The following is a 57671-nucleotide window of genomic DNA, read 5'->3' as shown; positions in this document are numbered from 1 at the left end:
GATAAGTTATTGTCAGCGTTATCTAACTCAGTGATTAATTCCGACACTTTTTCTGATGTATTTTCGATATGACTTTTTTCTTCTTCGACCATATTTTCTAATGCTTTTTTCATTTTGCTTTTTATTACTTCTAAGCGTTCTGTTTCTTTGAATTTCTTTCCCAATGTTTTTGCACTAGCTTTAACACCTATTTCAGCGACATTAACATAATCCCCTAAATTCATATTCTATCACCTTTCGAATAATGTATAGATTTCACTCATTTTATGATCTCGTGCTTCCATTTTTTGAGCAGCGTCAATTAATTTCTCCGCATACTTCTCTAATTCCTTTCTTGCTTTTTTTAATCCTGAAATAGTTTCCTCAAATGATTCTTTACATCTACAATATCTTAATACTTTTTATAATTATATACACTTGTTGATAAGTTATAGTATGTGTTATCTTCATTGTATATATTTTCCATATTACACCTCGTAAAGGATTGAATTTATGAATAGAAAAACATCCTTACTTTTTATTTTCACTAAAAAAAGAATGGCCAAAAGCCATTCCTTTTTATGATAAGAACATATGTTCATATTTCTTTAGTATCAATTCTGTCCTTCTTCTACTTTATCAATCTTATCTACTTTTCTTTGTGATCCTCCAGCCCATGTACTATCTAAATAGGCTTTGACATTTTTCTTAGCCGCTTCTAATCCAATAATTTGTGCACCCATCGTCATAATTTGAGCATTATTACTTAGTTGTGCACGTTCTGCAGAATATACGTCATGTGCTAACGCAGCTCTTATGCCTTTTATTTTACAAGCTGTAATTGCAACACCAATTCCTGTACCGCAAATTAATATGCCTCTATCATGTTCTCCTGCTTGTATTTGTTTCGCTACTTCTTCTGCTACATCGGGATAATCTGTTTCAGCGCAATTATGACAACCGTAATCTGTTACTTCATGTCCTAACTCTTCTACAAATGATTTTATCCCTTCTTTCAGATCGTATCCTATATGGTCTGCTCCAATTGCAATTTTCATTTATAATTCCTCCTATATTGACTCTTTGAATTTCTCTAACATCATATATGAAGATACTGCCCCTGGGTCAGTTGTACCTTGTGATCTTTCTCCTAATCGTTTTGAACGACCTTTATTTGAAATAATTTCTTTCGTGCTTTCCATTCCGGCTTTCGCTTCTTCTAATGCTTCAATAAATCCATCTTTAAATGTCTTGTTGGATGCTTTTGCTTTTTCTAATTGAATAAAGAATGGTTCTAAAGTGTCAATCATTGTCTTATCTCCAACTTCAGCTTTACCTCTATCTTTAATTCCTTTACTAAAACTAATCCAAAAATCATATAAATGTTCATCATCTAATTCAGTTAAATTTTTAGTTGCTAATGCTGCTTTCAAATATCCTGAAGCATATAATGGACCTACCGAAGAGCCAACTGCTTCTAAAAATGACTTTCCAACTGCGACACTAATTTTAGATATGTCATCTTGATCTTGCAATTCTTCTTCAATTGTTTTTCGAACTGCCTGATAACCAATATTCATTGTTATACCATGATCACCGTCGCCAATTTTGCGGTCAAGTTCACAAAGTTCATCTCTTTTTTCTTCAAATAAAGTTGTTAATTCTAAAATATATGCTTTATATTGTTTACTTGTTAATGTCATCATCATGACCTCCAATTTGCGTAAAGTTTGGACAATCTACTTGATGATCAATACATTTCTTTAATTCATCATCAACTTTCATCAATGTGATTGAAAATCCTGACATTTCCATTGACGTGATAAAATCTCCTACATACGTTCTATGTGTATTCAATTGTTTAGATTTCAACATGTCATCCACTGTGTTATTTATAATGTATAAATCCATCTGTGACGTCGCACCTAATCCATTTATCAATACGACAACATCATCGCCTGCTTCATATATGCCTTCTTTAAAAATATTAGTCATTAGGACTTCTGTTGTTTCTTTAGCTGATCGAATTGTCGTTTTTTCAATGCCTGGTTCTCCATGGTGTCCTAACCCAATTTCCATCTCGTTTTCTTCAAGGTCAAAACTTGGCTTACCAGTCTGTGGTAAATAACATGGACTGAGTCCTATTCCCATTGAACGTGTAGAGTCATTTGCTTTCTGTGCTAATTTAGTCACAGTTTCCAAATCATATCCAAAATCTGCAGCGGCACCAGCAACTTTAAATACAAGTAATTCACCAGCAATACCACGTCTGTCTGTTGGGTCTTTTGAAGATGCTAAATCATCGTTACCAATGACTGCTGTTGTTTTTATATCATCTTCAATTTCCGTCATTTCAGACGCCATTTCAAAATTCATTAAATCACCGGCATAATTACCGTAAATATAAAGGACACCGTCTCCTTTATGTATTTCTTGTGTCACTGTTTGAATAGGAATTGGAGATGGAGATGCAAAGATGTTACCGACTGCAACACCATCTGCCATACCTTGACCTACATATCCTAAAAATCCAGGTTCATGTCCAGACCCACCACCGATTAAGACACTTACTTTTCTATTTTTATGTCTTTTCTTACCGATTAATGCTCGGCGGTGATTCTCTGAATATCGAATATAATCAGGATAGGCTTTCACATAGCCACTCACTAATTCTTCTACTACATCATCTGGATTATTTATCATTTTCTTCATTATCTAAACGCTCCTTCAACTTCACATGTTTACGATACTTTTAGTTTTGCCTTTTCTCTTTCTTCTGGTGTTTTTAAAACACGTGTCATTACTGCACTTGCTGCATATAAAGCGAATAACAAGTACATCATTCCTTGTACGCCTATTGATTCATAAAATAGTGCGACAAGTCCTGGTCCTACGAATACACAAAGTCCAGCTCCTAAATTTAATATTGCCATCGCTGGTCCTTTATCGCCATCTTTAACTAATGATGGAACTAAAGCAGAAATTGGTACAAATCCTGCTAAACACATTCCCCATAAGAATCCGACTGCTCCGACTATATAAACATTTCCTGTGAAAAATTCTGGTATTAAATATAAACCTAGTGTAAATACTGCACAGCCGATTCCACCAATATATGAGACTGTGTTTTTCCATCCGATTTTGTCACTTAACGCACCGAATATCAGATTAAATATAATATTTGCAATAAAGATTGTTCCCCAAATATTTAGCCATGTTGTTGTTTCTATACCTTTTGATGCTAAATAGATAGGTAAGAATAACGGGAAAGCATATTGAGCTGCTTGATTGATAATCCGTACTAAACATGCAACTGCTACTCTTGGTTCACGTTTCAATATTGTAATTCCTGCACCCATTTCAACTATATGTTCTTTAAATGAATTGCCTGAATCTACTACAACAAATTTATCTTTGTTAACAAACACTGCTAAGAATGTTCCAATAAGTACCCATAAGATAGATGTCCATAGCGTTGGAATTTCACCAAATGCATTTATTGCAAATGATGAATAAAATGCACCAAACACACTTAGTCCTCCTGTAAATACAAACCAAAACCAACCTACTGCTGATCCTAATCTTTCTTGTGGCGAACGATATGCAACCCAAACTAAGAATGAATAAGCAAATAATGGATAACCAAATCCTCTAATTGCGTATGAAGGTATCATTAATCCATAATTCATTGTTGGGACTGCAAAACCAACAAATATTACATGACCGATAATATATGCCAATGTCCCCATCAGCATAACTTTTCTCGGTCCAAGAATTTCAACTAAAACACCAGATAACCATGAGCCAATAGCAATTGTTACACCATATGATGTCGTCAATACTGCTGCTTGATGGACTGATAAGCCTTGGTCTACTAGATATGGACTAATCCACGCAAGTTCAAGTCCATCACCCATCATAAATATTAATACGCCGATATAACCCCATAGTAATGATGGAGGCATTCCTGCTTTTGCTAATTTATTATTCATTTTTTACACCCTCTTATGGAATAAGAACAATTTTCAATGATTTGTCCCCTTTTTTCATTAACTCAAATCCTTCTTCAAATTTTTCCAATGGTAATTGATGAGTCACGACGCCTTCAGTTTGGAAATCACCATTTCCTATACCATCAATGACTAATGGATAACAATATGGTCCTAAGTGGCTACCTAATAAATCTAATTCTTTACGGTCAGATATAATGCTCCAGTCAACAGAAACTGGTTCACCAAATACAGAAAATTCAACGAACGTTCCTAATTTACGAATACTTGCTAATCCTTGTTCTACAGATGCTGGATGACCTGTTGCTTCAATATAAACATCACAACCATAACCATCCGTTAATGCTTTAATTTCTTTCTCAACATCAACTTTGCTAGGGTTCATCACTAAATCTGCCCCGAATTTCTTCGCTAATTCTAATCGATCGTCTTTCATATCAAGTACGATTAATTTTTCGGCACCTGCTTTTTTAGCTGCACCAACCATACCTAATCCCAATGTACCTGCACCAGACAATACAACAATGTCACCTAGTTGAATATTGGCACGTTGTACTGCGTGTAAACTACATGCATAAGGCTCAATAAGAATAGCTTTTTCAAGTGGTAAATCTTCTGGTACTTTATAGTTAATAGCTTCTTTTGTAAATTTCATGTATTCTGCCATTCCACCGTTTACATTCTTCTGGAATCCATAAAGGTCATGCTTTTCACACATCCAATATTGTCCTCGATTACAGAATCTACAATCCCAACATGGAACGATTTGTTCTGAAATAACACGATCTCCTACTTCGTAATCTGTAACGTCGTCACCTTTTGCTACTACACGTGCAATAAATTCATGACCTGGAATCATTGGTGCTTTAATGTATGATGGTTGCTTCTCATCTCCCCAGAAACTAGGTGCACCACCATATGCTTTAATATCACCAGCACATATGCCACAACCTTCTACTTTAACAATGATTTCTTTAGGATTTTCTATCTTTGGTGTGTTCACTTCTTCATATCTATAATCTCCCGGTGCATATGCGACAACTGCTTTCATTTTTTCTGGATAATTTTGATTACTCATATTAAACACTCCTTTTTATTTGTAAAACGCTTTCATTTATTATCGTTATTTTATGATATATTTTCTAATAATGCAAATTTTCTTTCGTTTATTGTTAGTTTTTTTCGTTTTTTCTTGTTTTATTGTTAATTATTTAAAAATGAGATAGACTAATCTCAAGGAAGTGACATGATGAAAATTTACGCTGATGAACGAAGAGAACTTATCCTATCTTATTTATCTATAAACAAGCGCGCTACTGTTAAACAACTTTCAGACTACGCCAATGTTTCTGAAGCAACGATTAGATCAGATTTAAGTGCATTACAACAAGAACAAAAATTAGAACGTACACACGGTGGCGCAAAACTAATTAAAAGTAATACGAATAACATAAATTTCAATGAAAGAAGAAATCAACATCATCGAGCCAAAGAAAAAATTGGTCAACATGCATTAAAAAAAATCGAAAATCATCAATGTATTTTATTAGATGCAAGTTCTACAACATACGAACTCGCGAAAGTACTTGCAGATACAGATTTACAATTAACTGTTTTAACAAATGGATTAGAGAATGCAATTTTACTTAAAGAAAATCCTAATTTAACTGTCCTTATGATAGGCGGTTTTGTAACAAAAGGGTCTAATGCCATAACAGGAAAGCTTGACTCTCAAATATTAGATATATATAACATTGATTATTTCTTTGTTTCAGCAAATGGATTTACAGTCAAAAATGGATTAACTGACTTTTCCTTCAGTGAAGTAGAACTAAAGAAAGTTATGGCTAGTCAAAGTACGTATGTTGTTGCATTGTTGGATCATAGCAAGTTCAATGTTTCTTCAACGCTTTCATTCGCGAAAACTACAGAAATTGATGAAATCATTACTGACAAACCGTTAAGTAAAGAATTCATGGAAGCTACATCAGTGGAAATCACCATTGCAGAATAAAATAAAAAACCGAGCAAATCATTTTTTATCATGATTTGCTCGGTTTTTTATTTTCTACATCATCATCTGAGGGTTTATATCAATTTCTAATGATAATTTATCTTTAACATATTGATCATTTTTTTAACTCTCTCATTTTTACCTGGTACATGCATTTCTGAATTTAAGAAATTTTTGATTTCCGAACTTGGAACCCATCTATAATCTATAGTTTCACCTTTTTGGAGTACAATACTATCTTTATTAATATCTACATATGCAAGAAACATAACATAAATAGTATTATACTGCTCTGCAATATATATTCCTACTTGTTTCAAATGAGAAACTTTAATTCCGGTTTCTTCGAAAGTCTCTCGTTTAGCAGCTTGAATTGGACTTTCTCCTCTTAAAGCACTACCACCAACTGATACTTCATATAACCCTGGATAAACTTTATTAAAATCTCTTCTCATAGCTAAATAATTGCCATCACTATTTATAATCACAACTTCTGATACTAGATGAAAAACATTATCTTCAATATCTTCTCCCCGGATTAGATCATATCCTAATTTATTTAAATCTTTATCATAAGCATCCCATTTTTCTATAATGTTTTCTTTATCATCTTCCATTTCTTACAACCCCTTAGTTCAATATTTAATAATTCACAAAAAACACAATCTGAATTAAGGATTATTATTGAATGCACCATCTACATTTAATTTTTTCATTTCTTTTACCTCTTCTTCATTATTTAATGTAAATACGTGAACCTTCAATCCATGTTTATGACACTTTTCTATTAAATCTTTATTTACAAGATCTTTGTTAAATCCAAGTCCATATGCATAGTTAGACAGGCGTTTTAGTTCTTTGTCATTTAATTTTAATACATCTTTATCATCTACTAGCTGAATGAGTGGAATGCTTTCATTTAATTTATGTATATTTTTTAAACTCGTTTCAGAAAATGATTGAATGATTAATTTACCTTTTTTTAATCCATCTTCATCTAACATATTATTCTTCTCTAAGTCATTAATTAACTGTTTATCCATACCCGGATACATATCAGGATGTTTCGTTTCAATATAGAAATTTGTTTTATCTTTATATTTATTTAATACATCATTTAATTCTGGACTTTTTCACCTTTAATTTTTTTGTCAAACCAAGATCCTGCATCTAGTTTTTTTATTTCTTCATGGGATTTATTTTTAACCAGTCCTGTACCATTTGTTGTTCTATCTACCTTATTATCATGCATTGCAATTAATCTGTTATCTTTAGTCATTTGTAAATCAAGTTCCGTATAATCTGCATTTTGTTTAATTGCCTTGTCGTATGCAACATATGTATGTTCTGGGGTAGAACCACTTGCGCCTCTATGAGCTATATTTAAATAATCTTTATCTAATACACTTTCTTGATTATTGCACGCACCTAAAGTTAGGAAACTCACGAAGCCTAGTAATATGATTCTATTCAACTTTATATCCTCCCTTACTTTTTAGTATTCAAAGCAATATTATCATAAAAATCCTAAAATTAACCCTAGCTTGTCACAATAAGCTAGGGTTTAATAAATTTGAAAATGTTATTCTTAATGAAGTTCTCAGGCCATTATAACTAATAGAATTTAATTTTCTACATCATCATCTGAGGGTTTATATCAATTTCTAATGATAATTTATCTTTAACATATTGTTCATGGTAATAATCGTCTAAATATTGGAGTGCTGTTAATAAGTCAGGTTCACTCTTGAATTTAATGAGTATTTGGAAGCGATGCTGATTATTTATTCTTGATAATGGGCTTGGTGATGGCCCTAATATAAAGGATTTACTTGATACATGTTGAATCAATATGTCATGTGCATGTTTAGCTGCTTTTAACACTTTTGTCTTATCAAAATGACTAATAGTCAAATTAACTAAGTAATAATATGGCGGATACTTACCTATTTGTCTAAACTTCATTTCTTTTTGATAAAATGACAAATAGTCATTTTTTGTTACATCTAATATTGCATAATGTTCAGGGTTATATGTCTGAATCATGACTTCGCCTTTTTTCTTATGTCTGCCTGCTCTCCCTGCTACTTGTGTTAATAACTGGAATGTTTTCTCACTAGATCTGAAATCTGGTAAATTCAACATTGTATCTGCATTTAAAACACCAACGAGTGTAATATTTTCAAAGTCTAATCCTTTTGCTATCATTTGTGTCCCTAATAATATATTTGCTTCTTGTTCTCCAAATGCTGTTAACAATTTTTCGTGGGCACCTTTACGAGATGTGGTATCCACATCCATTCTTATGACTTTTGCTTGTTCAAATGTTGAATATATCTGTTCTTCAACCTGCTGCGTACCGACTCCCATTTGTCTTATATGTTCACTTTCACAGCTTGGACATAATTGTGGCATTGGTTCACTGTATCCACAGTAGTGACATTTTAAATCGTCATGTGTCTTATGATAAGTTAATGATATATCACAATTTGGACACTGTGGCACATGTCCGCAATCTCTACATAATACGAATGATGAATGTCCTCTTCTATTTAAGAATAGAACGACTTGTTCATTCTTATCTATACGTTCTTGTATCGCTTGTTTAAGTTGTTCAGAGAACATTGACCGATTTCCTTCTTTGAGTTCTTCTCTCATATCTATCAACTCAATTTCCGGCATCTTCTGTTTATTAACACGTTCTGGTAATTCTAAATATTGATATACATTTTTTTCTGCACGTGCGAACGTTTCTAAACTTGGTGTCGCAGAACCTAACACAACTGGACATTGATGGTATTCACTTCTCCATATAGCGATTTCTCTTGCATGATATCTTGGATAATCTTCTTGCTTATATGTAGACTCATGTTCCTCATCTATGATGATAAGTCCCAATTTTTCAAAAGGTGCAAATATACTGGATCTGGCTCCAACTGAAACACTCGCTTTTCCGTCTCTTATTTTTTGCCATTCATCATATTTTTCACCTTTGGATAATCCTGAGTGTAACACTGCAACTTCATCACCAAATCTCGCTTTAAATCGATTAACCATTTGTGGCGTCAATGCAATTTCTGGCACAAGAATTATAGCTTGTTCTCCTTTTTCTAGAACATTCTCTATAGTTTGCAAATATATTTCAGTCTTCCCTGAACCCGTTACGCCATGCAATAGAAATGTTGTCGATTCATTTCCTTGTACTGCTTCATTTATTTGAGTAAAAGCATGTTGTTGATCATTTGTCAGTGATTTGTTATGTTCTTTTTCAAAAATACGATTTTCATATGGATCTCTCGCTACAACTGAATTGTATTTTTCTAGCACTTGATTTTTAACGAGTGTATTTATACTTGAATTTGAAAATCCTTCTTCTTTTAATGTTTTTAATAAAACATCTTCGTTTCTATGTTCAATTAAGTAATTTAATATGTCTAATTGCTTTTCTTTCTTATGAAGCGATTCAATTATTTCATCAAGTCGATCTGTTGGCATTATCCTTATACATGTAGCATATTTTTTAGTTAATTGTTGCCCTACTATTGTATCTTTAACTAATTGTCCAGATTTAACATAACCTTCTAAATCAGTGACAATTTCTGATTGTTGTGCTTGATCAAAGGTCAATATCCCTTCTTTATTAAACCTATTCAATATATGTGCAGGCAAGTTCTCAGGATCATTTACTTGGTATATTTTTTGGTATTTTGCTTTAACAGCACTTGGCAACATGATTTCAAGTGCTGAAATTCGTTTAACGAGATGAAAATTCGCCATCCATTCACTTAATTTTATTAATTCTGGTGTTAATTCTGGTTTGAAATCTTTAACTCTAATTATGGATTTTACTTTCGACATATCTATATCACTAGATAGTTGTTCACTAATATTAATTACAAATCCTTGAATTTTTCGAGAACCGAAAGGCACTTCTACTCTTACACCGACTTTAACTATCTCTTCTATATCAGGCGGTATTTTATAATCAAATATTTTGTCTACGTTTTTAGACGGAATATCCACTACCACATTAGCTATCAAGATTCCCACCTACTCGTTATTTCATGTAAAATTTTAAATGCAATTTTCTTTTTAGATTCTTTATTGAGAAGAACTCTATCACCATTCTTAAAGAACATTTCGACCTCATTATCATTAGATTTAAATCCAATTGCTGAATTTGCGACATGGTTTGCAATGATAACATCTGCGTTTTTCTTTCGTAATTTGCCCATAGCGTATTCTTCAACATTATCTGTTTCAGCTGCAAAACCTACTAAATATTGATGTTCTTTATGTTCTCCTAAATATTTTAAGATATCTGTCGTTCTTTCAAATTCTAAAGTTAAATTGCCATCTTGCTTTTTCATTTTATTATTTAAAACTGTTTTTGGTGTATAATCAGCAACTGCTGCAGCTTTAATAATGATGTCCATTTCTTGCATATGCGATTTAACGGCGTTAAACATTTCTTCAGCACTCATCACTTGAATAAATTCCACACCTAATGGTCGTGAAAGATTAGTTTCTCCGCTTACTAATGTAACGTTTGCCCCTAAGTCTCTAGCCGCTTCAGCTAATGCATAGCCCATCTTTCCACTTGAACGATTCGTAAAATAACGAACTGCATCTATTTTTTCTACAGTTGGACCTGCAGTTATTAATATATTTTTCCCTTGAAGTGCAAATGTCTTCGGATTTAATTGTTCTTTAAAATAATCGTCTATAATTGATAATATTGTAAATGGCTCTTCCATTCTTCCTTTTGCAACGTATCCACATGCTAAATAGCCCTCACCAGGGGCAATAAATTTATAACCATAACTTCTTAATCGAGACATGTTATCTACTATTGATGGATGTTCTAGCATATGTACGTTCATTGCTGGTGCAATAAACACTGGAGCAGTCGTAGCTAATAACGTTGATGTGACCATATTATCTGCAAGTCCATTAGCTAGCTTACTAATCGTATTAGCAGTCGCTGGGGCAACGACAACGGCATCTGCCCAATCAGCTAACGTAATATGTTGTATTTCACTGACATTTTTTTCATCAAAAGTATCGGTATAAACGTGATTACGACTAATCGCTTGAAAAGCTAAAGGCGTCACAAATTGTTGTGCGTTTTCTGTTAGCATGACACGTACATCATATCCACTTTGCGTTAATTTACTTGTTAAATCAATTGCTTTATATGCAGCAATCCCACCAGTTACAGCTAAAAGTATATTTTTCATATATTAATGCCTCCGAAAATTCGATTCTAAGTCTTGTTATTTATTATACATTCTTTAATTTGGACTGTCATGAATCTAAATTTTATTTAATACAAAAAAGCCTAGAACAAATATAATTGTCCTAGACTTAATAATATTAATTATTTATTAGTCTTCTAATTTAGCAATGACTTTATGAGCTGCGATTTCTTCAAGTGCTTGTCCTACATTTTTAAGTGAACGATATTCATCTAATAATAAACTATCAGGATATTCTTGAAGCTCACGCGCTCTCTTTGCAGCAGTTGTAACAACTAAATATTTTGAGTTGATACTGTCTTTAAGTTCATTTTGTGGTGGATATAACATTATTTTTTTGCCTCCAATATCATTTTTCTATAACGTGCTTCTACACGTTCTCTCTTTAGATGTTCTGCTTCTACGATAGACTGTATTCTAGCTTTAGCTAAATCTACTTCGTCATTTACTACAACATAATCATAAAGATTCATCATTTCTACTTCTTTACGTGCCTCTAAGATACGATTTTTAATTATTTCATCAGATTCAGTACCTCTTCCAACCAATCGCTCTTTCAAATGTTCTAAACTTGGTGGTGCTAAAAATATAAACAATGCCTCTGGGAATTTCTTGCGTACTTGTTTAGCACCTTCAACTTCAATTTCCAAGAATACATCGTACCCGTTATCCATTGTATCTCTTACATATTGTACAGGTGTTCCGTAATAATTACCAACATATTCAGCATATTCGATGAATTGATCATCGGCAATTAAAGCTTCAAACTCTTCTCTTGATTTAAAGAAGTAATCTACACCGTCAGTTTCACCTTGGCGCATGTTTCTTGTTGTCATTGAGATAGAATATTTAAAATCAGTACTAGGATCATCAAAGATTGATTTTCTTACTGTTCCTTTACCGACACCAGACGGACCCGAAAGAACAATTAGCAAACCTTTTTCTATGTTCATGTCAAACGACCTTTCTTAATGAATACTAACAAATTATCATCATTTTGTTTTTTATATCTTACCATACATCAATTCTGTATGGCTAGAGAGTGTTTTAACTTTAGACAGATTTATACTCATTTATGACCTAACATGTTACAATAAATTGACTTTTGATAAAGGTGTGAATAAAAATGGCATTTGATGGATTATTTACAAGAAAAATAATAGAAGATTTACAATCTCTCGTTTCCGGGAGAATTCATAAAATTACTGAACCTAGTTCAGACACGATTATATTAACAATTCGTAGTGAAAGAACGAATAAACAATTACTATTAAATACACATGCAAATTTTAGTAGATTTCATTTAACTAAACAAAAATATGATAATCCATTCGATCCTCCGATGTTTTTACGGGTATTACGAAAACATTTAGATGGTGGCATTATACAAAGTATTAAACAAATTGGTAACGACAGATTAATTGAAATCGACATTCATTCTCGAGATGAAATTGGAGATTTAAGAAAGAGAACGCTTATTCTAGAAATAATGGGACGACATAGTAATATTATTTTAGTTGATAGCGAAAGAAAAATCATTGATGGTTTTAAGCATCATACGCCTAACACAAACACTGCACGTACTATTATGCCAGGTTTCAAATATGAATTACCACCAACAGCGAAGAAAGTTAATCCTTTTACAGTAGATGATGTAGTTAAATATATTGATTTTAACTCTGGAAAAATTGACCGACAATTATTACAACAATTCGAAGGATTCAGTCCACTCATAACTAAAGAAATTGTTTCAAGGCGTCCTTTTATGAATCAGACAACATTAGTTGAAGCATTCGATGAAGTGATAAATGATGTTCAAAAAGAACCAACTCCAGTTATATACAGTGATGAAGAAACTGGTAAAGAAATATTTTACTTTATGCCACTACATGCTTATGGCAATGATTATAAGACATTTGATACTATACATGAATGCTTAGATAGATTTTTCGAATCACGAGGAGAACGTGAACGCGTAAAACAACGCGCATTAGATTTAGTAAAAATAGTCGATCAACATTTACAAAAGAATCGACATAAACTTGAAAAATTAATTAATGAACAACAAGAAGCAAGTACTAAAGACATACAACAGTTATATGGTGAACTCATTACAGCCAATATGTATCAAATTAATCAAGGAGATAAAACTTTAGAAACGATTAATTATTATAATAATGAGCCTATAACGATCCCTTTGAATCCAACAAAATCACCTTCAATGAATGCGCAATACTATTATAAACAGTATAATAGATTAAAAACGCGTGAAATAGAATTAGAAAAACAAATCAAATTAACACAAGAGAATATTCTATATTTCGAATCACTAGAACAACAACTTTCACATATATCCGTTGAAGATATAGATGATATTAGAGAAGAATTAGAAGATGAAGGTATCGTTAAGAAAAGAAAAAACAAGAATAAGAAAAAATCAAATAAAGTTTCAGTTACGACATTTACTTCTTCAGATGGTCAAACTATATTATTAGGTAAAAATAATAAACAAAATGACTATTTAACAAATCGTTTAGCACGAAAGCATCAATTATGGTTCCATACGAAAGATATACCTGGTTCACACGTTGTCATACAAGAAGACCAACCAACAGAAACAACGATAAAAGAAGCGGCTATGATTGCAGGATTCTATTCTAAAGCGAGTCAATCTGGTCAAATACCTGTTGACTATACAGAAATAAGACATGTTCATAAGCCAAGTGGTGCTAAACCAGGATTTGTCACTTATGATCATCAAACTACACTTTATGTAACAACTGATTATGATGATATTAAAAAATTATTAAAACAATAAATAAAAAAGGCAAAATTCAAGATAAAAAGTGAATTTTGCCTTTTTTGAATTTCTGAAACTTAATGTCTCTGCCTCTTCTTTATGTTCTATGGCAGTCGTATACTACCACTTGCGCCTTACGTTTTTCTAAGGCATTTTATATCGTTTACTTCGTTTAATTAGTTATGATTTTCAGGTAACGCTAATTGGAAGTTAACTCCAAATTTATCTTGAACCCAAGCAAATTCTCTAAATGTCGGCGGCAATTCAGTTTTTGGCATAAGAATTGCACCACCTGATTTGAGTTTTGAGTATAAATTTTCCATCTCTATCGATGACTCACAAGTAACATATAAAGACATAGCGGGATTCATTTCAATATCTACGCCATTATTTTGATCGATGGCCATAAATATTTGTCCATTCATTTTGAAAATAGAATGTTGAACGGTACCTGGTTCTCCCGGCCCTTCTTCACCATATTTTACCATTGTTAAAATTTCACTATCTTGAAAAATTGATGTATAAAAATTAATGGCTTCTTCAGCTTCTCCATTAAACATTAAAAACGTTGTAATCTTTGGTATCATATATCTTCACTCCAATATCATATTTAAATATTTTTAAATGTACTATAATTTAGTATAATCTTATTATAAGCGTAAAACAAAGGAGAGATATTATGTCACTATCTTTATTGTTACCTGTCGTTATATTATTAGCAATCATATTAATAGGCTATGTATTTATTAAATTATTTTTAGGATAAATTTTTCAAAACAAAACCACCCAAAATGCACTTTGATTTTGGGTGGTTTTAAATTTGTATAAAAATTAAACTATTATCACTATTTGCTCGCAACTAAGTCGATACCAAATAGCCACGGTGCCATTAATAGCACGAATACAACGATAACGACACAACTGATTAAGTTTAGCCAAAATCCTGATGTTGCCATTTCTCGTATTGTAATTTTGTCTGTAGCAAACACAATCGCATTTGGTGGCGTACCAACTGGTAACATAAATGCACAATTTGCTGCCATAGCTGCTGGTATCATCAATGCTAATGGATGTACATGTATACCTACTGCTATTGTAGCAAGTATTGGTAATATCATCGTTGCCGTTGCCGTATTTGAAGTTATTTCAGTTAAGAATAGAACAAACAGGGCTACAATAGAGATGATAATGATAACGTTCATACCTTCAAGACCTGATATTTGTTTCCCCATCCATTTATCTAGTCCACTTTCTGTTATAGCTGATGCTACAGCTAATCCTCCACCGAATAGTAGGAGAATCCCCCATGGTAAATCTTTAGCAATAGACCAATCTAATATTCTTCCGAACTTTCGTTTAGCCGGAATAATAAACAAAATAACAGCGATAAACATTGAAATAGTACCGTCTTTAACAAGTTCTGTAAACGGTAATTGTGCTAATAGAAATTCTCTTGATACCCATAAAAATGCTGCCAAAATAAATAGAGTAAAAACGACTTTTTCTTCATATGTTGTTTTACCTAATGCAGTTAATTCTTTCGTAATAATTTCTTTACCACCAGGTAATTCTTTCATATCATGTTTAAACTTAACAAAATTTAAATATAACCATGTAATCGCTAACAAGATGATTACAGTAGGAACACCCATGATCATCCACTGTCCAAATCCAATTTCTTCATGGAAAATTTTCTCATATTGTCCTTTTAAGATAATTAACGGAGGTGTACCAATTAACGTTCCAAGTCCTCCAATTGTACCTGCATAACCTATACCTAGTACAAGAGACTTTTCAAATTTAGATAAGCTGTCTGCTTTAGCTGAATCTGTTGTTAAATCATTTGCCTCTTTAATAATTGCTAAACCAATTGGAATCATAATCATAACCGCGGCTGTATTAGATACAAACATTGACAACGCGCCTGTTGCAACCATAAATCCTAGTAAAATTCTGCCTGTACTCGTTCCTATACTCTTGATAATTACAAGAGCAATTCTCGTATGTAAATTCCATCTTTCCATTGCTAATGCAATAATAAATCCGCCTAAGAATAAGAACACAATATCATCACCGTAAGCACTTGAAACGGTAGCACTATCCATGATACCACCTAGCGGAAATAAGAATAAAGGCATTAAACTCGTTGCTGGAATCGGTATTGCTTCAGTAATCCACCACACAGCAATCCATAATGTTGCTGCCATAACAAATACACCATTTTGACTTAAACCATCTGCCTTAAAAAATAATAATATGACAATGAATAATAATGGACCTAATATTAATCCAATCAATTGAGGTGTTGTATATGATTTCGGAGGTGGCGCTGGTTCATTTTGTGATTTTAAAGAATCTGCTGAAAAAAACTTCAACATTTCTTTAGTCTTTCCACTTTCTTTCCATAGCTGATTTGTAATACTTTTCTTATTTTCCTTCATAATTTCCCCCCTCAAATATGTATACGTTTACATTTTAACAAACATTTATTAATAATTATACTATATTTCTGAAAATTCATACTAGTTAGGATAAATTTGATTGCTAACCAAAAAAGCTCACACTCTAGGATTAAAATCCTAAAATGTGAGCTTATATAATTAATTGCTTGATTTATCTGTATTAAAGAAGCCATTAGCTTCTAATTCTTTCTTTATGCTTTTAAATATATTTTTATTATCAATGTCATATCTTCTATGTCTATTAACATTCGTATTATTCGTATATCCTTCTCGTTCGAAAAAATCTTTATCTCTTACTTTATAATGGTTAAAATCAGACTGCTCTTTTGGGTCTTTATTAAGGAAATGATTAATATGACCCCATTTTTTTATTTGTTCACATTGTTCTTCAGCAGTTAGACGATGTTGGTCGTTCATTAATTCGCCCCCTTTTATGCCTATATTATAAAGTATTTTTCCAATTTTTTAAAGTTTTTATATCTGATGATTTAATATAACCTTCAGTTTCAGCTACTGTTATTAAGTCATCATAGTTAGCTAAAGTATAAAAAGGAACACCTATATCATTGAATGCTTTTTCTGCTTTTTTAAGTCCATATGTAAATATAGCGAACACGCCAACTACTTCAGCACCATCTTCTATTAAAGCTTCTACAGCATTGATTGAGGAGCCACCAGTTGAAATTAAGTCTTCTATTACAACAACTTTCTTACCTTTACTTGATGCACCTTCAATTTGATTACCTTTACCATGCCCTTTGCTTTTAGATCTTACGTAACTCATTGGTAATCCTAGTTTATCAGCTATAAACGCTGCGTGAGGAATACCAGCAGTTGCTGTCCCAGATATAATGTGTACATCATTCGCATGTTTACGGATTAATTCAATTAATCCATTATATATTTGTTGTCTAATTTCAGGATATGCTAATGTGACTCTATTATCACAATAAATTGGTGATTTAATACCTGAACTCCACGTATAAGGTTCTTCTGGAGAGAGTGTAACTGCCTTAATATCTAATAATGATTGTTCAATATTTGTCGTCATCTTTATTATCCTTTCCATCTCTGTAATATGTCGTGATATCGTGAAACAGGATCTTCATGTTCTGTTATCGAACGTCCAACCACTATGTGAGTAGAGCCAAGTTTTTTTGCGTCTTCAGGTGTTGTGACTCTCTGTTGATCATGCGTTTTGTCTGATTCTAAACGAATACCAGGTGTTACTTTTAAAAATGTTTCCCCTAATTCATCTTTAATTAGTTTTGATTCAAGCGGTGAACATACAACTCCATCTAACTTTGCAACTTTGGCTTTTCTTGCATAATGTAAAACAGAATCTTCTACAGATGTTTGTATATTTTGATCGTCATTCATTTGTTCTGTTGAAGTTGATGTTAACTGCGTTACAGCTATGAGCTTAGCATCAGGATTTGTTGACCTTAATCCCGCTAATCCTGCTTCCATCATTTGGACGCCTCCTGCTGCATGGACATTTATTAAATCTATGTCAAATTTACCTAAACCGTTTAATGCACCATACACAGTATTAGGAATATCATGCAACTTTAAATCTAAGAATATATCATGGCCTCTTGATTTAATTTTTTTAATAATATCGATTCCATTTTGTAAGTATAATTCCATGCCTATTTTCACAAAAAGTGGTTCGTCGAATAAATTTAAGAATTCCTCTACTTCTTCAACAGTAGCAAAATCTAATGCAATGATTGGTATATCTTTCATTTATTTTACAACTCCTTCTTGTTGATAAGCTCTTCCTTGTAACTCTAAAATGTGATCTACGCCTAATTGGTCTAATAAAGTAGGTAATTCATCAATGATATCTTTACAAACAGTTGGATTTTCAAAATTCGCAGTCCCCACAGCTACTGCAGATGCACCAACAGAAATATAGTCAATTACATCTTGAGCGTGACGTACACCGCCCATTGCTATAATCGGAATATCTACGTTTTGACTCACTTCGTAAACCATTCGCATTGCGACTGGTTTAATTGCCGGTCCACTTAATCCTCCAATAGTATTACTAATGATTGGTTTTCCAGTTTTGTGATCTACTCTCAAACCTACTAAAGTATTAATCATTGTAATTCCGTCAGCGTATTCAGCAATGGCTTTTGCCATCTCAACAATATTTGTTACATTTGGAGACAATTTCACATATACCGGTACTTTAGATACTGCCTTGACGCGTTTCGTTAAGTCCTTTGCTACTTCAGGTACAGTCCCAAATTGAATACCTCCTTCTTTCACATTAGGACAAGAAATATTCAATTCCAGGGCATGTACATTTGGTGATTTTGAAATTTGTTCTGCAACATAAACATATTCCTCTTCTGTTGATCCTGCAACATTTGCGATAATGGGTACATTAAATTTCTCTAAATATTTCAACTCATGATTTATAATATGTTCTACGCCTGGATTTTGTAATCCGATTGCATTTAACATACCACTTGCAGTTTCCGCAACTCTTGGTGTTTCATTACCAAAGCGTGATTCTTTCGTTGCTGCCTTAATCATGATTGCACCTAATTCTGACAAATCATAAAACTGACTGAATTCTTTACCGAATGCAAAGCAACCACTTGCGGGCATGATCGGATTTTTCAAATTTAATCCCGGCAATGACATATTTAATCTACTCATATAATTACCGCTCCTTTTTCAAATACTGGGCCATCTGTACAAACTTTAACGTATCCTTCTTTGTTATCTGTATGACATACACATGCATAACATGCGCCTATTCCACATCCCATACGTTCTTCTAATGAAATATATCCTTTCACATTGGCTAATTGCTCTGTTAAAGCTTGTAACATTGCTTTAGGACCACAACTGTAGAATATATCATATGTTTGTTCAATGTTTTCAATTACATTTGTAACAAAGCCTGTTGTCCCTAAACTTCCATCAACTGTAGCAACGTAAGTGTCTCCTAATGCTTCAAAATTCTCAACGTAAAATGCATCTTTGGCACTTTGAAAACCTAATACATGAATGGTCTGTATCCCCTTATTGTTTAGTTGTTTAGAAAGTTCATATAAAGGAGGTACACCTATTCCACCTCCGACTAATAGTGCAACTTTCTCAGCTTCATCTACAGGAAATCCATTACCTAATGGCGCAATCACATCAATGGTATCTCCAGATTTTAAGGATGATATTTTTTCAGTTCCGCTTCCTTCTTTTCGAAAAAGCATCGTGAACATTTCATGTTCTCGATCCACTTCACAAATTGAAATGGGTCTTCTCAACATATGTTCAGTTCCTGTACCTGCTTTAATATGGACGAATTGCCCAGGATTTTTCATATTTTTCGTTAAATCACCTTGCACTTTTAGTTCGAAAATCGAATCTGCTATTTGATTATTAGATACAACCGTCATTAACTTCGACATTGTATGCCCCCTCTACATTTGATCCGTTTTAAATGTCATACTCTCTATGACAACTGCTAAAGCATTAGCCGTATCTAGCGATGTTAAGCATGGTATACCGTTTTCTACTGATTCTCTTCTAATTTGGAAGCCATCTCTTTCATAAACTTTACCTTTAGTCATTGTATTAATAACTAGCTGTACTTCACCATTTCTAATCGCGCTTAAAATGTCATGTTCATGACCTATTTTACCTACTGTAAAGACTGGAATGTTATATTCTTCGAAGTATTTTGCTGTGCCTTTTGTAGCAAATATTCGATAACCTATTTCATAAAATCGTTTCGCAATATTTAGTGCTTCTTCTTTATCTTTATCGCTCACTGTGAATAATACTGTACCGTGATCTTGCACTTGTAAACCACTAGCCGTTAATCCTTTATAAAGTGCTTTTTCAAGTGTACTATCTTTACCCATGACCTCACCAGTAGACTTCATTTCTGGCCCTAATGTGATATCAACATTCTTTAATTTATTAAAGCTAAATACAGGGGCTTTTACATATACGCCTTCTTTATAAGGTACTAATCCACTTTCATATCCTTGTTCATTTAAAGATATATTCAATATTGATTTAGTTGCTATTTTGGCCATTGGAATGTCCGTTATTTTGCTTAAAAATGGTACGGTTCTACTTGCACGTGGATTGACTTCAAGTACAAAAACTTCTCCTTTTGAAAGGACAAATTGAATGTTTATAAGACCAATTATGTTTAAGCCTTTAGCCAATTTCGTCGTATAATCTACAAGCATCTCTATTTCTTGTTCACTTAAAGTTTGTGGTGGGTATACAGCAATGGAATCGCCTGAGTGTACACCAGCTCGTTCTATATGTTCCATAATACCCGGTATGACAACTGTCTCTCCATCAGAAATAGCATCAACTTCTATTTCTTTACCTGTTAAATATCTGTCAATGAGCACGGGATGTTCAGGACTTGCCTTCACTGCTTGTTCCATATAATTTCTTAGTTCTTCTTCAGCATAAACAATTTCCATAGCTCTACCTCCAAGTACGTATGAAGGTCTTACAACAATTGGATAACCAATTTCTTTTGCATTATCTGTTGCTTCCTGTACTGATGTAGCTGTAATTCCTAATGGTTGTGGTACTTTTATTTTTTGAAGTAACGCCTCAAATTCTTTTCTATCTTCTGCTCTGTTTAAATCTTCTAAAGATGTACCCAGTATTTGAATACCTTTTTCAGAAATTTTATCTGCAAGATTAATTGCTGTTTGTCCGCCAAATTGCACCACTACACCTTTAGGTTGTTCGTGATTAATAATACTCATGACATCTTCTTCAGTTAATGGTTCAAAATATAATTTATCAGATATTGAAAAATCAGTAGATACTGTTTCTGGGTTATTATTAACAATAATTGCTTCATAACCTGCTTCTTGAATTGCCCAGACTGCGTGAACAGTTGCATAATCGAATTCTACACCTTGTCCTATTCTTATAGGGCCAGATCCTAATACGATTATCTTGTCTTTGTCAGATACAATGGACTCATTCTCTTGTTCATATGTGCCGTAGAAGTATGGTGTTTCTGATTCAAATTCAGCAGCACACGTGTCTACTGTTTTGTATACTGGATTAATATGATTTACTTGTCTTAAATCATAAATTTCACGCTCTGTTTGTTCCCATCTATGTGCGATGACTTTATCACTAAATCCATATTGTTTTGCCCATTGTAGCATTTCAAGATTGCCTTTGTTTAATTTCAAATCATGTTCAATGTCGATGATATGTTTAAACTTATTTAAGAAGAAGTAATCAATTTGAGTCAGCTCATGTATTCTTTCTAATGAAGTGCCACGTCTAATTGCTTCTCCAATGAAGAATAAGCGCTCATCATCTTGGGCTTTAATTCTTTCTTCTATAAAATCTAATTCAAATGCTTCTCCATTTGGTAATCCTAGATGATGAACTCCGTATTCTAAAGAGCGGATGGCTTTTAACAATGACTCTTCATATGTTCTACCAATTGCCATCACTTCACCAGTTGCTTTCATTTGTGTTCCAAGATGACGTTCACCTTTTTCAAATTTATCAAATGGAAATCTAGGAATTTTAGAGACAACATAATCTAATGCTGGCTCAAATGCTGCGTATGATGTACCAGTTACGGGGTTCAACATTTCGTCTAACGTCATTCCTACTGCAATTTTTGCTGCTAATTTGGCGATAGGGTAACCAGTCGCTTTCGACGCTAATGCCGATGAACGTGATACTCTAGGATTCACCTCTATAATATAATAATTTAAAGAATCTGGATCGAGTGCAAGTTGTACATTACACCCGCCTTCTATTTTTAAAGCACGAATAATCTTTAACGATACATCTCTTAACATTTGATATTCAATATCTGAAAGTGTTTGGCTAGGTGCTACAACAATTGAGTCACCAGTATGAATACCTACAGGATCAATATTTTCCATATTACATACAACTATGGCACTATCATTTTTATCACGCATAACTTCGTATTCTATCTCTTTATATCCTGCGATAGATTTTTCTAATAAACATTGTGATACAGGGCTATATTTCAATCCGTTCTGAACAACTTCTCGGAGTTCCTTTTCATCATGACAAATTCCGCCTCCTGTTCCACCCATCGTAAATGCCGGGCGTACAATTAGCGGATATCCAATTTCATTTGCAAATGCAATAGCACCATCTAAATCGTTTATGATATCACTTTCTGGTACTGGTTCATTTAGTTCATTCATTAAACTTCTAAATAATTCTCTGTCTTCTGCTTGATGAATAGAAGCAAGTTGTGTACCTAATAAACGCACATTATTTTCTTCTAATACACCATTTTCATGAAGTTCAATTGCCATGTTCAAACCTGTTTGTCCACCTAGTGTTGGTAACAAAGCATCAGGCTGCTCTTTACGAATGATTCTACTCACAAAATCTAAAGTTAACGGTTCTATGTAAACAGTGTCAGCAATCTCTGTATCTGTCATAATCGTTGCTGGATTTGAATTCACAAGTATAACTTTATATCCTTCTTCTTTAAGTGCTAAGCAAGCTTGTGTTCCTGCATAATCAAATTCTGCAGCTTGTCCTATAATAATTGGTCCTGAACCGATTACAAGGATGGATTTGATATCTGTTTGTTTAGGCATTGATTGTTTGCTCCTTCGCTTTATAAGATTTGATCATTTCAATAAATTCGTCGAATAAATAATTTGAGTCATGTGGTCCAGGTGATGCTTCTGGGTGATATTGTACTGAAAATGCAGGATAAGTTTTGTGTTTTAATCCTTCAATTGATCTATCGTTTAAAGCGATATGTGTAATTTCCAAGTCTGTATGCTTTATTGATGCTTCATCTATTGCATATCCATGATTTTGACTTGTTAAATCTACTCTACCTGTTACTAAGTTTTGTACTGGATGATTCGCACCTCTATGTCCAAATTTCATTTTGAATGACGTTGCCCCTTGTGACAATGCGAATAGCTGATGACCTAAACATATTCCGAAAAATGGTATCTTTCCAACAATACTTTGAATTGTTTTTATCGTGTCTTGAACACTTTCAGGGTTCCCAGGTCCATTAGAAACCATAATGCCATCCGGAGAAATATTTAATATTTCTTCTAACGATGTTTGATAAGGCACAACTGTTACATCACAGCCTCTACGATTTAATTCACGAACGATGTTTTCTTTCTTGCCATAATCGATAAGTACAATTTTATAGCCATCACCAGTTGAAATGTATGGTCTGACTGAAGAGACTTGAGATACTTCATTCTTTAATTCAGGTAGTGTTTTTAAATTTTCTACTAAGGTTGTAATTTCCTGTTCATCGTCTGTAAATCCTGCTTTTAATACCCCGTGTTTTCTTATTTTACGTGTTAAGCTTCTTGTATCAACACCAGATATTCCAGGTATTTTATAAAACTTCATCATTTCATCCAATGATTTACTCGATCTAAAATTACTAGGATTTAAACACGCTTCTCTTACTACAATGCCATTTAATGTTGGTCTTAATGATTCAAAATCATCACGATTTATACCATAATTGCCAATTAAAGGATATGTAAATGTAATAATTTGGCCAGTATAAGAAGGATCAGATATCGTTTCTTGGTATCCTGTCATCGATGTATTAAACACGATTTCTCCCATTAACAATTCGTCAGAACCTAAAGCGTAACCTTTATAAACTGTACCATCTTCAAGAACTAAGTATCTTTTATTTAACATATGTGAAATCCTCCTTGAAGACTATTTTTCCATCGCATATTGTTAGAATTGGATAACCTGTAACTACTTCACCAATAAATGGCGTATTGCTACTTTTAGATTCAAATTCCTCAGCATTGATTGGACGTTCTGTTTCTAAGTCAATAATCGTAATATCCGCTATCGCACCTTCTTCTAAACGACCATATGGTAAATTGAAAATATCACTCGGTTTAGTCGTTAAAAATGCTACGAGTTCTTCAAGTGTGAAGATTCCTCGTTTAACTAGATTTGTATAAAGGAGTTGGAATGCTGTTTCACTTCCAACAATACCAAATGGTGCATCTACCATTGATACTTCTTTCTCTTCTTTAGCATGTGGTGCATGATCTGTTGCGATGCAATCAATTGTTCCATCACGTAAACCTTCGATGAGTGCGTCTCGATCTTCAATAGCTCTTAAAGGTGGATTCATCTTGTAGATTGCATCATCTCCTGGCACGTCATTTTCAGTTAATAATAAATGATGAGGTGTAACTTCAGCTGTTACTTTAATACCTGCTTTTTTCGCATCTCTTATTACTCTTACACTTTCTTTCGTAGAAACATGACAAACATGATAATGACAATTTGCCGCTTCTGCCAATAATACATCTCTTGCTATTTGTACTGACTCACAAATTGCAGGTATACCTGGTATATTTAATTCTTCACTTCTCTTACCTTCATGCATGGCTCCACCATATATAAGTGAGTTATCTTCACAATGTGCAACGATTGCTTTATCAATCTTGGCTGCTTCTTTCATTGCTTCATACATCATCGAAGCAGTTTGTACACCTACGCCATCATCTGTAAATTGGAACATGCCAACCTCTTTCAATGCTTTAAAGTCTACATGTTCTTTTCCAGCTTGTCTCACTGTAATTGAAGCATATGGTAATACGCGTACAGCTGCATGTTTATTTATCGTTTCATGTAAACGTTGCAGGTTCTCAACTGAATCTGGAACTGGTTTAGTATTAGGCATTGGACACACTGTCGTGAACCCACCACGTGCAGCTGCCTTCGTACCTGTTTCAATTGTTTCTTTATGTTCTCCTCCTGGCTCTCTTAGATGTACATGTACATCTACAAGTCCAGCAGATATAAAATGTCCTTTAGCATCTATTACTTCATGGTTACGTTTTTCGATTGAATCCGCAATTTTATTTATTTTTCCATCTACAATTTCAATTTCTTTCGCTATAAGTTGACCATTTGATAATATCTTCCCGTTTTTGATTATAAGTGACATTTTACTTTCTCCTCCTTGAAATTAAGAACATTGTTTAAGCAAGCCATTCTCACGAACACACCATTTTCCATTTGTTTGAAGATCCTAGACTTTGAACTTTCAACTAGCGTCGTATCAATTTCTACGCCTCTATTAATTGGAGCAGGATGCATAACGATTGCACGGTCTTTTAGTTTTTCATATCTATCTAATGTTAATCCAAAATTCTTATGATAATCATCTTTACTGAAGCTCTTGCCACTTACATGTCTTTCGCTTTGAACTCTTAATAACATGCATACATCTACTTCTTCTATAACATCATCAATATCTACATATTGTGTGTTAGTAATATCACATTTCCATTGGTCTGGTGCAGAGAATAAAACTTCTGCACCTAGTTTTGTTAATGCTTCAGCATTACTTCTTGCAACTCTTGAGTTTTTAATGTCACCTGAAATTAATATCTTTAATCCTTTGAAGTATCCATATTCTTCATATATTGTCATAATGTCTAATAAACTCTGTGTTGGGTGTTGTCCGCTTCCATCTCCACCGTTCAGTATAGGAATATTTAGATCTTCTAATGATTCGTAATATTCATTTTCACTATGTCTAATAACTAACGCATCTACACCTATTGATTCTAATGTTTTGCACGTGTCGTAGAGTGTTTCACCTTTTTGAACTGATGACGTACTTATCTCGAAAGGAATGATGTCCATTCCTAATTTTCTTTCTGCCATTTCAAAACTACATTTTGTACGTGTTGAATTTTCATAGAATAAATTTGCTACCGTTAATTTCTTATTTAATGGTTGTACTCCATTTTCCTTCATATCTAGTGCTTCGTGTATAATTTTTAGAATTTCCTCTTTCGACAAATCAGTCATAGTTAATAAATTTTTCAAGTGACATACCTCCTGAGATTTATTTTAATTTCTTAGGTAAAATCAAGTTCAGTAATATACCTACAGTTGCTGCTAAAGCCATACCTTCAATGTTTAAGTGAATACCTATTCCTGTGAAATCCAAGTGTGCTTTTCCAATTCCTAATACTAATATTACTGATGCGATAATTAAGTTTCTGTTGTCTCCAAAGTCTATGTTGTTTTCTACTAACATTCTTAATCCACTTGAGGCAATAATTCCAAACAAGAGGATGGATACGCCACCCATAACTGGTGTAGGTATCGTTGATATCATTGCTGTAAATTTACCAACAAAGCCTAGTATTAATGCAAGTGTTGCTGCGCCACCTATAACCCATATGCTATAAATTCGAGTTATTGCAAGTACGCCTATATTCTCTCCATATGTTGTACTTGGAGGACCACCTATTATTGATGAAACCATTGTTGAGACACCATCACCTATTAATGAACGATGTAAACCTGGGTCTTTAAAGAAGTTTCTGCCGACAATTTTGTTTATAACAATTTGATGTCCTATATGCTCACTTACCGTAACAAATACGATAGGGAGCATGATAAGGATGAGTCCCCATTGTATTGTTGGTGTGTAGTCATGGAATGGCACGTATATGTCAGGTAGTTGTAACCATTTTGCTTTCGAAATGGGTGCTAAGTCGACGATTCCAAACCAAAGAGATGAAACATAACCTACGATGATACCAATGAGTACTGGAATAATTGATAAAAATCCTTTAAAGAATATCGATACAATAATCGTCGTAATTAATGTAATAAGTGCTACACCAATGTATATCCCGCTATAACCTTTCATTGCATTTGAATCGGTATACATCGCCATGTTCACGGCTACTGGCGCAAGTCCTAGCCCAATCACCATAATTACTGGGCCTACAACTACTGGAGGTAGCAAGTTAAGTAACCAATTCGTACCTGTTATTTTGATGATGATACCGATAATGACGTATAAAATACCACTCATGAACAATGCGACTAGCATTTCTCCTAAATCATGACTTTTCAAGCCAACAATAATCGGTGTGATAAATGCAAAACTCGATCCTAAGTATGCTGGTATCTTTCCTTTAGTAATTAAGATATATAACAATGTACCTAAACCTGATGCAATTAGTGCAGCTGATACAGGTAACCCTGTTAAAAAAGGTACAAGTACTGTTGCCCCAAACATTGCAAATAAGTGTTGAGAACTTAAGAAAAACCATTGTATTGCTTTCGGTTTTTCATTTACATCTAAAATGGGTTCTACTGTTCTTTCAAACATTTCTTCGTTGTGTGACATATTCATTCTCCTATTCAAAAAAGATCCCTTTGCACAAGTCGCAAAGGGATCTATGGGTATAGAGAGACCTATCGTTATAGTATAGGTGCTCTATTCATATATTCCTTTGCCAGTCTCTCGTACTGATTTAAAAGGATTTATTTAGTTTAAAGTTACTGCTGTTTGTTTATCGTATTCTTCAAGCTCTACTACAATTGATTCATTAGATGCTGTTGGTACATTTTTCCCAACATAATCTGCTCTTATCGGCAGTTCTCTATGACCTCTATCAACTAATGTTGCTAAACTTATCTTTCGAGGTCTTGCATGATCTAGTATCGCGTCTAATGATGCTCTTACTGTTCGACCTGTGTACAATACATCGTCTACAATTATGACGTGTTTATCATTGATATCTACATCAATATCGAATGATTTAACTTTAATCGTACTTTGTTGATTTTGTACATCATCTCGATAATGTGTTACGTCGATTTCACCTGTTGGTACTTTAACTTGTTCTATTGAATCAATTTTCTCTTTAAGTCTATTCGCTAAAAAGACACCGCGTGTTTTAACGCCTAGTAAGACAATATCTTTCGTGCCTTTATTCTTTTCAAGAATTTCATGAGACATTCTTGTTAAAGCTCGGTTAACAGCTGCATCATCCATAATGATTCTTTCGACCATAACTATATCTCCTTCCACAAAAAAATACTCACGTCTTTAGAAAGACATGAGTATATACTGGTACCATTAGAATGGTCCACACGTACATATTATGTCTTTCCAGCCTCTCTGGACTGTCCTTTAAAGACGCTTAAGTTGTTATATATATAGTATCGTTTTTGATTAACGATGTCAAAGTATATTACAAATTAATTTAGTATTATTACACAATTACTTATTTATTGATTTCTCTTTTACGTAATTTATCCAATAATGTCTCGAAGTATTCTGGAAGTGGTGCTTCATTTTCAATGTATTCACCAGTTACAGGATGTTCAAAACCTAATAAACCTGCATGAAGTGCTTGTCCTTCTAGGTTTAAAGTTTTCTTAGGACCATATTTAGGGTCTCCTACTAAAGGATAACCAATATGTTTCATATGAACTCTAATTTGGTGTGTTCTACCTGTCTCTAATTGACAGTTCACTAAAGTATATTGTTCAAATTTCTCAATAACATTAAAATGCGTAACCGCTTCTTTGCCATCATCGACAATAGCCATTTCTTGACGTTCTTTAGGATTTCTACCTATTGGTGCTTCGATCGTACCAAATTCATGTGGAATATTCCCATGTACTAAAGCTGTATATTCACGTGTAACGGTCTTGTTTACTAACTGTTCAACGAGGCCTCTATGCGCGATATCGTTTTTGGCTATCATTAACAAACCAGAAGTATCTTTATCAATACGATGTACAATACCAGGTCTTATTTCACCATTAATGCCAGATAAGTCGGTAATTTCATGCATTAATCCATTAACTAAAGTACCTGTATAATGACCTGGTGCCGGATGTACAACCATACCTTTAGGTTTATAAACAACAGCCACATCTTTATCTTCATAATAAATTTCAATACCTAAATCTTCTGCAACTAAATCAACTTCTTCAACGACTTTTTCAGTGACAATGATAACATCATTTAATTTAGTCTTATAGTTAGATTTAACCACTTTACTATTTACTTCAACTAAACCAAGTTTAATCCAATCTTGTATTTGGTTTCTTGACCAGTCACTATTTAGTTCTGGTAAATATTTATCGATTCTATTGCCTACTTCTTCTTGTGTCTCTATTTTAAATTCAAATGTATTCAAGCTTTTTCCTCCTTGTCGTCAATTAATATGACGATGATTAAAACTACTACTCCAATTGTTAAAGCTGCATCAGCTACGTTGAAAATTGGAAAGTTATATCCAAATATATAAGTATCAATGAAATCTACAACTTCACCTCTGAATAATCTATCGATAAAGTTACCGATTGATCCAGCAATTAAGAGGCTTAAACCAAATTGTATGAGTGGCTTACCATAGCCTTCATTTTTAAAGAACATAAACAATACAACTAATACTACAATCGTTACGATATAAAACAACCACATTTTACCTTGTAATATTCCCCAAGCAGCACCTTGGTTTCTATGAGATGTAATATAAATTGCATTTGTTATAACCTTTACTGAATCTCCCACTTCTAATGATTTTACGATTAAAAACTTAGTTAGTTGATCCAATGCGATTAATAATATAATAAAAATACTCCAAATCGTTACATTGTAACCTTTACGCATGTTGATTTCACTCCAATCTTGATTATTTTACCATAATAAACAGATTTAATGTTAGTTTCTCATGCAAGATAATAGATTAAACATAAAGAAGAAGTCCATGGCATCAATGAATACCTTGAACTTCTTCTATTCAATAACGATTTAAGTCATCTTTAGATTAAATTAAAGTTTTGACAACTTCTTGACAACGTGGACATAAATTGTCTAGTTCACCTACTGAACCTAATTCTTCAGAATAATTCCAGCAACGTTCACATTTTTCGCCTTCCGCATGTTCAACTTTAACTTTTGCATATTCATATTCAACACCGTCTGTTAATTCGTCTACAACATCAACTTTTGAAACGATAAATAATTGTTGTAAATCTTGGAATTGACTTAAGAATTCTACTACATTAAAGTCTTGTGAATTTGATAATGTAATATGTGCTTCTAATGACTTACCGATAACTTTTTCGTTACGTGCAACCTCTAATGCTCTATTCACATCATCTCTCATGTTCATAAGCGTAGTCCATTTTTCAACTAATTCTAAATCTACTTCATGTGGATTTGGCATATTTGTTAAATGAACACTTTCTTCTTCGACATGTGGGATATGTCCCCAAATTTCATCAGCAGTATGTGGGATAATGGGTGCTAACAATTTAACTAACTTAACTAGAGTTTCATGTAACACTGTTTGCATACTACGACGTTTTAATGAATCTCTTTGTTCAATGTAAAGAATATCTTTACCGTAATCTAAATAGAAGTTACTTAATTCTACATTGATAAAGTTTTGAATATCTTGGTAAATATCTAAATAATCAAATGCTTCATAATGAGATAATGTTCTTCCAATAAATTGATTTAATCTATTATGCATATATTGATCAATTTCTAACATATCTTCGTATTTAACACTGTCAGTTGCTGGATTAAAATCACTTACATTTCCTAATAAGAATCGGAACGTGTTACGGATTTTGCGATATACATCTGAAGTTTGTTTTAAAATTTCATTTGAAATACGAACATCAGCTAAGTAATCAACACTACTTACCCAAAGTCTAGCAATGTCAGCACCCATTTGTTTAACGATTTTATCAGGCACGATAACATTTCCTAAAGACTTACTCATTTTCTTGCCTTCTCCATCCATTACAAAACCGTGGCTTAATAACATCTTGTATGGTGAAATGCCTTTAGTTGCAACTGAAGTTGTAATTGAAGAGTTAAACCATCCTCTATACTGATCACTACCTTCGATATAAATATCAGCTGGATAAGATAATTCTGGTCTTGTTTCTAGCACGCCTCTATGAGTTGAACCTGAATCAAACCAAACGTCCATAATGTCTGTTTCTTTAGTAAATTCTCCATTCGGGCTACCTTCATGAGTAAATCCTTCAGGTAATAAATCTTTTGCTTCACGTTCGAACCAAATATTTGAACCATGTTTTTCAAATAAATCAGCAACATGATTGATTGTTCCATCAGTCATAATGATTTCGCCATTTTCAGCATAGAATACTGGCAATGGAACACCCCAAACTCTTTGACGTGAAATGACCCACTCGCCTCTATCACGAATCATATTATAGAGACGCGTTTTACCCCAATCAACTTTGAATTTCGTATCATCAATAGCATCTAATATATCCTGTCTAACTTTACTGATTGATGCAAACCATTGTTCTGTTGCTCTAAAGATAACTGGTTTTTTAGTACGCCAATCATGTGGGTATGAATGTTTAAAGAATGTAAGTTTTAATAACGCGCCAACTTCGTCTAATTTTTCAGTAATTGTCTTGTTTGCTTTATCGTAAAATTGACCTGCGAACTCTCCAGCTTCTTCAGTAAACACACCTTTATCATCTACAGGGCTAATAACACCTAAGTCATATTTTTGACCAACGATGTAGTCATCCTCACCATGACCAGGTGCAGTATGAACACAACCTGTACCGGCATCTGTTGTAACGTGATCACCTAAGATTACAAGTGATGTTCTATCAATAAATGGATGTTGAGCTGTTGCATATTCTAAATCAGCGCCATTGAATTCTTTTTCGCGAACAATTGTTTCTTTATTCCATTCTAATTCTTCGCATACTGCATCAAGTAAAGCTTCAGCAAGGATATATTTTTTACCTTCAACATTAACTTGGACATACGTTAATTGAGGATTTAGCGCAATACCTAAGTTAGAAGGAATTGTCCATGGCGTTGTTGTCCAAATAATAAATGCTGCATCTTCATCCACAATACCTTTACCATCTACAACATTAAATGCTACATAAATAGATGGAGATTTTTTGTCTTGATATTCAATTTCCGCTTCAGCCAATGAAGATTCACTTGAAGGAGACCAATAAACAGGTTTTTTACCTTTATAAATTAATCCTTTAGCAGCCATTTCACCAAATACTCTAATTTGAGCGGCTTCAAATTCTGGTTTCAATGTGATATACGGATTATCCCAATCACCATTTATACCTAAGCGTTTGAAGTCTGATTTTTGTAATTCGATTTGCTCTAAAGCAAATTCTTTACATTTTTCACGGAATTCTGCTACTGACATTTCTTTTCTTTTGACGCCTTTATTTGTTAATGCTTGTTCAATTGGTAAACCGTGTGTGTCCCAACCTGGTACATATGGTGCATAATATCCAGACATCGCTTTTTGGCGTACAATAATATCTTTTAAGATTTTATTTAAAGCATGACCCATATGTAGATTTCCATTCGCATATGGAGGACCATCATGTAAGATGAATGGCGTATTGCCTTTATTTTTTTCTAATATTTTATTAAATAAATCTTTTTCTTTCCAATCTTCTTGAATTTGTGGTTCTTTGTTTGGAAGACCACCTCTCATTGGAAAGTCTGTTTTTGGCATTAATAACGTATCTTTATAATCCATATTTCTTAATCTCCTTTTTCAATTAAAATATAGAAAAAACTCTATGCTGAAGTAACAGGGACGACTGAATCGCGGTACCACCCTTATTAACTCAACATAGAGTTCTCTCAATTAATGTATAAATTTGTGTAAACAGGTGATACCTAAAGAATCGAATTCACTAGGCTTGCACTATCCCTAGTTCGCTGAATAATTCCTTACTCTTCAGACTTGTCCTCTTCACTTTTAGTTGATTGATTATTTATCTGTTCTTGATTATTTTGTTCTTCTTTATTCAAAATGTCAATATTTTCTTCGGTAACACTTTGTTGATCAACATCATAATTCAATAAGTAATCCCAATCATCATTTTTCAATAAATCTAATTGTGCTTCTACTAACATACGAAAACGAGATCTAAACACTTTAGATTGACGTTTCATATCTTCAGTTTGAAAACTAATTTGACGCGCTTTTTGAAGTGCATCTTCAATAATAATGTTTGAACGCCCTTCAGCTTCTTTAATGATTGCATCCGCTTTTAAGACTGCAGTATGTTTCGTTTCTTCACCAGCTTTTTGAGCTTGTAATAGTGCATCTGATATTGTGTTTTCAACTGCTTTAAAACGATTGATGTTTTCATCTTTGTCATTAATTAATGTTTGTAATTGTTCTTTATCTGATTTTAATTTTTCAATTTCATCACTTAAAGTTTGTAAATATTGACGTACTTCTGATTCATCTAAACCTTTATGAACTCTATTGAATTCCTTTTGTTTGATGTCTTCTGGGCTAAATGCCATCAGTTTTCCTCCTCAAGACTATTTAAATAAGGTACGGTAAGTAATTCTAAGTTTACCTTTTTTTGATTCACCATTATTTGATAGAATCAATGCTCTACCATATCCTTTAATAGATAATAAGTCATTTTCTTCGACTATAAAGTCTACTGCTTGTATTTCCCTATGATTAATCTTAACACGTTTACTTTCGATGAGTTTTTTACTAATTGTTCTACTTGTATTCGTAACATGTTTAACAATTACATCCAGTCTCATCGCACTCACTGTGGTGTCATGAGTAATCCAATTCTCATTTGATTGTACCATATTTTTAAATGGAATTGAACTCAATTTGATTCCAGCACCCTTTATCTTAGTGAATTCTAACATAATATATGATTCGAATCGTTTTGTCAAAACAAACTGAATTTTATCGTTTACTATAATATCGCCAAGTTGATTTCGATCCATACCTAAAGACATTAATGCCCCAAGTACATTTCGATGTGAAACAGTAACAAATTTGGATGGATAATCCAACTCAATTAATACCATTTCAAAGTCATCTTCTTGAGGGACAAAGTAATCTGGAGCTATTATAGCACGCTTTCTTTCAGATTGTTCATTGCCACCAAAATAATGCACCATTAGTTCATCATATCCACCTACAATCGTATTAAGTATATATTGTTCACGTGGATCTAAAAAATCAGTTAGCATATGTTGGTAATTTCGTTCTGCAATGTCACATTTATTTATAAATAAATCAATTTCTTCTCTTTCTTCTTTTCTAAAATGTTGATAAATATCCATATTCACACCTCAAATGATATAAAAAATAGGATGTGACATATTGTCTCACCCTATTTCTCGGTATTAGTACTTAAATTATTACAGAATTGGCATTACTGGTACAATCATGTTAAATATATTGATTAAACCAAAGTAGAATAAACTTAATGTAATAAATGCTACTAGTGACGAAATATCTAACATCCCTAATGGTGGAATAATTTTTCTAAATGGCTCTAAAAACGGTTCATATATTTTACCTAAAAATTGGCCAAATCCACCTTCTCTTACACCAGGTAACCAAGATGTAAGGAAGTATACAATCATACCATATTGATATATTTTAACTACAAATAATATAAATCCTAAAATCGTACTTAATAATCCATTATCCATAAAATATTTCCTCTATTCTTGATAAGGTTCAACTTGTTCTAATTGTTCAGTGATCGACCCTGCTACTTCTACATTATCAGGTGTACATAAGAAGATATCAGTACCCACTCTTCTAATGTCTCCACCAATTGCATATACAGTACCACTTAAGAAATCTATAATTCTCTTAGCAGAAACTTTATCTATACGCTGTAAATTCACTAATGTTGTTCTTCTATTTTTAAGCTCATCTGCTATATCTTGAGTATCTGAGAAAACTCTAGGCTCAAATAGACACATTTTAGAACTTTGCGCAAAATCCATATTACCACTCATGCTAACAACATTTGTTTGTGATGAATTTGTACGTTTTTCTGTCATGGCCTCTTTCCTTTCAGGTTTTTTAAAATCACGAGCACGCTGTGATTGATATCTAGTTGTGTTTCTATTTTGTGTAGGTACACTTTTAATAGATTGTTGATTTGTCTTTGTCTCTTGTTGTGGTTTTTCTTGTTGTGGCGCTCTATGTTGTTCTTGTCTTTGATCTTCGTATACTTCTTCTTCTTCATCTACAATAAAGAAACCTTTGAATACATCTTTTATTGCCATAAATTACACTCCTATTCGCCAACTAATTTTGTACCTATTCTAACAAACGAAGCACCTTCTAAAATTGCCTCATTGTAATCATTGCTCATACCCATAGATAATTCATTGCATGGGGCATATGATAAATTCATTATTTGTATTTCATCTCTTATTTCTCTAAGCTGTTTGAAATATTTTTGAACTTCTGATTTATCTTCAGTTAATGGTGCCATTGTCATTAAACCAACAACTTTAATGTTCTCAAATTCTTCTAGTTCTTTAATGAATGGAATAACATCTGTGGCAGATATGCCATGTTTAGATTCTTCATTCGATACATTAACTTGAACAAAACAATTTATCACATGATTTGCGCGCTTATTAATTTCTTTAGCAAGTTTAATTCGATCTAATGAATGTAAATAGTCTATTTCATTAATCACTTCTTTAACTTTCCTTGTTTGTAGTGACCCAATAAAATGCATCACTGCATCATCTGGTAATTGTTGCTTCTTATCCAAGAAGCCTTCAATTCTATTTTCACCAAAATTTCTTAACCCTGCTTGATATGCTTCTATAGCTCGGTCTATTGTAACATATTTTGTAACAACAATCACTTGAGGTGTGTTTCCAAATTTAGAATTTTTTGTGGCATTTTCAAGGGTGCTATTAAGATTTTTCAAATTTTCTTCTACTGATTTCAATATCATTCCTACTTTCTACCAATAAATGCAAGCATTCTTCCAGTATTTCCTTTTTCAACTCTATATGAAAAGAACATATCCGTTTCATTTGCTGTACAGTGCTTAGTTCTTAATATGTGCTGTGGATTAATACCGTAATAGATAGCTAATTGTTCATTTGCAATCTTTAAATCAATTCCGTATCTATCTTTATCTCTATATTCTGTATACAAATCAATGTCGATAGGTAAGGTTTGAAATTTTTGATAGATATCTTCGTTTATCTCATAACTATTAGATGTCGATGGCCCTATAATGATTCTTAAATCGTTTAGATTACCATTATATTGTTCAATCATTTCTTTTATGATTTCTGCGTATGTACCTCTCCACCCTGCATGACATAAACCAACATATTCATTCTTAACATCATATAGATAAATTGGTACACAATCTGCAAAGCACATTGTCAATAAAATATTTGATTCATAAGTATATAAGCCATCAATACCATATAATTCATTGGTTAGTTCTGTAATATTTGTCCCTTTATCTTTATGATTTACTTCTTGAACTTTATTTTCATGTGTTTGGATAGGAAAAATCCAATTTGTCGTCTCAAAATTAATTTCATCAGCCAATATTTGCTGATGTTTTGAAATGTTTTCTTCATTATCATCAATATAACGTGCCATGTTGAAAGCTTTATCTGGGTATGGACTAAACCCACCATTTCTTGTAGTTATACCTATTACAAGGTCTTCTCTGCCATCAGCATGATAAGCAAGATGATGTTCATGTTGATTAAAAATCTCTTTCATTCCATCTCTCCTAACAAAAAAAGTCATCAGGACTTAGCCTGATGACTCTTTAAGTTCATTTATCTTCTAGAGCGTCTAGAACGTCTGTCTTCTCTATTTCGAATGAAACTTGGAATATCACTATCATCAGTTGATTCATTTGCAGGTTTACTTTCAAATGAAGCCTTTCTTCCTAGTGATTCACTTTCATCTCTTTTAGATGATTCTTCAGTTACAGCACCAAATGCTCCGCCACCTTGAGGTTTACGAGCAGTTGATGGTTTGTCATTAAATCCAGTTGCAATTACAGTAACAACTAATTCGTCTTGTAATTCAGGATTAATAACAGTACCAAATATCATGTTCACATCTTCGTCAGCAGCATCTTGTACGATGTCAGCAGCTTCTTGTGCTTCAAATAGAGATAAAGATTCTCCACCTGTAATGTTCATTAACACACCTTGTGCGCCAACAATTGAAGTCTCTAATAATGGAGAAGAAATTGCTTTCTTAGCAGCTTCAATAGCTCTGTTTTCACCAGAAGATACACCGATTCCCATTAATGCTGAACCTTGGTTAGACATAATAGTCTTAACATCTGCAAAGTCTAAGTTTACTTCACCAGAAACAGCGATTAAATCTGAAATACCTTGTACACCTTGACGTAATACATTATCAGCTTCTTTAAATGCTTCCATCATTGGTGTAGATTTATCAACGATATCTAGTAATCGGTCATTTGGTATAACGATTAACGTATCAACAGCTGCTTTCATTGATTCAACACCTGCTGCAGCTTGTGTTTGTCTCTTACGACCTTCAAAGCTAAATGGACGTGTAACAACACCTACCGTTAAAGCACCCATTTCTTTAGCAATTTTAGCAACTACTGGTGCAGCACCAGTACCAGTTCCGCCACCCATACCTGCAGTTACGAATACCATATCTGCACCTTGGATTGCATCTTCAATTTGTTCGCGAGATTCTTCTGCAGCTTTTTTACCTATTTCAGGGTTTGCTCCAGCGCCTAATCCACGTGTTAATTTTTCACCAATTTGAATTTTAGATGATGCTTTAGATAAGTTTAAAGCTTGCCCATCTGTGTTAATTGAAATAAAATCCACATTATTCATACCGTGATCTATCATACGGTTTACAGCGTTATTACCGCCACCACCGACACCTATTACTTTTAAAGTAGCTAAATGATTAAATCCTTGTTCAAATTCTAACATTTATTATCCTCCTAATCTTTATGACCCATCAATCAAATAACGATTTCATTAATTTTTTGAATGCACTTGGCTTCTCTTCGTGACTTTCCGACTCATAATCAGATTCGGTATAATTGTCATCAGAATTTGAAGCTTTCACGTCATTGTTCTTCGCTTTGTTTGGTTTTTTCTTGAACCATTGTTCGTATGGTTTTGCTTTTGTTTCTTGATTTACATCTTCATATGTTTCTTCTTCTATATTATCCGCATCATAATTATTCATTGTAACATAATCTAGTAGCTCATCAAAGTTAATTCCACTAGATATTGTAGATATACTTGACGTGAATTCTGGTTTTCTTATACCCATTTGTGATGGCGTATGTACACGTACTTTTTCATTTACCATATCTTGAAGTAACTCTTTAATACCTAGCAGATTAGAAGATCCACCAGTCACGATAAATCCACCGTTTACATTAGCTATACCCATATCTTGAAGTAAATCAAATGCTTCAAAGAAAATTTCTTCTACTCTAGACTCGATAATTTCGCTTAATTCTTTTTGAGTAAACTGTGCATGTTCTTCTGCATTAATTTGTTCTACACTGAAAACGTCTTGATCAGATGCTGAATCATAAAACGAATGGCCATATTGTTGTTTTATCTTTTCAGCATTATCATATGTAGTGTTTAATGATTTTGCAATGTCTGTTGTAATGCTTCTACCAGCCATTTCTATAATATCTGCGTCTACTAAATTTCCTCTTTCATAGAAGCCTACTTGTGTTAAATCTTCACCTATATCGATTACACAAGCACCAAGTTCTACTTCAGTTGGTGATAGTATTGATTGATAGTTATAAGCATCAGAAAATACATCTAACACATCAACACCGCATGATTCAACACATTTAATAATGTTTATTAAAAGTGATTTTGATGTTGCAATGACACCAGCTTCAACTTTCAATGATTGCGTTGCAACCATTTCTTTAGGATCTGATACTTCATGCAAGTCATCAACAATAAATTTCATTGGAAATACACCAATTACTTCTGTTTCAGGAACGTCATTTAAATCACGAATACCATCTAAAACAGATTCAATGTGACTCCCGTCTATTTCAGTTTCTGTACCTTCAAATTGGATTTCATATTTTTCGTCATATATTTCTGTATTCACGATAGGCATTTTTAAGAAAACTTCTTTAATATCTACCCCAGAAGCAATCGCAGCTTTTTTGATTGTATCTTTAATAGCTTGTTTAGCTATATCAAAGTCATCAATACAACCATTTCTTACGCCATTTGTAAACGTTTGCCCTGTACCTATCACGTTAATGCCATTATGAAATTTTTCTCCTACTATTACTTTTACACTCGATGAACCTATATCTAAACTAATATAATAATGTTCCTCCATCGATAGGCACCTCCTCTAACACATGATAATCAAATTTACACTATTCTTAGTTTACATGATTGATGATTTAATGTGAACTAATAATATGTTTATTTATTGATTTTTTTGCTTATTCTGATGATTTTTCACTTGATTTCGGTTTTTCTTCAGATTTATCGAGTTCTTTTGATAAATCTTGCAATGCTTGATCTAATTTTTTTTGTTCTGACTTAGTACTTTGTTCTTGTTCAGATTCTTTTTCTGACCTTGCTTGTTGTTGTTCTTTAGTTTCATACGGTAAGAATGTTGCACCAACTTGAAAATCAACAAATCCTGGTGTTTTAAGATTACCCGATTCATCTCTTTCTAGTTTATCAGATATACTAGGATAGTAATTGATTTTATTAGCAAAAGTTTGAATATCGCCGATAACTTCAACATTGTCAGTCATAAATAATTGAATTCTATTCTGATTATTCTCACCTGGTTTATAATTAATTTCAGAAATCAAACTTCTTACTTTAGGTTTGACTTTCTTCATTTCAGTCACCATTTTTTTTAACTTCTTCGAACTAAAATCATTTAAAATCGGAACATCCACTGGAATTTCTGTCGTTAAGTGTTTTATAGTCTTGCCATTTTCCAATAGAGGTTCGTATCCTTTTTTGCCTTTAATTAATCCGATTGTTTCATATTCATTTATCGTCACAGTTAGATCATTCGGAAAATGTCTTTTAATGGTTACACTTTTTATACCTTCAATGTTTTGAATTTTCTCTTTCATATCCTTGATAGGTATATTATAAATTCTCGAATCTGGATTTAAATTTAATTTTTTTTCGATTTCATTTTTAGAAACAATCTTCTCACCATTGATATCAACTTTATCAACCTTACTTATATCCGTGAACATGTACAATACAATCAAGAGTACAAGGAGTATGACACCAATGAAGATGCCCAATTGAATTTGACGTCTTCGTTTTCTTTTTGTTTTTAAAGTTTTCAAACGATCATCGTCACTAGTCGTATCAAATTGCAAAATATCTTCATTCTTCTCAGAACTTTTATTCACGGCTGCCTCTCCTTTTTATACAATTTTTAGAATGTTGGTAAATGTTTTTGGAAACTTTCAATAAACTCATTTCCACGTGCTTCGAACGTATCATATTGATCCCAACTAGCACATGCAGGTGATAATAATACGACATCATTAGGTTGAATATAATCTTGAATCGTATCCACAGCATCTTTAACATCTGTTACTTGTAACACTTCTTTACCTTGTGTTAATCCGAGTGTTTTAAGTTTATCTTTAGTTTCTCCAAACGTAACCATCAGTCGTACATTATCCATATAAGGAATAAGATCATCAAAATCATTTCCTCTATCTAATCCTCCACATAGCCAAATAATTGGTGAATTAAATGAGCTAAGTGCAAATCTAGTTGCCAGCGTATTCGTTGCTTTTGAATCATTGAAGTATTTATTACCTCTATTATTACCTACAAATTGTAATCTATGTTTAATACCTGAGAAAGTTGTTAAAGTATGAACAATAGATTTGATTTCAACTCCAGATATAATAGACGCTAATACTGCAACAAGTACGTTCTCTAGGTTATGTTTACCTGGTAATACTATGTCATTCACATGGATAATTCGTATATTATTATATACGACATAATCATCCTTAATATAAATACCATCAACTTCTTGTTCAGTTGAAAAATATAAAATTTTTGATTTTATTTGTTCTTTATCAATTAGGTGTCTCTGTTCGAAATTAAATATTAAATAATCTTCTTCAGTTTGATTCTGGAAGATGTTTTTCTTTGCTTTTTGATATTCTTCTAACGATCCATGATAATCTAAATGTGCTGAATAAATATTAGTTACAATCGCAATGTGTGGTCTATATTTAATCGTACCTAATAACTGAAATGATGATAATTCCGTTATTAGATAATCCTCTTTGTTAACTTCTTGGGCTACTTTTGATGCAACTACACCGATGTTCCCTGAAACTTGACCATTCACTTTACTATTTCCGAACATATCACCAATTAATGACGTTACTGTAGTTTTACCATTTGTACCCGTAATTCCAATTATAGGTGCTTCAGAAATATAATAGCTTAATTCTACTTCTGTAATGATATCTAAATTTCTATTTTCTGCTTCAACTAACAATTGAATACTGTATGGGATACCTGGATTTTTGACAATGAGTGGATTGTTATCTAATAAGTATAAAGGATGTTCACCACTTATTACTTTAATCCCTTGGCTCATAAGTTCGCTTGCATGAGGATCAGATGTTAAATCTTTACCGTCATTAACTATTACATTTGCGCCAAGTTTTTGACAAAGTTTGGCACTTTCATATCCACTTTTAGCAAGTCCTAATATTAGAACATCTTTACCTTTAAGTGCATCAAATTCTTTCATATTACATTACCCCAATCCATAGTCCAATTGCACCTGTTACGATGCCAGTTCCCCAGAAGACTAATACAATTTTCCATTCACTCCAACCTACTAGTTCAAAGTGATGATGTAGTGGACTCATTTTGAATATTCTTTTACCTGTAAGTTTAAATGACGTCACTTGAATCATAACGGATAATGTTTCAAGGACAAATACAAGTCCAATGAATAATAATGTGATTTCTTGGTTTAACATGATAGATATCGTTGCGAAAATACCACCTAACGCTAAACTTCCAGTATCGCCCATAAATACTTTTGCTGGATATTTATTAAATATTAAAAATCCGACTAAACTAGCTAACATAATTAAACAGAACAAACCGACTTCTGGTTTATCAAGCGTAAATGATAAAATTGCATAAAAACTAAATGCAATAATTGAAAGGCCAGTTGAAAGCCCATCTAATCCATCAGTTAAGTTTACCGCATTGCTAAATCCTACTTGCCAGAACACAATAAATACGACATACAGCACAGATAATGGTAACGACCAATCTGTGAATGGAATATTTACAGCAGTAACAAACTCATAATTCGGCAATAATAAACTAACTAAATAGAATATAACTGCAATTGCAATTTGAGATAAAAACTTTTGTCTGCTTGTTAAGCCTTGATTGTTTTTCTTAACTACAATGATGTAATCATCAATAAAACCAATTAAACCAAAGCCAATTGTTACAAATAATAGTAATATTAACGGCCCAATTTGTTCTACAAAAAATAATGCAATGATTGTAACAACTATCGTAGATAGTAAAAATGTAAGTCCCCCCATTGTTGGAGTTCCTGTTTTTTTCATGTGGCTTTTAGGACCTTCTTCTCTAATACTTTGACCAAACTTCAATTTTTTCAGTGTCGGTATTAACACTGGCACTAGAATGAAAGTCAATAAAAACGCAATGACAGGAAGCGTAAAGTTCATAATCGTTCACCTTTTCTTTTATTTTTTATTAAACGTACTTTAATTAATTCGTTTTGGAATCTTTTGAATTATTTTTATTTTGCTTCTCTTTTGAGTCTTTCTTTTTCTTTGAATCTTTTTTGGACAATTCATCTGGTACTTGTCCAATTGTATCATCACCATAAGGATGATTATTAGATAAAGTAAATTTCACTTTCGTACCATTTTTGATTGCCTCATTTTCTTGAACTGATTGTTCCGTTACAAATCCAGATCCTTCTGTTTCTATGTTGATTCCTGTTGCTTGTTCTAGTTTAAGTAGGTCTCGTTTCGACCAATTTGTAGTATTTGGCATTGTAAGGTTGCCTTCAGTGACAAGCAAGATTTTCTCTTTATCTTGAACTGTTTTACCTTCTAATGGTACTTGCTTTGTTATCTTATTTCCTTTACCTATAACGATAGGTTCTAACTTTTTACCTTTAATTGTATCTACAGCTTTTTTGCTGTTCATGTTTGTAACATCTGGTACTTCAGGTGAACTACTTTTAGCTTTACCTTGTGTTTCTTCAACATCTAAGTATTTCAAAGTATTTTCCATTATTGGATTAAACCCTCTAGATACACCATATTCATATGCTTCTAAATCGCGTTTTTGAGCTAAAGACATACCTGCATAAACAACTACCTCTGGATCTTTAGCTGGTGCGTAGCCCATGAAACTTACGAAATAAGGGTTTGCACCTTGAACATAACCACCGTTTTTAGTATCCGGTACTTGTGCTGTACCAGTTTTACCTGCAACACGATAACCATCTATTTGATAATTCGTGGCATGGCTGTCTTTACTATTTACGACTTTATCTAATTCATGCATCGTCTTTTTCGCTGTATCTTTAGAAACAGGATTACCTACTATTTTTTTCTTACCTTCTTTAATTGTTTCTTTTGACTCAGGATTTTGTATTGATTTGACGTAATAAGGTTCAAGCATGTTCCCTTGATTAAGAATAGCAGTCTCTGCTTGCAACATTTGTAACGGCGTCACGGTCGTTGATTGACCAAATGCAGATGTTTTTCTTTGCAGTTCATTATCAAATGCAATATTACCTGGGGCTTCGCTATCAAATAGTCCGCCTGTTTTTTTACCGAATCCAAACTTCTCATAATATGCTTTCGCTTTATCTTCACCTACTAAATCTTGTAGTTTCATCATTAACGTATTCGCAGAGTACGTGAAACCTGTAGTCATAGGTATATTACCCCAACCATCATCGTTCCAGTCATATATTTTAAATCCATCAATATCTCGGTGACCAGATTTGAATTTTTTCTTAGGATCAAATTTACCTTCTTCTATAGCTGCTGCAAGCCCATATGTTTTAAATGTTGAGCCAGGTTCATATGTATTTTGTGATAAATCACTCGCCCATTTTTTTCCGAAATCTTTTTTAGTTTCTGGATTAAATGTCGGTCTTTGACTATATCCTAATATTTCACCTGTTTTAGCGTCCATTACAACAGCAAATAAATCTTTAGGTTCATATCTATCTACCATTTCATCAAGTGCATTTTCAACAAATACTTGTATATTTGAATCTATTGTCAAGTGCAAGTTATCACCATTTTTAGCATCGATGTTGTCCTCACTATTTGGGATTAACATGCCCCAAATATCTTGTTTATATGAATTTTTACCTGACTTACCACTTAAATAACTATCAAAAATTTTCTCTGCGCCAGCAACTCCAATTAGCTTGTTCGTATCATTATCTTTATTAGCTAAGCCAATTAAATGTGATGCAAAATTGCCATTCGGATAAAATCTTCTTTTCTCAGTTTCAAAAGTCAATCCAGGTAACTTTAATTTTTCAATATCAGTCTTTTGTTTATATGTTAAGTCTTTACCTTTTTGACCAAATTCAACTTGAAAAGCGTTTTTCGTTTTAAGTTTACTTAATATATCTTTTTTATCCATTTTTATTATTTTAGATAGTTCTTTTGCTGTCTTTTCTTTATCTTTAACATGTCTTGGTTTCTTACTATCTTTACTCATTTTTTTATCTAAAATCGCTACCAACTTATAACTGTCAGTATCTTCTGCCAAGACTTTTCCATTTCTATCATAAATTTTTCCACGTTCAGGTTCAGCAATCGTCTGTCTTAAATATTTTTCACTGGCTCTGTAAGTTAAGTCTTCTCCAGCTGAATGTCCGCTGATCATTAAATACGAATATCTTAAGGCCAATATAAAAAAGAGCAGTCCGAAAAAGCTTACTAAGAGGACTGCTCCTATTTTATTTTTCTTTATTTTAATTTTTGGCATCACTACGCACTACCTTTACATTGTCGTTATTTAGCTTTAGACCATAGTCTTTAGCTTTGTCGTAGATGCGCTCATATGATGATTGTTTCATTGATTCTGTTTTCAAATCACCATTTGTTGTTTGTTGTTGCTCAATTTTACTATCTAATTCCGCAATTTGAGTTTTATTGTTGTACGCATCCATTTTTAAAGATAGCATATAAATACTTATCAACGCAATCATAGTTATTAACGTTATGTATACGAACTTTTCTATTCTAGATATGCCAACTACTTTGGATTTCTTGACGGTTTTCCTTTGCGGGTCGACTTGTGGCTCTTGCCACTCGTCAGGTCTATAATTCGGGTAAATTCTTTCTACTGCCATCCACTTGCCACTCCTCTATTTACTTCAAGATTTCTGCAACTCTCAACTTCGCACTTCTTGCTCTGTTGTTCTCCTCGAGTTCTTTATCGTCAGATATAATAGGCTTTCTATTTACTCGTTTCAGTTTCGGTTGATATTCTTCTGGTATTACTGGTAATCCCCTTGGTACATCTGGTCCCTTTTCATATTCTTGGAACACTTGCTTACACAAACGATCTTCTAATGAATGAAATGTAATTACAGAAATTCTTCCGCCAACTTTTACATGTTGAATAGCTGCTTCAATTGATGTTTCAAATGCACCTAATTCATCATTCACTGCAATTCTTACTGCTTGGAACACGCGTTTTGCAGGGTGTCCGCCTTTTCTGCGTTTAGCAGCAGGAATGCCTTCTTTAATTAGATCCACTAATTCGAAAGTCGTTTCTATAGGCATTTGTTCACGTCTCGCCTCAATTTTCCTCGCGATTTGCTTAGAAAATTTTTCTTCACCATATCTAAAGAAAATTTTGACAAGTTGTTCATAAGACCAATTGTTAATCACTTCGTAAGCTGATAATTCTTGTGACTGATCCATTCTCATGTCTAGCTTCGCATCGTAATGGTAGCTGAACCCTCTTTCAGGTGTATCAAGTTGCGGGCTAGATACCCCAAGATCATAAAGTACACCATCAACTTTACTAATGTTTAATTCTTCTAATATATGCTCTAAATTTCTAAAGTTGTTTTGAACAAAAGTTATTTTATGAATATGATCTTTCAAGATATCTTTAGCATGTTCGATAGCTGTTTCATCTTGATCGATTGCAATAAGGTGACCATTATCATTTAATTGTTCAACTAGGTATAAACTATGCCCAGCTCCACCTAATGTACAATCTACGTATGTACCATCGGGCTTAACTTCTAACTGATCTACTGTTTCTCTTAATAGTACGGATACGTGATGAAACATCTATTCCACTCCTAAAAATCAATATCAATGAGATCTTCTGCAATGTCCTCAAAATTGTCTTCAGACTCATCATAAAAATCATTCCATGTATTTCTATCCCATATTTCAATTCTGTTTGATACACCAATGACTGTACATTCTTTGCTCAGATTGGCATAACTTCTTAAATTTTGTGGGATATTAATTCGACCTTGTTTGTCTAGTTCTACTTCAACAGCACCAGAGAAGAACATTCTCATGAATTTACGTGCATCTTTCTTAGTGATTGGTAAGGTTTTAAGGTTTTCTTCGATGCGCGACCATTCTTCTAGTGTGTAGCCAAACAAGCATTTATCAAGGCCTCTAGTGATAATAAAACGCTCATTTAAATCATATCTGAATTTAGAAGGAACAATCATACGTCCTTTTGTATCCAATTGATGTTGATATTCTCCCATGAACATTTTATCTCACCTCACCTTATTTATAATTTACCACATTCCCCCACAATCCTCCACTATTTATACAAGATTTCTTGAAATTTGTGCAAAAAGTAAAAAAAACACCAAATTTACGTTTCCGTAAATTTGGTGTAAATACTGTCATACCTATAGTTCAAGCGTTAAATGTTCAAAAGTGTAACAAAGTGGTGGATAAGTGGAGGGACTGAACATATCTATCCCAAAATAATTCATTAATTGAACTGGATTCCATACTCTCTCTTGTAAACCGTGTTGTGGGTGCAAAGTATTTTGTAATGTTTCAAAGTGTCTCATGCTGATTTCGTTCTCTCGTTCTACATTTAATAAATATCTATCAAATAAGTATTGATATTGATGTTGGTGTATTTGATTATTTTTTTCGAGTAATTGTCTATTTTGATATTCATCGCCTATTTCCTCTATCAGCTTATGATGAAATGTTGATTGGACTTCCTTCATGCTTTCAATCTCTCTTAATACATCATCAGAAGCTTTTGAACGGATAAATTTCTGTTTATCGTTTGATACACCATCTATTAATACATTATCAATAGATAATTTATATGTTCTTAATAATTTCTTTGTATCTTGTGGTAAGTAACTGATTCTCATTCTTGGCATGACAACTGGCATTTCAATATTCATTAACTTAAACACACCTTTAAGTTCTCCCCAATAAATAATTTCACTCGGTCCGCCTATAAAACTTAAAGTATTAAATAAGTATTCTTCCATTATTGGGCGCGTCACAACATTATTTGAGAATCTTTCAGGATGTTTATCGATTAAATTCAATAAGTCAGCTTTTGAAAATTCAACATCAGTATCTTTATTTAAATAAAATTTATCATGACCTGCCATAATCAACTGACGTTTATCATGATGCTCATAAAATACATGCACATTACTATCAGTTAAAATCATACGTTTATTTATAACGTTTGAAAATTCATCTTGAGTCTTTCTAAATTCACGATTAACTGCTTCATAGTTGTTAATCAGCTCTTTAAAAAATGGTCTTTCCATTTCTCTCAGTCTAGAATGATCTGCATCAATTAATAACAAACCATAATCTTTAAACACATTATTTGTTAAATGTTTAAACATATCTGTCCATGAATGAGATAGCTTTATAACTTTTTCAATCATTTCTTTAAGATGAACAGAGTTACGCGTTTCACCTATTGAACTAAACATATCTTCTAAAGCATCATAAACTAATTCTTTGTCGAACACATACTTTGAGACGCTCTTTTCAGGAGCATCTAAAGTGTTGTATTTCACTTTATTTAAATTTCTTGTAATTCGGTCATACGCATATGTATGATTCACTTCATCAAAATCATGATCTTCCCCAGCAATCCAAAATACTGGCACAATTGGTTTACCTAATTTTTCACTTTGTTCTTTAGAAAGGATAATTATCGACATTATTTTATGGAATGTATATAGTGGTCCGGTAAACAACCCCGCTTGCTGTCCACCAATTACAACCTTATGCCCATTACTTAAATGTTCAATATTTGATTCTTGCTTTTCTGTTAAATTAAATTCAGACATATAATCTCTAATTACGCGTGCAAGTTCACTTTCCCTACCATTTGAAGGTACTTGAAAACGTTTATTAAATGCATCTTGATTACTCGGATCATATTCGTAAAAATTCAAAATATCTTTATCATGATTTGTATATCTATCTATAAAACTACCATGTTCATCTATAATCGTCTTCATACAGTCCATACGAGTCTTACTCCTTCATTATTAATCATTACCAATAGTATAAAGATTGTAGTTAAATAAAACAATTTAACGGCTTATAATTTAAAATTTTATAAAAATGAAGTATAATTAAGAAAAGAGCAAGGGGGATTATCATGGCAAAAGTAGAACATTTACATATTAATTACAAGACTGAAGAGGAATTTGAACAATTCCGTAACTTCGGAAACGAAGGGCTATATATGGTTGAAGAATTAAAAGGTAAGATGATCGATGCAAGTTCCGATTCTCCGTTTTATGGTATTTATGTTGGTGATAAATTAGTCGCTAGAATGTGCCTATATCAACAAGATGAAGTTGAAAAAACATATTTCCCTGCATTTAATGATTATTTAATCTTATGGAAATTAGAAGTTTTAAAAGACTATCAAGACCGAGGTTACGGATTACAATTATTAGATTATGCGAAAAAGTTCGAGCTACCAATTAAATGTATCGCTCGTAATCAATCTAAAGATTTCTTCTTAAATCATGGTTTTAAAGATATTGAGCAACAAAATCAATCTGGCGAAGATATTGTTATTTGGACGCCATAATAAACCAATTAAAGTAAAATTCCCAACTCATTGATAAACGGCTGAGTTGGGAATTTTTTATCTATTATAATGAAAGTACATACATAAATAGCATAATTGATAATAATATTATTATTACAGTGTGCGTCATGATATACATATAAAGTATCGCAATAAACTCTCTGACATATGCATTTGGGTAGAAATACTTTTTGGACGAGCCTCCTGTAACTGTTGCCTTCATTTTTAGTTTTTTAGATATTAGGCCAGCTCTTAATATATGAAAATGATTCGATACTATAATTGAAAATGGATGGGCATCCATTTTTTCCATAATACGGTATGAATATATCAAATTCTCTTCGGTATTTGTAGATTTTTCTTCTTTAATAATTGTTTCATTTAAAACGCCGTTATTTAGAAGATATTGCTTCATCGCTTCAGCTTCACTTATAATTTCATCATCACCTTGACCACCACTCACAATGATCTTTGTGTTTTTATTTTTTCGTTGAAGTTTAATCGCTTTATCTAACCTCGCTTTTAACAACGGTGTTACTTTGTCACCGATTATTCCCGCACCAAGTACAATAATATATTGACTCTTCTTCCTCTTAGAAATAGCACTTATAAGCCAAGCGTAAATGTTATGACTTATAAACATTAAATTTAAATAATAGAATATAAATGAAATATATATTGGAATGATACCATTCCCTAATGTCACAATTATTTCAGGTTTGAAAAGTATGATTATAAAATTCAAAAATATGAATGCGCCATAACCTAGTACAATCATATTCGTCATAAATCGTCCTTCATTAGCCATCTTCTTCTTTGTATTGAGAAGTGATAATAACATAGCTACTATAACGATAAGGCCATATACAATATTTGTAATTAGTAAGTAATTTATATTCAGATGAATGCTTAGAACTGGTATCGCAATGCTTCTAACCAATAATATAAATATTGAAATAAATAACATGCATAATAGAAAAACATTCTTATATTGTCTATAGTCAATCTTAAAACTTATGACAAATAATATTAATAAAGCTAAAGTAACGACCATCATTATCACCTCCGCATCTTTTTGAACAGTATAAAGTATACCATCATCCCACTATTTATACATTTAAGACATACTAAATATTTGTTGTGATTTTTATATCTTGAGAAACATATTTATTCCTTATTTCTAACTCACTTTTTTGTATATACAAAAAGCGCTTCTTCACTGGACTAATATCCAAGGAAGAAGCGCTGTATTTGTAAGTTTTTTTCTGTTTATTTCTTATTTAGTTCCGTTATCTTTAAATTATCCATTATAAAATCTTTTGATCCTTCAAAGTTAATTTGTCCTTCTTCTTTATCACCTTTTGAAACTGGTGCTTTTTTAGTAGAAGCTATACCAATCCATGTTTGACCATCTTCACTACCTTTAACTGTTGTTTTATACGTACGTTGCCCTTTATTATTTGACGTACCTTTAAGTGGATCCTGTTTATATTCTTTGTTTTGATCCACATCATCATGACCAGTAGCAAATGCATAAGTATCGTCAGATCCAGATTCATAATCAAATGTTACTTCGTATTTTTTACCTGGCTCAAATCTAAAGTTTTGAGGTATTGTTTGATATGCAAGTTTATCTTGTTGTACTTGTCCATTAATCTTTAATGACCAGTTTCCATCTATAACATCATTAATTAATTTATTATTCCAACCTCTTTGTGTATACGGTGCATTTTTCTCAGATAAATGTGTTCTATTATCTTCTACGCCTTCAATACCCGACACTACAAATGGGAATAATCCTTGTGGTACATTTTCAAAGTCCTGGTGGAATACATTTTCTTCAGGATATAAGTTCTGATTATTTTCAAAGATTCTTATATCATCGAAATATGTTTCACCCTCTCCTGCTTCTCTAGATAATGTTAATTCTGCTTTGCCATTACTAGGTGCTACAAAATTTACATACATGTTTTGGAAATAACTTGTATCACCTTTCGTTGCTGATTCTTTAGTTGTATTATGTGCATTTGCTTTTACATAATTTTTAGCAATTGATTTCTTAGTATAGTTTTCGTAATTCTTTCCATCTGCTTTAACCGATAATTTAGCTTTAGCATCACTTCTATTATCTACACCGACATAAACTGCGTATTTTTTGCCTGGTTTTAAGTCTGTTAATTTTTGAGTTAACTGAATGTCTTTTGTTTTATTATTTAAAGTTAACATTTCATTGCTGCTATTTGATTTTACAATCGTTGCATCTTGTTTATTTCCTGTGACTTTCCAATCTTTAATAGATTGTGTATTAAATCCTGGATCTTTAATATGCATACCTTCACCATAATTCACTTTTTCTTGCTTTTGTTTGTCTTTGTAAATAACATATGGTGTATTTGCTGCAATATTATTTAAATTTATTTTTCCATTTTTAACTGAAAGTGTATCTACTAACGTTCTTCCTTTTTCATTTAATTTGTAAAGTTTTACTTTTTTAGCATTCCAATTGTTTGGTAATTCCCAAGTTGAATTACCACCTTTTTCATTAAAATGATAAAGTTTCTGAGTTTTATTATTTAAATCTTTACCATTTTCATCCCAGTTCCATGGAATTAAATATTTATCCCCATCTAATATACGTTTTCCATTTAAATCAATTGTTCTAGAACGATAGTTTTCTTTATCGCCTTCATAATCATTTGATTTTCTCTTAACCGTAACTTTATCGCCATCATTATTTTTCAATTGAACTTCCATTTCTGGTGTCCATTCAACATTTTCTTTATTTGCCGACATCTTAACTGGCTTACCATCTTTCCAATTCGTCACTTCAAAATGCTGTAAATATTTAGTCGATAAGTTTGTCTTAAATATATTATGAATATATTCTGCATAATCATTTCTTCCTTGCCATCCTTCAAAATCTTTCATATCATATCCGCCCAATAAAGGATAATCAGCAGCGCCTGAATAAGAAGGATAATTTCCTACCCAAGAATCCTTTTCATGATTTCGTATAAATCTAGCAACTTTAGAATTGATACCTTTATTCTCGTATCCACCATAAGTTAAATCAGAAGCCCAATGTTGGAATGTAGAATCGTATTCCATACCATGACCCCATTCAACCGCAACTCTCCAGCCTAAATTTTGAATTTCACTTGCTAATTGGTGTGACATCCATGCTTGATTATCTCCAGATTGGCCATTTCCCCATACATCTACATAAATAAAGTCCAAATCGTTACCAACTTTATCTTTAAATGCTTTCAATCTGTCTTTTCGACCATGTAGCATATCATATTTAGCATCAATATTAATTCCTTGATCTAACCAATTCCATCCATAATTATATGAACCATCTTTATTCTTTCTCAGTCGTTCAGGTACAAACGCTTTTGCTTCAGGATAAGTCTCACTCGCATTAATATGGACGCCAAACTTTGCACCATATTTTTTACCTTTAGCAAGTAACGTCTTCATATCTTCAGCGCCACCAATTCTCTTACCAATATTATCGTAATCTAGGTGTCCCGAATCGTGACCTTCACTTCCATATCCTTTTAAAATAATGGATTGACCTAAGCCATCTGTATTCAAATTCACTTTCTTTACACCATCTAATGACATTAAAAATGGATTCTGTGCTTGTGATCCAAAGTTCATTGAAATTCGATGTGCAACTAAGTCAGGTACAGATTCTGAACCTTTCGGATGATTCATAATTGATCGATATGCAATGGCACCATCTTGCCAATCGATCTTATTATCTTTATTTTCATCTTCAGCTATTATAACTTTAGCTTCAGGCAACATCTTCTGTTGTTTAGCATCAGGATAATCAGGACCTGGTTGCAATATCCATGGTGAACTAGACAAGCCAACTTGCTTGTTCTGTTCTACACTTTGAGAAGTTGCTGTTAATCTTGTAAAGTCTAAAGAGCCAGTACCCTTTGAATATTGTGAATTAGTCCAAACACCTGCACTCGTTTTACTATTCGAAAGAAAACCGTACATCATTGGATAATTAAAATCTTTCTCAAAATCGTTATCTACTTTAAATTCTTTATCCCCACTTTTCATAGTATTATTAGACATCCTTGTTGTTTGTAAAGTGGCATTTTTTTCACTAGAATTTACCGAAACTAATGAATGATCTGGTATTTCAAAATCTCTTATAACCGTATCTTTTTCCTTACCATCGAGATTATTTTTGTAATCCATAACTTTAAAACTCAATTGATTATTGCTAACTCTAACTTCAATTGTAAAGTCACCATCTACTTTATTTTTCTCATCTTTAACATTCAACTTATATTGTGCTGAACTTGCATTCAATCTTCTATAACTCACTTTTGGCACTATAGCGTGACCATTAATTTTCACTTTATCTATTTTCTTCTTTTGCCCATCCATCTTTGTACCATTCTTCAACTCATAATCGATCACTCTTGGAAAGTCCCTATCGACATTAACTTTCATCTTATTGCTTTTTAATGTATCAGTATTGCTTTTTGCTTCTATACTTTGATTACTAAATGCAAAATATGTAATAGAAACAACCGTTAATAACGTAACAGTCAATAAACTTTTACTTAATAAAGTAAATTTATATCTAAAATCCAAGACAAATCACCCCTTATTTTTTTAAAACTTAATTTAATCGTACACTTCTAATAATCAAAAGTCGACTATTTTTTGTTTGTTTTTGTTTGTATATGATAATAATTGTTATTAATAATTTCCATAAAAAAACCCCGGAACAACATTGTCCCAGGATTATCTTTTCTTAAATATTCAATTATTTATTAAATAAATGCTGATTTCCCATTGAAATAGACAATCTATTCCACATATTAATCTGATTGATAATCAGAATTAAATCAGTATATTCTTCTTCTGAAAATTCTTCTCTAACTCTCTCATAAAGTTCAGTTGAAACACCGTTAACACTAATTAACGTTACAGCTTCCGTTAGTTCTAATGCTAATTTAGTGCGCTCTGGATAAATGTTCGTATCATCCCAAGCATTCAATAAATAAATTTCCTCTTCACTAACCTTCATCTTACGAGCATCAGCAGTATGCATCCCTAAACAGTAAGCACACCCATTTATTTGAGAAGCTCTAATTTTTACGAGTTCTCTTAGTTGTCTATCGATACTCGTTTTCTTTAATTGTTTCTCTAACTCCATATATAAATTTACTTCTTCACTCGCAACTTCATTATAATCAATTCTATTATCCATGTTTAACGCCATCCTTATCCATATTTAATGATTACATGTTTACCCATTTCAAACCTTTTTTAACCACTATACAACCCGATTTAAGACACCAATCATATTTGAAAGGTGCCTGACTTGTTGCATAATATATATGTACCCAATACAATTATTTCCAAACATAGTATTTATTGCAAATACTACGTTAGCAATTCATACTTTCAAAAACACATTATTTATTAGATATTTTTGTTTTATGTTGTGCATTCATATACTCTTTGTACGCCATATACACTGCAATAACAAAGAGTAGAATAGACAAAATCCATAAAACACCCGCTAGATTTACTAATTCCCCACTAAGGTTGGTAGCAATGACAGGCAATATCCCTGCAATTAATAATAGTGATATTACTTTTCGCATATTTATCCCTTCCTTCTGTTGGAATATAACATTTATCATCCTCTGAATTATTTAACGCTGCACCATACATTAAACCTATAGCAACACCTATACCAATTGCTCCCATAATAAGTGAAAATATGCATATAAACATTACACAGCAAGCGATAATAAGAATATGATTTTTAATTAATTTAGTCAGTATAATACCTCCAATTTATACTATTAAACTGATCAATTAGTACTATTTCAATCCACATCATAACATATTCAATTACAGTATGTGGTAAACTATGTAATATATGAAAAGCATAAACATAAGAGTCTAAAAATGAATATCCAACAAAATATTTTTGAAGAAGCTAAATCTTTAATACGAAAAAGATATCCAAATGGATTGGGTGGCGCTGCTGCAATGTATTCTAAAAATAGTAATACCTATACATCAGTCGTACCTGAAATTATAAATAATTCTACTTCATTGTGTATTGAAACAGGCTCAATTTTAGATGCACATAAGCATCAGGATATTATAACCCATGCTATTTGTGTTGTCAGAGATGATGAAAATAGTGATTTCAAAATTCTCACACCTTATGGTACATGCCAAGAAAGATTATTATATTGGGATAAGTCAAATTAAAGTTGGTATTACAAATGTTAATAACGAAATTAAATACAAAACTTTAGATGAATTACAACCTAACCATTGGACTAAAGCATATAGCAACATTGAATTCTGCGAATGATAAATGATATTAGCTTACAAAGAAGTACCCCACAAAGTTGAACAAAAATTCAACTTTGTGGGGTGCTCTGTTTGAAATTATTTAATGTTATTATATTTGGCATTTAATGTTTTACGACTCACCCCATAGTATCAATTACAACAATCTTGACAGTATTTTGTTTATATATTCACTACTTTAGAAAAATTCGATGTCTATGATGAATGCCTATGCATGGAATGTATTAGTAAGATAGTTTAATATTAATGTAACTTATAGGAGGAAATTATATGCTAAATATTTTACAAGCAATTGGATCAATTGGAACATTTATTATGGCAATTTTATATTTAATTTCGGTATTGATACAAATTAGACAAATTAAAATTTCATTTATACCCTATTTAGCATTTGATCAAATTATTATTGAAAAAGCTCAAAAATTAAAACTAAAAAATTTAACTGAAAATGACTCTGATTATGTTAATACTGCTTTTAAACTACAAAACTTAGGAGGTGGAACTGCTAAGAACATTGATATTAAAGTTTATCTAGCTGAACAAGAAGTCATTCAAGAAAAACATATAAATGTATTACCTAGTAATAAGTTTTATCTAATGCCTATTAACAAAAAAGCTTTTGAAGAATTCCAAGATACTATAGAGAATAATGGTTATAGCACTAATATGTTTATAAATATAAAATACTATAGCCAAATCTCAAAAAAACAAAACGATATGACATATAGAGTTAAAATCGATGAATTCGTAAATTTAGATGATAAAGACTTATATGAAATGACATTCGAAACCTTAAATTCATAGTAATTAAAGGAATAAATCTGTAAATATGAAATCAACTCATAACTCTAATTGAATAGTAAGAAATGAGGCGACTGTTTCAACAGTCAACCTCATGCACATATAACTCCCTTTATTGAATTATAAAAAAAGCTTTCGTTGTCCCACCCCGGGAAGGTTAACTAGAATTGAAAAAAGCGTGATATAAAGCGTATTTTCAGTTCAGTCACCTACTGCCAATATACAACAAAGTCTGGGACTCATTAATGATGTCCCAGACTTTAACAAATTATTCACTTATTGACAGTGCCATTTCAGATTTTATCTTATAAGCTAATACTTGCAACTCAGGAAAATAATTATTTGCAAAACCAATAATTATTTTATTTTTAATTGTATCGTTAAGTTCTCTATCTTCAGGAATTGTATTGTCTATCAAATTTAAAACATCATCATAGTATATATTATCTAAACTTGTTTTTTCCAAATACTTCAGAATTGCCAAAAAGAGTTTTTCAAAAGTTTCATGTTCAAAATCAAAATCTAACAACAATAAACTTATAGAATTAGTTTCTAATTGGTTGTCCCCAATTCTATCTGATATCTCCCTTATAGCTTGATATAACAGTCTAAAACTTTCTTTGTTTTGCAACATTCAAACCACCTCTATTTCCCTTCAATTCCAACTGTTTTATTGATGTTAAGCCTTGAAAAGCTTAAAAACCCCAAAACTTATCGAATGATGAGATTAATAGATCAAGCTATACCAACGTTTATCTACAAGATTAGTTAAGGGTCCTAAACAATCAATATAAATGAGAAGAAACTCGTTTTAAAATTTCTCTGAAATTAGAAATTTTTCAATCAACTTCTTTTTCATTTTTCAAAATAAATTTAATAACATCAACATGTAAGTCTATAACCTTCCAATACGTCATTAACCTGTCCCATTGGAATCTCAGGAAGATTTCTAATTTCGCACAACTTAGACTTAATTTCACTCTTTGTTATCTTTTTATTTTCAGTAGTTAATCTAAATAAATAATTATTTAGCTGTTTAATTTCATCAACATTATAACCATAACGTAATAAAACTAAATCTTTAGTCTTCAAGTTAGGCGCTAATTCTTCTTGAAGAACATCTATAGACCTGTCTCTTATACACATCT

Annotated in this window: 53 protein-coding genes and 2 pseudogenes (1 of these 55 running past the window's edge); 5 read left to right on the top strand and 50 right to left on the bottom strand. The window is 32.5% G+C overall.

The window, feature by feature from the left end:
- From CD111_RS02890 to CD111_RS02865, 6 genes are all read right to left on the bottom strand, one after another.
- A protein-coding gene (locus tag CD111_RS02890; protein WP_095088435.1) for a hypothetical protein crosses the window boundary here: on the bottom strand, nucleotides 1–224 show its 5' portion. The gene continues 121 nt to the left of window position 1, outside the view; the window shows 224 of its 345 coding nt (coding positions 1–224); its start codon is at nucleotides 222–224; its stop codon lies off the left edge, out of view.
- A gap of 369 nt (nucleotides 225–593) precedes the next feature.
- Entirely contained in the window at nucleotides 594–1037 is a 444-nt protein-coding gene (gene rpiB / locus CD111_RS02885; RefSeq protein WP_095088437.1) for a ribose 5-phosphate isomerase B, read from the bottom strand.
- Between the two features lie 12 nt (nucleotides 1038–1049).
- The gene (gene dhaL, locus CD111_RS02880) at nucleotides 1050–1682 is read right to left on the bottom strand and encodes a dihydroxyacetone kinase subunit DhaL (RefSeq protein WP_095088439.1); all 633 of its coding nucleotides are present in this window, start codon (nucleotides 1680–1682) and stop codon (nucleotides 1050–1052) included.
- Nucleotides 1666–2691, bottom strand: coding sequence for a dihydroxyacetone kinase subunit DhaK (locus CD111_RS02875; protein WP_095088441.1), 1026 nt, complete (start codon nucleotides 2689–2691; stop codon nucleotides 1666–1668). Before CD111_RS02875 ends, dhaL begins: the two co-directional genes overlap by 17 nt.
- Before the next feature lie 29 nt (nucleotides 2692–2720).
- Nucleotides 2721–3971, bottom strand: coding sequence for an MFS transporter (locus tag CD111_RS02870; protein WP_095088443.1), 1251 nt, complete (start codon nucleotides 3969–3971; stop codon nucleotides 2721–2723).
- Nucleotides 3972–3984: 13 nt separating this feature from the next.
- Entirely contained in the window at nucleotides 3985–5067 is a 1083-nt protein-coding gene (locus tag CD111_RS02865) for an MDR/zinc-dependent alcohol dehydrogenase-like family protein (protein ID WP_095088445.1), read from the bottom strand.
- Nucleotides 5068–5238: 171 nt separating this feature from the next.
- Between CD111_RS02865 and CD111_RS02860 the strand changes: the two genes are divergently transcribed.
- Nucleotides 5239–6003: a DeoR/GlpR family DNA-binding transcription regulator gene (locus CD111_RS02860; RefSeq protein WP_095088447.1), complete on the top strand. Its 765-nt coding sequence runs from the start codon at nucleotides 5239–5241 to the stop codon at nucleotides 6001–6003.
- An 86-nt stretch (nucleotides 6004–6089) separates the two neighbouring features.
- Here CD111_RS02860 and CD111_RS02855 read toward each other — a convergent pair whose 3' ends face one another.
- The 6 genes and pseudogenes from CD111_RS02855 to gmk form a co-directional block, all read right to left on the bottom strand.
- Nucleotides 6090–6620 carry an NUDIX hydrolase gene (locus CD111_RS02855; RefSeq protein ID WP_095088449.1) on the bottom strand — a complete coding sequence of 177 codons (531 nt, stop codon included), beginning with the start codon at nucleotides 6618–6620 and terminating at the stop codon, nucleotides 6090–6092.
- 54 nt (nucleotides 6621–6674) lie between these two features.
- Nucleotides 6675–7450, bottom strand: a pseudogene (locus CD111_RS02850) (glycerophosphodiester phosphodiesterase family protein).
- A gap of 185 nt (nucleotides 7451–7635) precedes the next feature.
- Complete coding sequence (priA, locus tag CD111_RS02845) at nucleotides 7636–10044, bottom strand: primosomal protein N' (protein ID WP_095088451.1); 2409 nt, start codon at nucleotides 10042–10044, stop codon at nucleotides 7636–7638.
- On the bottom strand, nucleotides 10041–11243 hold the full coding sequence (gene coaBC, locus CD111_RS02840; protein WP_095088453.1) for a bifunctional phosphopantothenoylcysteine decarboxylase/phosphopantothenate--cysteine ligase CoaBC: 1203 nt from the start codon (nucleotides 11241–11243) through the stop codon (nucleotides 10041–10043). The genes priA and coaBC overlap by 4 nt, the downstream gene beginning before the upstream one ends.
- Before the next feature lie 147 nt (nucleotides 11244–11390).
- Entirely contained in the window at nucleotides 11391–11591 is a 201-nt protein-coding gene (gene rpoZ, locus CD111_RS02835; RefSeq protein ID WP_095088455.1) for a DNA-directed RNA polymerase subunit omega, read from the bottom strand.
- Nucleotides 11591–12214 (bottom strand): guanylate kinase, encoded by a 624-nt coding sequence (gmk, locus tag CD111_RS02830; RefSeq protein WP_095088457.1) that lies wholly within the window; start codon nucleotides 12212–12214, stop codon nucleotides 11591–11593. The genes rpoZ and gmk overlap by 1 nt, the downstream gene beginning before the upstream one ends.
- A gap of 173 nt (nucleotides 12215–12387) precedes the next feature.
- Between gmk and CD111_RS02825 the strand changes: the two genes are divergently transcribed.
- Nucleotides 12388–14079 (top strand): Rqc2 family fibronectin-binding protein, encoded by a 1692-nt coding sequence (locus CD111_RS02825; RefSeq protein ID WP_095088459.1) that lies wholly within the window; start codon nucleotides 12388–12390, stop codon nucleotides 14077–14079.
- A 158-nt stretch (nucleotides 14080–14237) separates the two neighbouring features.
- Here the strand turns inward: CD111_RS02825 and CD111_RS02820 are convergent, their stop codons facing one another.
- From CD111_RS02820 to bshC, 32 genes are all read right to left on the bottom strand, one after another.
- Nucleotides 14238–14648, bottom strand: a complete 411-nt coding sequence (locus tag CD111_RS02820) for a VOC family protein (RefSeq protein ID WP_095088461.1) — start codon at nucleotides 14646–14648, stop codon at nucleotides 14238–14240.
- Nucleotides 14649–14906: 258 nt separating this feature from the next.
- The gene (locus CD111_RS02815) at nucleotides 14907–16502 is read right to left on the bottom strand and encodes an SLC13 family permease (protein WP_188350527.1); all 1596 of its coding nucleotides are present in this window, start codon (nucleotides 16500–16502) and stop codon (nucleotides 14907–14909) included.
- 159 nt (nucleotides 16503–16661) lie between these two features.
- On the bottom strand, nucleotides 16662–16940 hold the full coding sequence (locus CD111_RS02810; RefSeq protein WP_095088463.1) for a hypothetical protein: 279 nt from the start codon (nucleotides 16938–16940) through the stop codon (nucleotides 16662–16664).
- Nucleotides 16941–16965: 25 nt separating this feature from the next.
- Nucleotides 16966–17574 carry an orotate phosphoribosyltransferase gene (pyrE, locus tag CD111_RS02805; protein ID WP_095088465.1) on the bottom strand — a complete coding sequence of 203 codons (609 nt, stop codon included), beginning with the start codon at nucleotides 17572–17574 and terminating at the stop codon, nucleotides 16966–16968.
- A 5-nt stretch (nucleotides 17575–17579) separates the two neighbouring features.
- Nucleotides 17580–18272 carry an orotidine-5'-phosphate decarboxylase gene (gene pyrF / locus CD111_RS02800; RefSeq protein WP_095088467.1) on the bottom strand — a complete coding sequence of 231 codons (693 nt, stop codon included), beginning with the start codon at nucleotides 18270–18272 and terminating at the stop codon, nucleotides 17580–17582.
- A complete protein-coding gene (locus CD111_RS02795) occupies nucleotides 18273–19199 on the bottom strand; it encodes a dihydroorotate dehydrogenase (protein WP_095088469.1) in 927 nt (308 codons plus the stop codon).
- On the bottom strand, nucleotides 19196–19954 hold the full coding sequence (locus tag CD111_RS02790; protein WP_095088470.1) for a dihydroorotate dehydrogenase electron transfer subunit: 759 nt from the start codon (nucleotides 19952–19954) through the stop codon (nucleotides 19196–19198). Before CD111_RS02790 ends, CD111_RS02795 begins: the two co-directional genes overlap by 4 nt.
- A gap of 12 nt (nucleotides 19955–19966) precedes the next feature.
- A complete protein-coding gene (carB, locus tag CD111_RS02785) occupies nucleotides 19967–23140 on the bottom strand; it encodes a carbamoyl-phosphate synthase large subunit (RefSeq protein ID WP_095088472.1) in 3174 nt (1057 codons plus the stop codon).
- Entirely contained in the window at nucleotides 23133–24233 is a 1101-nt protein-coding gene (locus tag CD111_RS02780) for a carbamoyl phosphate synthase small subunit (protein WP_095088474.1), read from the bottom strand. Before CD111_RS02780 ends, carB begins: the two co-directional genes overlap by 8 nt.
- A complete protein-coding gene (locus CD111_RS02775; protein ID WP_095088476.1) occupies nucleotides 24223–25509 on the bottom strand; it encodes a dihydroorotase in 1287 nt (428 codons plus the stop codon). Before CD111_RS02775 ends, CD111_RS02780 begins: the two co-directional genes overlap by 11 nt.
- Nucleotides 25497–26399: an aspartate carbamoyltransferase catalytic subunit gene (locus tag CD111_RS02770; RefSeq protein ID WP_095088478.1), complete on the bottom strand. Its 903-nt coding sequence runs from the start codon at nucleotides 26397–26399 to the stop codon at nucleotides 25497–25499. Before CD111_RS02770 ends, CD111_RS02775 begins: the two co-directional genes overlap by 13 nt.
- 19 nt (nucleotides 26400–26418) lie before the next feature.
- Nucleotides 26419–27720: a uracil-xanthine permease family protein gene (locus CD111_RS02765; RefSeq protein ID WP_095088480.1), complete on the bottom strand. Its 1302-nt coding sequence runs from the start codon at nucleotides 27718–27720 to the stop codon at nucleotides 26419–26421.
- A 141-nt stretch (nucleotides 27721–27861) separates the two neighbouring features.
- Nucleotides 27862–28389, bottom strand: coding sequence for a bifunctional pyr operon transcriptional regulator/uracil phosphoribosyltransferase PyrR (gene pyrR / locus CD111_RS02760; RefSeq protein WP_095088482.1), 528 nt, complete (start codon nucleotides 28387–28389; stop codon nucleotides 27862–27864).
- 214 nt (nucleotides 28390–28603) lie between these two features.
- Nucleotides 28604–29527 (bottom strand): RluA family pseudouridine synthase, encoded by a 924-nt coding sequence (locus CD111_RS02755; RefSeq protein WP_095088484.1) that lies wholly within the window; start codon nucleotides 29525–29527, stop codon nucleotides 28604–28606.
- Nucleotides 29524–30003 carry a signal peptidase II gene (gene lspA / locus CD111_RS02750; protein ID WP_095088486.1) on the bottom strand — a complete coding sequence of 160 codons (480 nt, stop codon included), beginning with the start codon at nucleotides 30001–30003 and terminating at the stop codon, nucleotides 29524–29526. Before lspA ends, CD111_RS02755 begins: the two co-directional genes overlap by 4 nt.
- Nucleotides 30004–30160: 157 nt before the next feature.
- Nucleotides 30161–32911, bottom strand: a complete 2751-nt coding sequence (gene ileS / locus CD111_RS02745; protein WP_095088488.1) for an isoleucine--tRNA ligase — start codon at nucleotides 32909–32911, stop codon at nucleotides 30161–30163.
- 197 nt (nucleotides 32912–33108) lie between these two features.
- The gene (locus CD111_RS02740) at nucleotides 33109–33693 is read right to left on the bottom strand and encodes a DivIVA domain-containing protein (protein ID WP_095088490.1); all 585 of its coding nucleotides are present in this window, start codon (nucleotides 33691–33693) and stop codon (nucleotides 33109–33111) included.
- A gap of 18 nt (nucleotides 33694–33711) precedes the next feature.
- On the bottom strand, nucleotides 33712–34485 hold the full coding sequence (locus CD111_RS02735; protein WP_095088492.1) for a YlmH family RNA-binding protein: 774 nt from the start codon (nucleotides 34483–34485) through the stop codon (nucleotides 33712–33714).
- A 78-nt stretch (nucleotides 34486–34563) separates the two neighbouring features.
- Nucleotides 34564–34860 carry a YggT family protein gene (locus CD111_RS02730; protein ID WP_095088494.1) on the bottom strand — a complete coding sequence of 99 codons (297 nt, stop codon included), beginning with the start codon at nucleotides 34858–34860 and terminating at the stop codon, nucleotides 34564–34566.
- A 12-nt stretch (nucleotides 34861–34872) separates the two neighbouring features.
- Nucleotides 34873–35448, bottom strand: a complete 576-nt coding sequence (locus CD111_RS02725) for a cell division protein SepF (RefSeq protein ID WP_095088496.1) — start codon at nucleotides 35446–35448, stop codon at nucleotides 34873–34875.
- 11 nt (nucleotides 35449–35459) lie between these two features.
- Nucleotides 35460–36137 carry a YggS family pyridoxal phosphate-dependent enzyme gene (locus tag CD111_RS02720; RefSeq protein ID WP_095088498.1) on the bottom strand — a complete coding sequence of 226 codons (678 nt, stop codon included), beginning with the start codon at nucleotides 36135–36137 and terminating at the stop codon, nucleotides 35460–35462.
- Between the two features lie 2 nt (nucleotides 36138–36139).
- On the bottom strand, nucleotides 36140–36931 hold the full coding sequence (gene pgeF, locus CD111_RS02715) for a peptidoglycan editing factor PgeF (protein ID WP_095088500.1): 792 nt from the start codon (nucleotides 36929–36931) through the stop codon (nucleotides 36140–36142).
- A gap of 59 nt (nucleotides 36932–36990) precedes the next feature.
- Entirely contained in the window at nucleotides 36991–38145 is a 1155-nt protein-coding gene (ftsZ, locus tag CD111_RS02710) for a cell division protein FtsZ (protein ID WP_095088502.1), read from the bottom strand.
- Nucleotides 38146–38173: 28 nt separating this feature from the next.
- Complete coding sequence (ftsA, locus tag CD111_RS02705; RefSeq protein WP_095088504.1) at nucleotides 38174–39550, bottom strand: cell division protein FtsA; 1377 nt, start codon at nucleotides 39548–39550, stop codon at nucleotides 38174–38176.
- A gap of 109 nt (nucleotides 39551–39659) precedes the next feature.
- Nucleotides 39660–40604 (bottom strand): cell division protein FtsQ/DivIB, encoded by a 945-nt coding sequence (locus tag CD111_RS02700; protein ID WP_095088506.1) that lies wholly within the window; start codon nucleotides 40602–40604, stop codon nucleotides 39660–39662.
- A 26-nt stretch (nucleotides 40605–40630) separates the two neighbouring features.
- Nucleotides 40631–41980, bottom strand: coding sequence for a UDP-N-acetylmuramoyl-L-alanine--D-glutamate ligase (gene murD, locus CD111_RS02695; protein ID WP_095088508.1), 1350 nt, complete (start codon nucleotides 41978–41980; stop codon nucleotides 40631–40633).
- A 1-nt stretch (nucleotide 41981) separates the two neighbouring features.
- On the bottom strand, nucleotides 41982–42947 hold the full coding sequence (mraY, locus tag CD111_RS02690) for a phospho-N-acetylmuramoyl-pentapeptide-transferase (RefSeq protein WP_095088510.1): 966 nt from the start codon (nucleotides 42945–42947) through the stop codon (nucleotides 41982–41984).
- A 43-nt stretch (nucleotides 42948–42990) separates the two neighbouring features.
- Entirely contained in the window at nucleotides 42991–45249 is a 2259-nt protein-coding gene (locus CD111_RS02685; RefSeq protein WP_095088512.1) for a penicillin-binding protein, read from the bottom strand.
- On the bottom strand, nucleotides 45236–45616 hold the full coding sequence (ftsL, locus tag CD111_RS02680; RefSeq protein ID WP_095088514.1) for a cell division protein FtsL: 381 nt from the start codon (nucleotides 45614–45616) through the stop codon (nucleotides 45236–45238). Before ftsL ends, CD111_RS02685 begins: the two co-directional genes overlap by 14 nt.
- 19 nt (nucleotides 45617–45635) lie before the next feature.
- Nucleotides 45636–46571, bottom strand: coding sequence for a 16S rRNA (cytosine(1402)-N(4))-methyltransferase RsmH (gene rsmH / locus CD111_RS02675; protein WP_095088516.1), 936 nt, complete (start codon nucleotides 46569–46571; stop codon nucleotides 45636–45638).
- 11 nt (nucleotides 46572–46582) lie between these two features.
- On the bottom strand, nucleotides 46583–47014 hold the full coding sequence (mraZ, locus tag CD111_RS02670; RefSeq protein WP_095088518.1) for a division/cell wall cluster transcriptional repressor MraZ: 432 nt from the start codon (nucleotides 47012–47014) through the stop codon (nucleotides 46583–46585).
- 144 nt (nucleotides 47015–47158) lie between these two features.
- Nucleotides 47159–48775 (bottom strand): bacillithiol biosynthesis cysteine-adding enzyme BshC, encoded by a 1617-nt coding sequence (gene bshC, locus CD111_RS02665; RefSeq protein ID WP_095088520.1) that lies wholly within the window; start codon nucleotides 48773–48775, stop codon nucleotides 47159–47161.
- A gap of 134 nt (nucleotides 48776–48909) precedes the next feature.
- Between bshC and CD111_RS02660 the strand changes: the two genes are divergently transcribed.
- The gene (locus CD111_RS02660; protein ID WP_095088522.1) at nucleotides 48910–49350 is read left to right on the top strand and encodes an N-acetyltransferase; all 441 of its coding nucleotides are present in this window, start codon (nucleotides 48910–48912) and stop codon (nucleotides 49348–49350) included.
- A 64-nt stretch (nucleotides 49351–49414) separates the two neighbouring features.
- Here the strand turns inward: CD111_RS02660 and CD111_RS02655 are convergent, their stop codons facing one another.
- The 4 genes from CD111_RS02655 to CD111_RS02640 all read right to left on the bottom strand — a co-directional run bounded on the left by CD111_RS02655 (nucleotide 49415) and on the right by CD111_RS02640 (nucleotide 54995).
- On the bottom strand, nucleotides 49415–50404 hold the full coding sequence (locus CD111_RS02655; RefSeq protein WP_095088525.1) for a YdcF family protein: 990 nt from the start codon (nucleotides 50402–50404) through the stop codon (nucleotides 49415–49417).
- Nucleotides 50405–50619: 215 nt separating this feature from the next.
- Entirely contained in the window at nucleotides 50620–53973 is a 3354-nt protein-coding gene (locus tag CD111_RS02650; protein ID WP_229726502.1) for an endo-alpha-N-acetylgalactosaminidase family protein, read from the bottom strand.
- Between the two features lie 175 nt (nucleotides 53974–54148).
- Entirely contained in the window at nucleotides 54149–54595 is a 447-nt protein-coding gene (locus tag CD111_RS02645) for a carboxymuconolactone decarboxylase family protein (RefSeq protein WP_095088527.1), read from the bottom strand.
- A 208-nt stretch (nucleotides 54596–54803) separates the two neighbouring features.
- Entirely contained in the window at nucleotides 54804–54995 is a 192-nt protein-coding gene (locus tag CD111_RS02640) for a hypothetical protein (RefSeq protein WP_095088530.1), read from the bottom strand.
- 310 nt (nucleotides 54996–55305) lie between these two features.
- Here CD111_RS02640 and CD111_RS02635 point away from each other — a divergent pair, with 310 nt between their 5' ends.
- The gene (locus CD111_RS02635; protein ID WP_371868735.1) at nucleotides 55306–55617 is read left to right on the top strand and encodes a cytidine deaminase; all 312 of its coding nucleotides are present in this window, start codon (nucleotides 55306–55308) and stop codon (nucleotides 55615–55617) included.
- A gap of 375 nt (nucleotides 55618–55992) precedes the next feature.
- Nucleotides 55993–56526 (top strand): hypothetical protein, encoded by a 534-nt coding sequence (locus CD111_RS02630; RefSeq protein WP_095088533.1) that lies wholly within the window; start codon nucleotides 55993–55995, stop codon nucleotides 56524–56526.
- A gap of 265 nt (nucleotides 56527–56791) precedes the next feature.
- Here the strand turns inward: CD111_RS02630 and CD111_RS02625 are convergent, their stop codons facing one another.
- Together CD111_RS02625 and CD111_RS12680 are read right to left on the bottom strand one after the other, a co-directional pair.
- Nucleotides 56792–57157, bottom strand: coding sequence for a hypothetical protein (locus tag CD111_RS02625; RefSeq protein WP_095088536.1), 366 nt, complete (start codon nucleotides 57155–57157; stop codon nucleotides 56792–56794).
- Between the two features lie 205 nt (nucleotides 57158–57362).
- A pseudogene (locus tag CD111_RS12680) lies at nucleotides 57363–57669 on the bottom strand (hypothetical protein).
- Nucleotides 57670–57671: the final 2 nt, after the last annotated feature.

It is taken from the genome of Mammaliicoccus stepanovicii (genome assembly GCF_002902525.1).
GTDB classification, from domain to species: domain Bacteria; phylum Bacillota; class Bacilli; order Staphylococcales; family Staphylococcaceae; genus Mammaliicoccus; species Mammaliicoccus stepanovicii.
The sequence above is the reverse complement of the archived record's forward strand: the minus strand, read 5'-3'. Positions and strand labels throughout refer to the sequence as shown.

What these genes read in the sequence shown, in the direction of transcription:
- CD111_RS02640 (WP_095088530.1), bottom strand. Translation starts at nt 54,995, where the DNA reads ATGCGAAAAGTAATATCACTATTATTAATTGCAGGGATATTGCCTGTC.
- CD111_RS02820 (WP_095088461.1), bottom strand. Translation starts at nt 14,648, where the DNA reads ATGATACCAAAGATTACAACGTTTTTAATGTTTAATGGAGAAGCTGAA.
- gmk (WP_095088457.1), bottom strand. Translation starts at nt 12,214, where the DNA reads ATGAACATAGAAAAAGGTTTGCTAATTGTTCTTTCGGGTCCGTCTGGT.
- CD111_RS02860 (WP_095088447.1), top strand. Translation starts at nt 5,239, where the DNA reads ATGAAAATTTACGCTGATGAACGAAGAGAACTTATCCTATCTTATTTA.
- CD111_RS02815 (WP_188350527.1), bottom strand. Translation starts at nt 16,502, where the DNA reads ATGAAGGAAAATAAGAAAAGTATTACAAATCAGCTATGGAAAGAAAGT.
- CD111_RS02810 (WP_095088463.1), bottom strand. Translation starts at nt 16,940, where the DNA reads ATGAACGACCAACATCGTCTAACTGCTGAAGAACAATGTGAACAAATA.
- CD111_RS02730 (WP_095088494.1), bottom strand. Translation starts at nt 34,860, where the DNA reads ATGGATAATGGATTATTAAGTACGATTTTAGGATTTATATTATTTGTA.
- dhaL (WP_095088439.1), bottom strand. Translation starts at nt 1,682, where the DNA reads ATGACATTAACAAGTAAACAATATAAAGCATATATTTTAGAATTAACA.
- pyrE (WP_095088465.1), bottom strand. Translation starts at nt 17,574, where the DNA reads ATGACGACAAATATTGAACAATCATTATTAGATATTAAGGCAGTTACA.
- CD111_RS02725 (WP_095088496.1), bottom strand. Translation starts at nt 35,448, where the DNA reads ATGGCAATAAAAGATGTATTCAAAGGTTTCTTTATTGTAGATGAAGAA.
- CD111_RS02795 (WP_095088469.1), bottom strand. Translation starts at nt 19,199, where the DNA reads ATGAGTAGATTAAATATGTCATTGCCGGGATTAAATTTGAAAAATCCG.
- CD111_RS02630 (WP_095088533.1), top strand. Translation starts at nt 55,993, where the DNA reads ATGCTAAATATTTTACAAGCAATTGGATCAATTGGAACATTTATTATG.
- CD111_RS02855 (WP_095088449.1), bottom strand. Translation starts at nt 6,620, where the DNA reads ATGGAAGATGATAAAGAAAACATTATAGAAAAATGGGATGCTTATGAT.
- lspA (WP_095088486.1), bottom strand. Translation starts at nt 30,003, where the DNA reads ATGCGTAAAGGTTACAATGTAACGATTTGGAGTATTTTTATTATATTA.
- pyrF (WP_095088467.1), bottom strand. Translation starts at nt 18,272, where the DNA reads ATGAAAGATATACCAATCATTGCATTAGATTTTGCTACTGTTGAAGAA.
- CD111_RS02720 (WP_095088498.1), bottom strand. Translation starts at nt 36,137, where the DNA reads ATGATATTGAAATCAGTAGAAGAAAATTTGAAAAATCTTAATAGCACC.
- pgeF (WP_095088500.1), bottom strand. Translation starts at nt 36,931, where the DNA reads ATGAAAGAGATTTTTAATCAACATGAACATCATCTTGCTTATCATGCT.
- mraY (WP_095088510.1), bottom strand. Translation starts at nt 42,947, where the DNA reads ATGAACTTTACGCTTCCTGTCATTGCGTTTTTATTGACTTTCATTCTA.
- CD111_RS02865 (WP_095088445.1), bottom strand. Translation starts at nt 5,067, where the DNA reads ATGAGTAATCAAAATTATCCAGAAAAAATGAAAGCAGTTGTCGCATAT.
- murD (WP_095088508.1), bottom strand. Translation starts at nt 41,980, where the DNA reads ATGAAAGAATTTGATGCACTTAAAGGTAAAGATGTTCTAATATTAGGA.
- CD111_RS02660 (WP_095088522.1), top strand. Translation starts at nt 48,910, where the DNA reads ATGGCAAAAGTAGAACATTTACATATTAATTACAAGACTGAAGAGGAA.
- CD111_RS02625 (WP_095088536.1), bottom strand. Translation starts at nt 57,157, where the DNA reads ATGTTGCAAAACAAAGAAAGTTTTAGACTGTTATATCAAGCTATAAGG.
- carB (WP_095088472.1), bottom strand. Translation starts at nt 23,140, where the DNA reads ATGCCTAAACAAACAGATATCAAATCCATCCTTGTAATCGGTTCAGGA.
- rpoZ (WP_095088455.1), bottom strand. Translation starts at nt 11,591, where the DNA reads ATGTTATATCCACCACAAAATGAACTTAAAGACAGTATCAACTCAAAA.
- CD111_RS02780 (WP_095088474.1), bottom strand. Translation starts at nt 24,233, where the DNA reads ATGTTAAATAAAAGATACTTAGTTCTTGAAGATGGTACAGTTTATAAA.
- CD111_RS02825 (WP_095088459.1), top strand. Translation starts at nt 12,388, where the DNA reads ATGGCATTTGATGGATTATTTACAAGAAAAATAATAGAAGATTTACAA.
- rpiB (WP_095088437.1), bottom strand. Translation starts at nt 1,037, where the DNA reads ATGAAAATTGCAATTGGAGCAGACCATATAGGATACGATCTGAAAGAA.
- pyrR (WP_095088482.1), bottom strand. Translation starts at nt 28,389, where the DNA reads ATGGTCGAAAGAATCATTATGGATGATGCAGCTGTTAACCGAGCTTTA.
- CD111_RS02765 (WP_095088480.1), bottom strand. Translation starts at nt 27,720, where the DNA reads ATGTCACACAACGAAGAAATGTTTGAAAGAACAGTAGAACCCATTTTA.
- ftsA (WP_095088504.1), bottom strand. Translation starts at nt 39,550, where the DNA reads ATGGAGGAACATTATTATATTAGTTTAGATATAGGTTCATCGAGTGTA.
- CD111_RS02740 (WP_095088490.1), bottom strand. Translation starts at nt 33,693, where the DNA reads ATGGCATTTAGCCCAGAAGACATCAAACAAAAGGAATTCAATAGAGTT.
- CD111_RS02635 (WP_371868735.1), top strand. Translation starts at nt 55,306, where the DNA reads ATGAATATCCAACAAAATATTTTTGAAGAAGCTAAATCTTTAATACGA.
- mraZ (WP_095088518.1), bottom strand. Translation starts at nt 47,014, where the DNA reads ATGTTCATGGGAGAATATCAACATCAATTGGATACAAAAGGACGTATG.
- bshC (WP_095088520.1), bottom strand. Translation starts at nt 48,775, where the DNA reads ATGGACTGTATGAAGACGATTATAGATGAACATGGTAGTTTTATAGAT.
- CD111_RS02775 (WP_095088476.1), bottom strand. Translation starts at nt 25,509, where the DNA reads ATGTCACTTATAATCAAAAACGGGAAGATATTATCAAATGGTCAACTT.
- ftsL (WP_095088514.1), bottom strand. Translation starts at nt 45,616, where the DNA reads ATGGCAGTAGAAAGAATTTACCCGAATTATAGACCTGACGAGTGGCAA.
- CD111_RS02875 (WP_095088441.1), bottom strand. Translation starts at nt 2,691, where the DNA reads ATGAAGAAAATGATAAATAATCCAGATGATGTAGTAGAAGAATTAGTG.
- CD111_RS02685 (WP_095088512.1), bottom strand. Translation starts at nt 45,249, where the DNA reads ATGCCAAAAATTAAAATAAAGAAAAATAAAATAGGAGCAGTCCTCTTA.
- rsmH (WP_095088516.1), bottom strand. Translation starts at nt 46,571, where the DNA reads ATGTTTCATCACGTATCCGTACTATTAAGAGAAACAGTAGATCAGTTA.
- CD111_RS02655 (WP_095088525.1), bottom strand. Translation starts at nt 50,404, where the DNA reads ATGGTCGTTACTTTAGCTTTATTAATATTATTTGTCATAAGTTTTAAG.
- ftsZ (WP_095088502.1), bottom strand. Translation starts at nt 38,145, where the DNA reads ATGTTAGAATTTGAACAAGGATTTAATCATTTAGCTACTTTAAAAGTA.
- CD111_RS02645 (WP_095088527.1), bottom strand. Translation starts at nt 54,595, where the DNA reads ATGGATAATAGAATTGATTATAATGAAGTTGCGAGTGAAGAAGTAAAT.
- coaBC (WP_095088453.1), bottom strand. Translation starts at nt 11,243, where the DNA reads ATGAAAAATATACTTTTAGCTGTAACTGGTGGGATTGCTGCATATAAA.
- ileS (WP_095088488.1), bottom strand. Translation starts at nt 32,911, where the DNA reads ATGGATTATAAAGATACGTTATTAATGCCAAAAACAGACTTTCCAATG.
- CD111_RS02870 (WP_095088443.1), bottom strand. Translation starts at nt 3,971, where the DNA reads ATGAATAATAAATTAGCAAAAGCAGGAATGCCTCCATCATTACTATGG.
- CD111_RS02735 (WP_095088492.1), bottom strand. Translation starts at nt 34,485, where the DNA reads ATGGATATTTATCAACATTTTAGAAAAGAAGAAAGAGAAGAAATTGAT.
- CD111_RS02790 (WP_095088470.1), bottom strand. Translation starts at nt 19,954, where the DNA reads ATGTCGAAGTTAATGACGGTTGTATCTAATAATCAAATAGCAGATTCG.